General features: G+C 55.1%; 44 protein-coding genes and 1 pseudogene (1 of these 45 running past the window's edge). 24 read left to right on the top strand and 21 right to left on the bottom strand.

Annotated features, from left to right (window positions below):
• Together CEE69_RS27405 and CEE69_RS27400 are read right to left on the bottom strand one after the other, a co-directional pair.
• On the bottom strand, positions 1-209 hold the 5' portion of the coding sequence (locus CEE69_RS27405) for a serine/threonine-protein kinase (RefSeq protein ID WP_099263755.1). The gene continues 2,092 nt to the left of window position 1, outside the view; 209 of the gene's 2,301 nt are visible here — the first part of the coding sequence; it begins with the start codon at positions 207-209; its stop codon lies beyond the left edge, outside the window.
• Entirely contained in the window at positions 194-850 is a 657-nt protein-coding gene (locus CEE69_RS27400; protein WP_099263754.1) for a sigma-70 family RNA polymerase sigma factor, read from the bottom strand. The genes CEE69_RS27405 and CEE69_RS27400 overlap by 16 nt, the downstream gene beginning before the upstream one ends.
• A 356-nt stretch (positions 851-1,206) precedes the next feature.
• On the opposite strand from CEE69_RS27400, the gene CEE69_RS27390 reads away from it, so the two are divergent.
• A complete protein-coding gene (locus CEE69_RS27390; protein ID WP_099263752.1) occupies positions 1,207-2,553 on the top strand; it encodes a PQQ-binding-like beta-propeller repeat protein in 1,347 nt (448 codons plus the stop codon).
• A gap of 74 nt (positions 2,554-2,627) precedes the next feature.
• Here CEE69_RS27390 and CEE69_RS27385 read toward each other — a convergent pair whose 3' ends face one another.
• From CEE69_RS27385 to CEE69_RS27365, 5 genes are all read right to left on the bottom strand, one after another.
• Positions 2,628-3,911, bottom strand: a complete 1,284-nt coding sequence (locus CEE69_RS27385; RefSeq protein ID WP_099263751.1) for a PQQ-dependent sugar dehydrogenase — start codon at positions 3,909-3,911, stop codon at positions 2,628-2,630.
• 109 nt (positions 3,912-4,020) lie between these two features.
• Positions 4,021-4,686: an FKBP-type peptidyl-prolyl cis-trans isomerase gene (locus tag CEE69_RS27380; protein WP_099263750.1), complete on the bottom strand. Its 666-nt coding sequence runs from the start codon at positions 4,684-4,686 to the stop codon at positions 4,021-4,023.
• A gap of 309 nt (positions 4,687-4,995) precedes the next feature.
• A complete protein-coding gene (locus CEE69_RS27375; protein ID WP_390180007.1) occupies positions 4,996-6,045 on the bottom strand; it encodes a serine/threonine protein kinase in 1,050 nt (349 codons plus the stop codon).
• A 71-nt stretch (positions 6,046-6,116) separates the two neighbouring features.
• Positions 6,117-6,431 (bottom strand): 50S ribosomal protein L21, encoded by a 315-nt coding sequence (gene rplU / locus CEE69_RS27370; RefSeq protein ID WP_099263748.1) that lies wholly within the window; start codon positions 6,429-6,431, stop codon positions 6,117-6,119.
• A 319-nt stretch (positions 6,432-6,750) separates the two neighbouring features.
• Positions 6,751-7,569: a 3-keto-disaccharide hydrolase gene (locus tag CEE69_RS27365; RefSeq protein WP_099263747.1), complete on the bottom strand. Its 819-nt coding sequence runs from the start codon at positions 7,567-7,569 to the stop codon at positions 6,751-6,753.
• A gap of 427 nt (positions 7,570-7,996) precedes the next feature.
• On the opposite strand from CEE69_RS27365, the gene CEE69_RS27360 reads away from it, so the two are divergent.
• The 3 genes from CEE69_RS27360 to CEE69_RS27350 all read left to right on the top strand — a co-directional run bounded on the left by CEE69_RS27360 (position 7,997) and on the right by CEE69_RS27350 (position 12,442).
• A complete protein-coding gene (locus CEE69_RS27360; protein ID WP_099263746.1) occupies positions 7,997-9,817 on the top strand; it encodes a SulP family inorganic anion transporter in 1,821 nt (606 codons plus the stop codon).
• A 209-nt stretch (positions 9,818-10,026) separates the two neighbouring features.
• Complete coding sequence (locus tag CEE69_RS27355; protein ID WP_099263745.1) at positions 10,027-11,040, top strand: hypothetical protein; 1,014 nt, start codon at positions 10,027-10,029, stop codon at positions 11,038-11,040.
• A gap of 496 nt (positions 11,041-11,536) precedes the next feature.
• Complete coding sequence (locus tag CEE69_RS27350) at positions 11,537-12,442, top strand: alpha/beta hydrolase (protein WP_233215699.1); 906 nt, start codon at positions 11,537-11,539, stop codon at positions 12,440-12,442.
• Positions 12,443-12,480: 38 nt separating this feature from the next.
• Here the strand turns inward: CEE69_RS27350 and CEE69_RS27345 are convergent, their stop codons facing one another.
• From CEE69_RS27345 to CEE69_RS27320, 6 genes are all read right to left on the bottom strand, one after another.
• Positions 12,481-13,857: a hypothetical protein gene (locus tag CEE69_RS27345; RefSeq protein ID WP_233215698.1), complete on the bottom strand. Its 1,377-nt coding sequence runs from the start codon at positions 13,855-13,857 to the stop codon at positions 12,481-12,483.
• A gap of 370 nt (positions 13,858-14,227) precedes the next feature.
• Complete coding sequence (locus CEE69_RS27340; RefSeq protein ID WP_233215697.1) at positions 14,228-16,318, bottom strand: sugar-binding protein; 2,091 nt, start codon at positions 16,316-16,318, stop codon at positions 14,228-14,230.
• A 158-nt stretch (positions 16,319-16,476) separates the two neighbouring features.
• Positions 16,477-16,923, bottom strand: a complete 447-nt coding sequence (locus tag CEE69_RS27335) for a hypothetical protein (RefSeq protein WP_099263742.1) — start codon at positions 16,921-16,923, stop codon at positions 16,477-16,479.
• A gap of 37 nt (positions 16,924-16,960) precedes the next feature.
• Positions 16,961-18,367 carry a Gfo/Idh/MocA family protein gene (locus CEE69_RS27330; RefSeq protein WP_390180006.1) on the bottom strand — a complete coding sequence of 469 codons (1,407 nt, stop codon included), beginning with the start codon at positions 18,365-18,367 and terminating at the stop codon, positions 16,961-16,963.
• 63 nt (positions 18,368-18,430) lie between these two features.
• Entirely contained in the window at positions 18,431-20,194 is a 1,764-nt protein-coding gene (locus tag CEE69_RS27325; protein ID WP_099263741.1) for a LamG domain-containing protein, read from the bottom strand.
• Between the two features lie 16 nt (positions 20,195-20,210).
• Positions 20,211-20,753 carry a sigma-70 family RNA polymerase sigma factor gene (locus CEE69_RS27320; RefSeq protein ID WP_099263768.1) on the bottom strand — a complete coding sequence of 181 codons (543 nt, stop codon included), beginning with the start codon at positions 20,751-20,753 and terminating at the stop codon, positions 20,211-20,213.
• A 487-nt stretch (positions 20,754-21,240) separates the two neighbouring features.
• On the opposite strand from CEE69_RS27320, the gene CEE69_RS27315 reads away from it, so the two are divergent.
• The 3 genes from CEE69_RS27315 (at position 21,241) to CEE69_RS27300 (ending at position 25,505) form a co-directional block, all read left to right on the top strand.
• Positions 21,241-22,473 (top strand): DUF1559 domain-containing protein, encoded by a 1,233-nt coding sequence (locus CEE69_RS27315; RefSeq protein ID WP_099263740.1) that lies wholly within the window; start codon positions 21,241-21,243, stop codon positions 22,471-22,473.
• Between the two features lie 345 nt (positions 22,474-22,818).
• Entirely contained in the window at positions 22,819-22,986 is a 168-nt protein-coding gene (locus CEE69_RS27305) for a hypothetical protein (protein ID WP_158231084.1), read from the top strand.
• Between the two features lie 146 nt (positions 22,987-23,132).
• Positions 23,133-25,505 carry a right-handed parallel beta-helix repeat-containing protein gene (locus CEE69_RS27300; protein WP_233215696.1) on the top strand — a complete coding sequence of 791 codons (2,373 nt, stop codon included), beginning with the start codon at positions 23,133-23,135 and terminating at the stop codon, positions 25,503-25,505.
• A 56-nt stretch (positions 25,506-25,561) separates the two neighbouring features.
• Here CEE69_RS27300 and CEE69_RS27295 read toward each other — a convergent pair whose 3' ends face one another.
• Positions 25,562-26,788 (bottom strand): transglutaminase-like domain-containing protein, encoded by a 1,227-nt coding sequence (locus CEE69_RS27295; RefSeq protein WP_233215695.1) that lies wholly within the window; start codon positions 26,786-26,788, stop codon positions 25,562-25,564.
• 328 nt (positions 26,789-27,116) lie between these two features.
• Here CEE69_RS27295 and CEE69_RS27290 point away from each other — a divergent pair.
• Positions 27,117-28,233 (top strand): annotated as a pseudogene (locus CEE69_RS27290) (ISAs1 family transposase).
• An 84-nt stretch (positions 28,234-28,317) separates the two neighbouring features.
• Here the strand turns inward: CEE69_RS27290 and CEE69_RS27285 are convergent.
• Entirely contained in the window at positions 28,318-31,449 is a 3,132-nt protein-coding gene (locus CEE69_RS27285; RefSeq protein WP_233215694.1) for a DUF1583 domain-containing protein, read from the bottom strand.
• A gap of 387 nt (positions 31,450-31,836) precedes the next feature.
• Here CEE69_RS27285 and CEE69_RS27280 point away from each other — a divergent pair, with 387 nt between their 5' ends.
• Positions 31,837-32,025 (top strand): hypothetical protein, encoded by a 189-nt coding sequence (locus tag CEE69_RS27280; protein ID WP_143549349.1) that lies wholly within the window; start codon positions 31,837-31,839, stop codon positions 32,023-32,025.
• A 160-nt stretch (positions 32,026-32,185) separates the two neighbouring features.
• On the opposite strand, the gene CEE69_RS27275 is transcribed toward CEE69_RS27280, so the two are convergent.
• Positions 32,186-33,655, bottom strand: a complete 1,470-nt coding sequence (locus tag CEE69_RS27275) for an aldehyde dehydrogenase family protein (protein WP_011122652.1) — start codon at positions 33,653-33,655, stop codon at positions 32,186-32,188.
• Positions 33,656-33,989: 334 nt separating this feature from the next.
• Positions 33,990-35,063 carry an LOG family protein gene (locus CEE69_RS27270; protein ID WP_008654382.1) on the bottom strand — a complete coding sequence of 358 codons (1,074 nt, stop codon included), beginning with the start codon at positions 35,061-35,063 and terminating at the stop codon, positions 33,990-33,992.
• A 154-nt stretch (positions 35,064-35,217) separates the two neighbouring features.
• Between CEE69_RS27270 and larC the strand changes: the two genes are divergently transcribed.
• The 5 genes from larC (at position 35,218) to CEE69_RS27245 (ending at position 42,106) form a co-directional block, all read left to right on the top strand.
• Complete coding sequence (gene larC, locus CEE69_RS27265) at positions 35,218-36,441, top strand: nickel pincer cofactor biosynthesis protein LarC (protein WP_099263766.1); 1,224 nt, start codon at positions 35,218-35,220, stop codon at positions 36,439-36,441.
• Between the two features lie 216 nt (positions 36,442-36,657).
• Positions 36,658-37,887: a hypothetical protein gene (locus tag CEE69_RS27260; protein ID WP_099263735.1), complete on the top strand. Its 1,230-nt coding sequence runs from the start codon at positions 36,658-36,660 to the stop codon at positions 37,885-37,887.
• A gap of 82 nt (positions 37,888-37,969) precedes the next feature.
• Positions 37,970-39,778: an oligoendopeptidase F gene (gene pepF / locus CEE69_RS27255; RefSeq protein ID WP_099263734.1), complete on the top strand. Its 1,809-nt coding sequence runs from the start codon at positions 37,970-37,972 to the stop codon at positions 39,776-39,778.
• The gene (locus tag CEE69_RS27250; protein WP_099263733.1) at positions 39,775-41,319 is read left to right on the top strand and encodes a sugar ABC transporter ATP-binding protein; all 1,545 of its coding nucleotides are present in this window, start codon (positions 39,775-39,777) and stop codon (positions 41,317-41,319) included. Before pepF ends, CEE69_RS27250 begins: the two co-directional genes overlap by 4 nt.
• A gap of 328 nt (positions 41,320-41,647) precedes the next feature.
• Positions 41,648-42,106 (top strand): transposase, encoded by a 459-nt coding sequence (locus CEE69_RS27245; protein WP_099263732.1) that lies wholly within the window; start codon positions 41,648-41,650, stop codon positions 42,104-42,106.
• Positions 42,107-42,520: 414 nt separating this feature from the next.
• Here the strand turns inward: CEE69_RS27245 and upp are convergent, their stop codons facing one another.
• From upp to CEE69_RS27225, 4 genes are all read right to left on the bottom strand, one after another.
• Positions 42,521-43,156: a uracil phosphoribosyltransferase gene (upp, locus tag CEE69_RS27240; RefSeq protein WP_099263731.1), complete on the bottom strand. Its 636-nt coding sequence runs from the start codon at positions 43,154-43,156 to the stop codon at positions 42,521-42,523.
• Between the two features lie 123 nt (positions 43,157-43,279).
• Positions 43,280-44,662: a dihydroorotase gene (locus CEE69_RS27235; RefSeq protein WP_099263765.1), complete on the bottom strand. Its 1,383-nt coding sequence runs from the start codon at positions 44,660-44,662 to the stop codon at positions 43,280-43,282.
• A 446-nt stretch (positions 44,663-45,108) separates the two neighbouring features.
• Positions 45,109-45,918, bottom strand: a complete 810-nt coding sequence (locus CEE69_RS27230; RefSeq protein WP_099263730.1) for a ThuA domain-containing protein — start codon at positions 45,916-45,918, stop codon at positions 45,109-45,111.
• A gap of 3 nt (positions 45,919-45,921) precedes the next feature.
• A complete protein-coding gene (locus tag CEE69_RS27225; protein WP_099263764.1) occupies positions 45,922-47,226 on the bottom strand; it encodes a DUF4912 domain-containing protein in 1,305 nt (434 codons plus the stop codon).
• Positions 47,227-47,615: 389 nt separating this feature from the next.
• Here CEE69_RS27225 and CEE69_RS27215 point away from each other — a divergent pair, with 389 nt between their 5' ends.
• The 10 genes from CEE69_RS27215 to CEE69_RS27165 all read left to right on the top strand — a co-directional run bounded on the left by CEE69_RS27215 (position 47,616) and on the right by CEE69_RS27165 (position 56,013).
• Positions 47,616-47,855, top strand: coding sequence for an AtpZ/AtpI family protein (locus CEE69_RS27215; protein ID WP_099263728.1), 240 nt, complete (start codon positions 47,616-47,618; stop codon positions 47,853-47,855).
• 215 nt (positions 47,856-48,070) lie between these two features.
• Complete coding sequence (locus CEE69_RS32610; RefSeq protein WP_158231083.1) at positions 48,071-48,475, top strand: hypothetical protein; 405 nt, start codon at positions 48,071-48,073, stop codon at positions 48,473-48,475.
• A 27-nt stretch (positions 48,476-48,502) separates the two neighbouring features.
• Positions 48,503-49,552: a F0F1 ATP synthase subunit A gene (atpB, locus tag CEE69_RS27200; protein ID WP_099263726.1), complete on the top strand. Its 1,050-nt coding sequence runs from the start codon at positions 48,503-48,505 to the stop codon at positions 49,550-49,552.
• A 281-nt stretch (positions 49,553-49,833) separates the two neighbouring features.
• On the top strand, positions 49,834-50,091 hold the full coding sequence (atpE, locus tag CEE69_RS27195; protein ID WP_008658869.1) for an ATP synthase F0 subunit C: 258 nt from the start codon (positions 49,834-49,836) through the stop codon (positions 50,089-50,091).
• 10 nt (positions 50,092-50,101) lie between these two features.
• Positions 50,102-50,830 (top strand): F0F1 ATP synthase subunit B, encoded by a 729-nt coding sequence (gene atpF, locus CEE69_RS27190; protein ID WP_099263725.1) that lies wholly within the window; start codon positions 50,102-50,104, stop codon positions 50,828-50,830.
• Positions 50,831-50,840: 10 nt separating this feature from the next.
• Positions 50,841-51,524, top strand: coding sequence for an ATP synthase F1 subunit delta (atpH, locus tag CEE69_RS27185; protein ID WP_099263724.1), 684 nt, complete (start codon positions 50,841-50,843; stop codon positions 51,522-51,524).
• A gap of 74 nt (positions 51,525-51,598) precedes the next feature.
• Positions 51,599-53,122, top strand: coding sequence for a F0F1 ATP synthase subunit alpha (atpA, locus tag CEE69_RS27180; protein WP_007334261.1), 1,524 nt, complete (start codon positions 51,599-51,601; stop codon positions 53,120-53,122).
• A 21-nt stretch (positions 53,123-53,143) separates the two neighbouring features.
• On the top strand, positions 53,144-54,034 hold the full coding sequence (atpG, locus tag CEE69_RS27175; protein WP_099263723.1) for an ATP synthase F1 subunit gamma: 891 nt from the start codon (positions 53,144-53,146) through the stop codon (positions 54,032-54,034).
• 149 nt (positions 54,035-54,183) lie between these two features.
• Positions 54,184-55,623: a F0F1 ATP synthase subunit beta gene (atpD, locus tag CEE69_RS27170; protein WP_007327184.1), complete on the top strand. Its 1,440-nt coding sequence runs from the start codon at positions 54,184-54,186 to the stop codon at positions 55,621-55,623.
• Between the two features lie 3 nt (positions 55,624-55,626).
• Entirely contained in the window at positions 55,627-56,013 is a 387-nt protein-coding gene (locus CEE69_RS27165; protein WP_007327186.1) for a F0F1 ATP synthase subunit epsilon, read from the top strand.
• The last annotated feature ends 1,658 nt before the right edge of the window (positions 56,014-57,671 follow it).

Below are 57,671 nucleotides of genomic sequence, written 5' to 3'. Positions count from 1 at the left end.
GACTCATCCGAAGCCGATCCGGCCATTGAAAACGTGCCGATCAAATCGGCGGCGTCCATCAATTCCCGAAGTTGGTCAGCATGTTCGGGATGCTGATTTAGAAAGTCATCTCGTGAAGTCAGTTCTCCTGTGTCGCAAGCGGACAGGTACAAAGCGAAGATCTCATCCAAGTCGTCTTCGTTGGATTGGGCCATCAGGTCTTCCACCAAGGACTGCTGCCGGTGTCCAGAATCGTCCGAAGCTTTTTCAAGCCACGTTTGAGCAAGCCGGCGACCGCGGTCTCACTCTTCCCCATCCGGTCGACGATCTCTTTCAGCGACAAGCCTTCCATGTAACGCAGTCGAATGGCCTCGGCCTGAGTTTCGGGCAACTCATGCAGCGCCTGCATCATGGCGCTCACAACCTCTTGTCGAACTGCAACGCCGCTCGGGCTGGTCTTCGCACCGGGCATTTGTGCGATCCAATTGTCCGGCTGACTGCCATCGCCGCCGGCTCCTCCGGCGTGCACTTCTTTTTTGGTTGAACGCTTCTGCGTCATCACATGGTGAGCGACGGCGGAGGCAACATTGTTTTTCAGCATGCCCCGCAGCCAGCCTGCAAACTCACCTGCCGATTCGCCTCGAAAGGCATGCAGGTCGCGTTTGGCTTCCAAAAACGTGACTTGTACCAAGTCAGCTGGATCGATGCGTCGACGAAGTTGATCGCTGAGGTAACGATGCGCCAACATCAGCAAGTACCCTCGATAGCGCAGCATCAATCGACCCAACGCTTCGTTGTCGCCTCCTTTGGAAGCGATCACCAAAGCGGTCGTGGTGTCCGAAGACGTCGATTGGGATGGCGATGGGTTCAACAGAAATCTCTCAGCAAAAACGGTGTCTGTCAGTTTAGTCCAGTTTCACCGCCTGGTTGATCGCCCGCCTGCTTGGGATAGGTGAAAGATCGTAGTCCTACGGTCAATCATGTCGTTTTCGGATCGTGACTGGGTTCGATTTTCAGCTTTGTCTCGAAATTCAGCAAACTTCTTAACTTCTTCTCAAACCTTGGTTTGCGACCGAAAGCTTCACGGGTGATCGATTGGTGAGAAAGCCCCCACGCCCTCGAACGGCTTGCTTGGATCGCCTGAGGTGGTTTGCTAAAGTGCCCAGACGGAACTCGACCAAAAGTTCCGAACTTCCCCGCCTTCACACCACTACGGAACGAGCCACCATGCTTCGTCGACTTCGTATCCTGCCCTCATTCGAATCTGCTCGGCCGATCTTGGCAAAGGTAAAACGAATTGCAGCCACTTCTTTGATGCTCGGCACAACTTTGCTGGGGACGAACTTGATGGCGGGCGACGCCGATTGGGCTCAGTGGCGTGGCCCCGCTCGAGACGGCAAGGCAGCCGAACAGAGTTTGCTTCAAAGCTGGCCCGAAGGCGGCCCCAAGCTGAAATGGACCTTCTCCACCGCCGGACGTGGGTACAGCAGCACGGCAATCGTCGATGGCAAACTGTTCTCGATGGGATCGGACGAGCAAACCTGCTATGCGATTTGCGTTGACGCCAAATCAGGACAATCGATTTGGCAAGTTCCAATTTCACGAGCCGGCACCGACGACGACTACAACACCGGTTGGGGCGGCGGACCACGCGGCACTCCAACCATCGATGGAAATCAAGTCTTCGTGCTTTCCGACGTAGGAGTGCTTTCGGCTCTGCGGCTTCAAGACGGCAAAAAGCTTTGGTCAGTGGACTTGGTCGCGGAGTATGGTGGCCGCATTCCAAAATGGGGATACAGCGAGTCGGTGTTGATCGACGGCGACCGAGTCGTTGTGCAACCTGGCGGCAGCAACTACATGATCGCTTTGAATCGACGCACCGGTAAGTTGCTTTGGCAATCCAAGGGAGTCGATGCACCGGCCCACTACGTTTCAGTCATGAAAGGGTCACTCGGCGGAACGAACTACTACGTCACCGCGAGCAACATTGGTGTGGTTGCGTTCGATTGCGAGTCAGGTGACAAGTTGTTTGAGAACTCGCTTTCGGGGAACGATGTAGCGACCATCCCAACGCCGTTGATTCTCGGTGATCTGATCTATCACACCAGCGACTATGGTTCCGGCAACGTGTTGCTGAAGTTGACTTCTGCGAGCTCCGGAATCAACGCCGAGCAGGTCTACCACTTGGATGGAAAGACGATGAGAAACCATCATGGCGGCGTCGTGGCCGTGGACGGAACCATCTACGGCATGTCAAAGGTCGACGGTGGCGTTTGGATGGCTCAGGACATCGAATCCGGCGACACGTTGTGGCGTGAGAAAGTGGGCCGGAACAAAAGCGGTTCAATCTGTTTTGCTGACGGCCGGTTGTATTGCTACAACGACGGTGATGGCACCGTGGTTCTGGTAGAACCCAATGCGGAACGTTGGTCACCGCTGGGGATGCTCACCATCCCACGCGAAACGGATCTGCCTCGCGATCGTGGTGCCATTTGGGCTCACCCTGTGGTGGCCGATCAGACGTTGTTCATCCGCGATCAAAACTTGATCTTTGCGTTTGATATCGCTCGCTGATTCCGAGCCAATGTTCCTCCTCCGAACTAATCGTTTGTTCGGAGGAGGTTGCATTGTTTGCAAACTTCAGTGGTTCACTTGGCGACGAATTTGTAGATTCGTCCACCGGCCATCATGGTGCTCACCAGGACTTCGCCCGAATCTGTTTGACCAAACGTGAAGACTGGCAATCCAGTTGCTGACACAGGTCGGTTCTCGGTGACAGTCGATGTGTCGGCATCGTATTTCAACGCCCAAACCTTTCCGCTGACATAGTCGCCATAAAGGTAGTAACCATCGAGCATCGGTGTTTGAGTTCCGCGATAGACGGCTCCGCCGGTGACCGATTTTCCCCAGTCATCCGTGTGGGGATATTCGACCAAAGGATCGATCAAATCGGGACGAGCGTCCGAACCGTTTCCGTTTAGCGTGAACTTGTGGTTGGCTTCCCGCAGGCTCCAACCGTAGTTCCCACCACGACGGATCAGATTGATTTCTTCCCATTCGTTTTGGCCAACGTCAGCCGCCCACAGGAAATCAGTCTTGGGATCAAACGCCATACGCCAGATATTGCGAATGCCGGTCGCGTAGATCTCTGGTTGAGCATCCGACTTGCCGACGTAGGGATTGTCTTCGGGAATGCCGTAAGCTTTGTCACCATCGCGTTTGTCGACATCGATCCGCATGATCGAACCAAGCAACTGACTCGGGTCTTGTGCTGATTGCAGCGGATCGTTGGCTTTGCCGCCGTCGCCCAATGCGATGTACAGGTAACCATCGGGTCCAAATGCGACGGTACCACCGTTGTGATTCCAAAATGGTTGTTCGATCCGCATCAGTTCACGAGCGGTCGATGGATCGCCCTTTTGATTGTTGCTGCCTTCGACGGTACCGAACTCGACCAAGACTGAAACGTGTGGCTTGTCCGAGGTGGTGTAGTAGGCATAGAAGAGGCCGTTGTCTTTGAACTTGGGATGGAACGCCAATCCCAAAAAGCCTTCTTCGTTTTCGTTGTCCTTGTAGGTGACCAGTTCGCTGAAGTCGCCGAACAGATCCGGCTCGGAGATCTCGCTGTCGTTTTCGTCAAAGGCGTACACTTCGCCGGTTTGGCTGGCGACGAACACGCGTCCGCTTCCATCGCCCGCACCGGTGATGATCACGGGACGACTGATGCGAAGGTTGGGGTAGGCTTCGACAACTTCGATCGGCATCGGCGAGACGTCGAGCGACGAAGGAGGCGCGGCCAAGTTGATCGTGGACGAAGGTAGCTTCGGTGAGGTGGCAACAGCGTCAGGTGATTCCGCGATCGCGGGCGGCGTGGCCAAGCAAGCCGTCGCGGCTCCACTGAGCAACAGCTGATGAATCCAAGTCTTCTTCATAGCAAGAACCTTCGGGGGACAAATATGGTTAGGTGGGGATAGCAAAAAAAACGCTCGTCAAATGACGAGCGTCCTTGATCAATTGATTGTGTCAGACCGCCGTGGCGACCTACAGAATCTCAAGCAACTCGACTTCGAAGACCAACACTTCGTTGGGTCCGATCTTGGGTGGCGAACCGTTTTCGCCGTAGGCCAATTCTGGTGGAATGTAGAGCATCCACTTTGATCCAACCTTCATCTTCTGAAGAGCCATTTGCCATCCTTGAATCACTCGACCGACTGGGAACTTGGCCGGTTGGCCACGCTCGACCGAGCTGTCGAAAACGTCGCCGTTGGTCAACTTACCGGTGTAGTGAACCGCGACGGTGTCTTCAGCGGATGGGGATGCCCCTTCGCCTTCTGTGACCACTTTATATTGCAGTCCACCTTCGAGCTCTTTGATGCCTTTTGCCTTGGCGTTTTGTTTGAGCCACAAGGCGCTTTTCTCTTTGTTCATCACGCCTTGCTTTTTCAGCTCGGCCATCCGTTCTGCCTGACGCTTTTGCATCATGGCCTGAATCTTGCCTTGAATTTCTTGCAGTTGTTCGTCGGACAATGCGGGGTCCTTTTCCGACAACGCGTCTTGCAAGCCTTGGTTCATGCCTTCGACGGTGAAGTCAGAAGGTTGAAAACCTTGTTGCACAAAAGAATTTCCAACGGTGAATCCGAGGAAGTAGCCGAGTTGATCGTCGACCTGGGCCGCTGAATCATCTTGAGCGTTGCCGGGGGAGGTCATGACGAACGTGGCCAAACAGAGGGTGGGAATGAGGCGGGAGAGAGGGGGCATCGGTAATGTCCTAAGAGGGAGGCAAGCAGACGCGTTGTTGGCAGACAATCGCCGACAACCTTCGAGACTTCGTGCTGCCTGCATTCAAGATACCAGTCGTGGCAGAATACTTCACGCCCCGGCGAATTGGGTGTGATCGTTCGTGCAGAATTGCCGTTTTTCAAGCAATTTCGACCGGAATAAAACGCGAATCGTTCTTCCGACACTGCCGCTGGCGACGCAGTCCATTCGGAGCCTGAAAGTCGCTCGAATTAATTTCTACGAACCACCCGACAGCGAAACAGCCAATGCGATCAGAACGATGATCGCAATCACGATGACGCTGACTTTTCCCAAGCCCACGGTTTCGCGAGAAGTGCCGCCCAAACGGTAGTGAATCTGTTCTTCCAACAACCGACGCCCTTTTTCAGTCACGCTGTCAGCGCTGACGTCGGCGTGACGATTCTCAGCCTGGGAATGATCTGAGTCGCCATGGGTCGCCGGCGTGGAGGATGCTGAGAGGTCGTATTTCTCGCCGATTTCGATCATCACACCTTGAACCGATCGAGCGTTGAATGGGCGATCGTCGGGCGACTTTTCCAAGCATTCCGCGATCACTTGGTTCAGTTCCGGGGGCACATCTGAAACGATCGAAGCGATATCAGGTGCCTTTGTTCGCAAATGCTGCTCGAACAATTGTGCGAAGTTCTCGCCCGCGAATACTTTCCGATTGGCCAGCATTTCAAACAGAACGCAGCCCAGGGCATACAAATCTGCTTTCCCGCTGATGGTTTCATCACCGGTGATTTGCTCCGGTGCCATGTAGGCGTGAGTTCCGACGGTCAAACCTTGTGATGTCAGATCCGATGAGTGTTGATCGCGAGCGATGCCAAAATCGCCCAACTTCACGTGCGCATCGCGTGTGAGAAACAGGTTCCCAGGTTTCAGATCGCGATGGATGACGCCGTGGTTGTGAGCACATTGCAGAGCGGAGCAAACTTGCCGAGCAACGTCGACAACGACCGGCCAAGCCAACGCTCCGTTGGTTTCCAGCAGATCCTTGATCGTCCCGCCGTCGACACGTTCCATCACGTAGAACAATTGACCGTCTTCGGAACCGCCGCCGAAATAGCCAATGATGTTGGGATGCTGCAATCGCTCCAAAATCACCATTTCGCGGCGAAAGCGGGCCTGAATCAGGTCGTCTTGTGAGACGGCCGGGTGCAGCTTTTTGACGGCCAAGTCCTGACCGCGGATGGCTTCCGCGGCGGGGTGGACTTCGATGTCGTCACGAATTTTCCCGTCGTAAACCGTGCCGACCGTGCCCACACCAAGAACCGCGCCCAGTTCAAAATCATTCAGGCGAAGGTGGGGCATCGATTCAGCCGATCAGGAAAGCGTCATACGCCCGCGATTTCTTCGATTCGGATGCGGGTGTTTTTTTGGCGGTGTCCCGTGCGTTTCTTGCTGTGCTTACGACGACGGAACTTTTGAATGTAGATCTTCTTGTCTTGGGACATGCCCAACACCGATGCACTGATCGAAACACCGTCCAGAGTCGGAGCACCCAATTTTAGCCCGTCATCGGCACCAACGGCCAACACGGTTTCAAATTTCAGGTTTTCTCCTGCTGCGATGTCGCGGTAATCGACGTCGAGTTCCATTCCTGGCTCGACTCGGTATTGGCGTCCACCGTCGACAAAAATGGCATACATGGCGGGAAAAAATGTTCGGGGTGAAGTGGGAATTGACCTGGAGGTCGGATTTTCGAATCGCGAAGGATAGCGACCAACCATCGTTTTGACCAGGGCTGATTTTTCAAAGCGAGCGAATCCTGTTGATCGACGCTTGGAAATAGCTCGGTTGAGCGAAATATCGCCCGGTCTCACAATTGTTGGTGTTGAGGAACCGTTCGGAATTAAGTTCGGTTATAGCGGAGCGGCGCGAGCCGCCCGGTGTGTCACCAGAGGGCTCGCGCCCTTCCGCTACCTTTTAGATCCCGAAGTTGTTTCCGAATGGTTCCTAAACCGGAGCTCAGGGAAGCTCACGCAGCCAAATTTCACGGAATCGAATGGGGCTGCCTTCCGATTCCAAGCACAGGAAGCCTTCGTCGGGCGAGCAACTGCGACCGCCGGAAACCTCCACCCCGTTGACCCACAAACGGATCTCGCCGTTGATCCCGCGGACGTAGTACTGGTTCCACTCGCCGTGCGGATGAGTGGTTTCGGCCGATGGGAAACTGCGGTGCCCATCGGGCGAGAGCGGCGGAAACGGCTGCATCGACGATTTGCCGACCGCAAAGATGTCACCGTGGCTGGTGAACCACGTCGGTGGTTTTCCCGTCGATTCGGTGTACTTCCGGCCATAGTCGAGGTCCAACATTTGGACTTCGATTCCTGTGTTGGGCAACCTGTTCGGCGGAAGGTCTTTCAAAGCTGACATCGGCACCCACGCGAACACACCGGAGTTGCCAGCCGCTTTGAGATGCTTCCACTGAATGACCAATTCAAAGTTCTTGACTTCGAATTTAGTCCGAGTGACGCCGATGGGTTGGCCGCTGCCGAGAGCCTCGGTGCCTTCCCAGGTCAATGTTTGATCGTCGCCGTTGACTCGTACAAAGTCACTGCCATCCAATTGCCGCCATCCCGGCGCGCTGGTGTCAAAGATCTGAACCGAGACATTGTCCGATTTGACATTGGCTGCTTTTTCCACTGATTCATCCGCTCGAACGACCGAAGTGGATGGATCGCTTAGCAGGCAACAACCGGCAAAGGTCAGTGTCACCACAGCGGTTGGTGTGGGGATTCGCTGAAGAAACAGGAAAGCAGCGAAAAAATCTGAAATGAGCCGCATGATCGAACTCTGTGGATTTAGGTGGGTCAGATGGGGCGGGTACCGGGGCGATCAGTCACCTCGGATGAACATAAAGTAAGTGTGGAGCGCGTTAGTTTGCGTTCGAACTTCTGGCGGGTCGATGTCGGGGAATTACGGCACCGATGGAAGGCAGGCTGGGCCAAGTGAATTCGCGTTGACCCAAGGTAGGACAGGATTATAGTCCGGCTTTCACGCAGGAATGAATGGACTGACCTGCGTCGCTTCTTGGGTTTTATCACCCGCCCGCGACACCTTAACCGGTAAGTCGATCGGGTTTTGCTGATGCCCCGAATATTCATTCGGACGTGCTTTTGTCTCACGGTGGCCTAGGTTTGAGGAAGCTCCATCCCTAATGACCTAGCAGAGCCAGCGACTGAATCGATGAGTCGCGGCTTCGGAAACCAAAATGCTGAACTTCTTTCGTCAACAAACCAGTTCGTTTAAGAACGACCTTCTCTCTGGACTCACCGTTGCGTTGGCCCTCGTACCAGAAGCGATCGCCTTCGCCTTCGTCGCTGGCGTGTCACCTCTGATCGGTTTGTATTCGGCTTTCTTCCTGGGATTGATCACGGCCGTTGTCGGCGGCCGACCTGGGATGATCTCCGGTGCGACGGGAGCCATGGCAGTTGTGGTCGTGGCGTTGGTCGCCGATCACGGTGTCGAGTACTTGTTCCCGACCGTGATCCTGTGCGGCGTGTTGCAAATCGTCATCGGCTTGCTGCGACTGGGAAAGCTCATCCGCATGGTGCCTCACCCGGTGATGCTGGGATTTGTCAACGGATTGGCGATCGTCATTGGGATGGCTCAGTTAGGCAGTTTCAAAACACTTTCTGAATCAGGAACCTTGGTTTACCTGAATGGATTGCCTCTTTTCGCAATGCTGGCTTTGGTCGGTTTGACGATGGCGATCATCTGGTTGTTGCCAAAGGTCACGACGGCGATTCCTGCTTCGCTCGCTGCGATTCTGAGTATCACGTTGATCGCCGTTGCGGTGAATGAATCGCAACGGACTGACACCGGCGAAAACTTGTTGGCCACGGTCGGCGACATGCTGCGAACCAACACCATCGCCGCTGAAACCAAAGCCGCCAATGAAGCGATGGCAGCCGAAGAAGCTGAAGCTGCCTTGCACGCGGCACAATTCAACCCGGTCAACTCGGCCGATGGATCAACGACGTTGATCAGTGCCGTGGTTGCTCAAGACGGACCAACGATCAAAGATTCCTTCGCATCGGCAACCGACACGCCAGACATCGAAATGCCACCGGCTGATCCCGGTGCAGAAGAAACGGCCGAATCCGAATCAGGCATCAGCGGCGGATTGCCAATGCCTTTCTGGATGGAATTCGAAATGGTTCCGTTCAATTGGGCGACACTGAAAATCATCTTCCCTTTCGCGATTGTGCTTTGCGGCGTTGGACTGATTGAGTCCCTGATGACGTTGTCGCTGATCGACGAAATCACTGAAACTCGCGGACAAGGCAATCGCGAATGCATCGGGCAAGGCACCGCCAACTTGGTGTGTGGTTTGTTCGGGGGCATGGGCGGCTGTGCAATGATTGGTCAGTCGCTGATCAACGTGAACTCGGGCGGTCGTGGTCGACTCTCGGGAATCACAGCCGCAATCTGCTTGTTGTTGTTCGTGTTGTTCTTGGCACCTTGGATTGAACAAATTCCGATGGCGGCTTTGGTCGGCGTCATGTTCATGGTGGTGATCGGGACGTTCGAATGGGCGTCAATCAAGATGCTTCGCCGCATGCCACGCAGTGACATGTTTGTGATGATCTTGGTGGCGGGATACACCGTGTTGATGCACGACTTGGCATCGGCTGTGATCTTGGGTGTGATCGTGTCGGCCTTGGTCTTCGCTTGGCAACACGCCACGCACATTGGTGCCGACGTCAAAATCAACGAGTTCGGCAGCAAGATCTATCAGCTGCATGGCCCATTGTTCTTCGCTTCGGTTTCTTCGTTCAAAGACATGTTCAATGTCTCGGAAGATCCCGATGACGTGGTGATCGACTTCTACTACACCCGCGTCTATGACCAATCGGGTTTGGAAGCCATCAACGGACTGGCGGAAAAGTACCAAGCCGCGGGCAAACGTTTGCACCTGACTCACCTCAGCGAAGAGTGTCGCTCATTGTTGAATCAGGCTGGTGACTTGGTTGAAGTGAACGTTTCCGAAGACCCGCACTACCACGTGGCATCTGACCGCCTGGCGTGAAACGGCTGATGTGAAACTACTGCCGGCAAAGGCAGTAAATTTCGCATGACCGGTCCAGTTCGATTTGTCCTGGACCCGGTCCCCTTCCGATAGAAATCCTGCGGAGCCGAGCCACCTGCTGGTTCGCTTCTGTTCATGGATAGGCTCGCTCGCGAAAATCAATTCGCGAGTCTCAGTCGACATCAGAATTCGGTGAAGGGATTGGCGGAATGAAGGTGCACGCAGCGATTCGTTGCCAACTCTTGGCTCTCGTGGTGACCACGTTGGGACTGCTCAGTTCCACCGGTTGCCACGTGCTGACCCCTGCACACATTCCTGCTCGCCCGCAGTACATCGCGCCCGAGTTGCTCAACGACTCATCCAGTCAGGTCGAATTCGGCGAACCCCACAAGGTGCTCGACACCGCGGGATGGATTTGGGGCATCCCCGACAAAATTTTGTTGTGGGATCACCGGGTCGACAATCACCATGTCACCAGCCCGACCGTCGAGACAGTCGCTGAATACTTGGACGAAAACAATCTGCCTCACGTGAAGGTGCGAGTGAACCAGTATGCACCGCTGAAGGACTTTCACCGATTGCGGCAGAACAAAACTGTTGCTTGGCCATATCGCTATACCCTGGGACTTTTGTCCGTCGGTGGCGAAACGATTTTGCCAGGTCGCTTCTTCGGCGGAGACCACTTCAACCCATTCACGCAGACCGTCCATCTGTACAGCGATGTTCCCTCGATTGCCTTGCATGAACTGGCACATGCAAAAGACTTCACACGTCGCCGATACCAAGGGACCTACGCGTTGGCGTACACGTTCTTTCCTACTTGGCACGAAACAATCGCTTCGCGAGACGTGATGGCTCACCTCTATGATCGCCATGATCGTGCGGGAATCATCGAGGCCAATCGTATTCTGTACCCAGCCTACGGAACGTACGTTGCGGGAACTGCGAGCTGGTTCATTCCCGATGGTGGAGCGGCGTTGTATTACGGTTGTGTGATCGCCGGCCACGCCAATGGTCGCATGCTTTCACGAAACCTCGATCAGCACCTGGCTGATTACCACCAGACTTTCCGAAGCCAACCGGTTCAGCATCAATCCGTTCCGACCATCTCTCAGCCAGACATGTCGGTCCCCGTTCCCGAACCACAACCGATGTGGGACGAATCGCAATTGAACCCGCCCCGGGTCAGCCAAGCGGGCAGCAACGAATTGCCCACACACTGACGTAGCATCCTTGCAACTGATTTGGTCGTGCAGTCTTACTTCACCCTCCCTTTGGGAGGGTCGGCCCGCTTCGGGCCGGGGAGGGTTACGCGCTGGATTCAATGCTGAGCCCTCCCCTCGCTTCGCTCGACCCTCCCAAGGGGAGGATGATGATAAACGCGTGGCAATACAACAACTTCAAAACTGCACGACCTCCTTCGTCGAGCGAGTTTCGCAAGACGACACAAACACAGCTCTAAAAACTGCACAACCTATGATGGCTGGAGTAGAACACTTCAGGGCCAATCATTCGTAGATTTAGGAAATCCAGCCGCAGTGCGTTCGCATCGGTTTCTACGACGCGACCAGGCTCAAGGACCATCGGCTAACTGGCGGTGGTTTGAAAAAGCGATTTGCCACGGGGCACGACGACCCACTCACACTTTTCGCGGCGTGACGAGTTATGATTTCGTTTCTCTCAACGAATCATCCCACCCTGTTCGCGAATGCCCTGCCCATGAACATCTCCTGGAAGTTTGCTCTGACGCTTGCCGTTTTCACTGCCACCTGGATGCCACTTTCCACATCCGCTCATTCTGCGGAACCCGAAATGCTACCACTTTGGACCGACGAGGAACTCGGATCCACCGAAGCGGATGACACCGAAGTTTTGCACGATCGAGGCGATCGAAATGCCTGGGTCACGGACATCTTGCGTCCGACATTGACGATCTATCACGCTGACCCGGCCAAGCATTCAGGAACGTCGATCGTGATCTGCCCCGGCGGCGGTTATGGCGGGCTGGCAATCGACAAAGAAGGCCACGTGGTGGCGGAATGGTTCGCAGAACAAGGCGTGACGGCTGGCGTTTTGAAGTACCGATGTGGCGGTGGTGCTCACAAGCATCCGATCCCAATGGGCGATGCTCGCCAAGCGGTGAAGTTGATGCGAGATCATGCTGACGAGTGGAAATTGAAAACGGACCAAGTCGGCATCATGGGTTTCTCAGCAGGTGGTCACTTGGCATCGACCATCGCAACGGACCCGCAAACCGGCGTCAACTTTGCCGCGTTGATCTACCCGGTGATCTCGTTGGATAAAGCGGTCACACACGGAGGTTCGAAGAAGAACCTGTTGGGCGAATCGCCCAGTGACGAATTGGTGCACCAAATGTCGCGAGACGAACAAGTCTCGTCATCAACATGCCCGACTTTCTTGGTGCACGCAGGCGATGACAAGGCTGTTCCTGTCGAAAACAGCTTGCGTTACTACTCGGCTTGCATCGAGCACGGCGTCCCAGCCGAAATGCATCTCTTCCCCACTGGCGGCCACGGCTTCGGCATGTTCCGCGGCGACCGCCCCGTCGACCAATGGCCCAACCAACTCAAAGGTTGGCTGCAATTGAACGAGCTGTTGGACTGATCGCAACGCATCGCTGATGAAGTATCGCCTGATCCGGGCTATGACCCGATCGCGGGAACCAATTCGGCAACCACGATCGGCGACACCGGCGGTTGCTGTTTTCGGGTCGGGACATCAGGAATGAACGGAAGCACCACATTCACTGCGGCAATCACCAGGTACCTGGGCTTGTCGCCTGCCATCACACTTGTTGGATGCCTGCCTCGGAAGTTCAAATCGAAGACCCCGTCGTCACGGGTCTCTGTCGGGTAGTGGCGTATCGCGAGCAGACTGTGGCGTTCATCGTTTTTAGCGTCTCCAAACAAAAATGAAGTCTCACTGTCTCGGTCATGTTGCAATCTCACCGAGTTCTCAGCGGCGAGTAGAATGGCGGGTGCGTTTGATCGTTCAATCAACTTCACGCCTGATGGCTGGGCCACATAGAGCTCGTAGGCAACAGAAACGCCGCCAGCGATGCGTTGCGTCAGGTTGACCAAAAAACTGCCCTCTTCATTCATGAGATAAACGTGGTCACGCAGGTAGTGGCTCTGCGGCATTTGGGACAGCAATTCAGCCTGTGCTGCTGGACTTGCCTGACCTTCTGGGTTGGACAGTGCACACTTGAAAGAAGCCACCTTCAAAAGCGTGGTCTTTGGATCAAGGTCAGAGAGGACGATGATCGATTTCTTGTCAACCGCCGCGCGAATCTGCAGGATCTCTCCAGGAACCTGAATGGACTCCCACTTTCTCTTCAGATTGATATGTCGTCGGCGATCCAGAGGCGACATGTCGATCAGAGTCGCCGCGTCGATGATTCGGATGGCCGAACCAGACTTGGATTGGTTTGAAAGAAAAACCACCTTGTGGTCACCGATCCAAGTCAACCCAAACGATTGTTGAAAGCCACTAGTACTGGTCACTGTGCTTTTGGTGTTTGATTCCCAAAGGATCTCATTGGTTTCGCAGTGAGCGACGAAGAACACGGATCTATTATCTTTGAATCGGCGAACAGAAACGCCGATGAACTTTCCGTCAGGCGAGAACTCGGCGTAGCATCCTCGCAACCTCAAGCCGGTGGCGAGCGGAATGACATTCAACGCGCTCGAGCCATCAAACTGACCAAAGACCAAATGGACTTCTTCGTCTTGACCACTGACAACCGCACACCACTGCTGTTCATCGTTTGACAGGGCGATGTGACGGATCGGTGCAACGCCTCGGCAGACTTCGGTCCTCATTCCGGTTTCCAGGTTCAACCGTTCGATGCTCCCGTCGTAATAGCCGAGCAAGCAAGTCGCGGAATGTTCGCAACCCGTAATGGCAGTGAGCGGGCTCGCCTTCGCATCAAAGGACTGAATCTTTGCAATGAGTTTCTCCGACTCTTCAGCAACGGCCGGACAACAAAACAACACGGCCTGCACCATCAAGAATCCCATCGACGTCGCTCGAATCATTGTGCACCCACCTGGTTTGGAGAACTGGATACGAAGACTCCGTCCAATCCGAAAAGCAGAACCACAAGGATAAGGCATCCCACGGGTGCGAAGCAAATTTTCAGTCGCAACACGCAGGTCTTTCAGCAGCTACGCACAACCGAGGCGAAAGCATGAGGACCGAGCGGAAAACATGTGGCATAGGCTTCTAGCCTGTGATTGCGCGGAACACAGGCTGGAAGCCTATGCCACAATTTCAATCCGACACTTGTTCTTCGCTCGTGGCTAAATGGTTCAGTCAATCAATAGCCTGCTAGGCATTGCCTATGACATTCGAGCGTTAATTGTCCTGCAGAAACTTCGCGAGTGTTGATCACTCTTCTGCGAAGGTGATGATGGGGAAAGTTTCTGGAATGTGGGAGTCCCAGACTCCGTGTTTGCCGAGGGCCCAGCCTCCGGAGTCGGTGGCGGGTTCGGGGGCCTTGGTCTTGTTGAATCGGAAAAGGTCGATTCGCCACTCATCGCCGACCTTGGGTGGCAGTGATCGGTTGTCGCCCTTGGCAAGCCAATTCATCTCCTTCCAAGGAAACGCCAACTCGACCGTCCAACCTTGATCGACGTCGGAATCGTCATTCAAGGTCCCGTTGATGTGAACGGCGGATTTGAAATTGGGAAAGTCGTAGCCAAGAAACGCGATGCGTTTGCCGCGTGGATGATTTGTGAACCCAACGCCATCGAACTCCTGTTGATTCGGAGCGTCTTTGGCAAGTTGTGGGTCGGATGCATAACCGCCTTTCTCGTACGCTTCCTGCCATACAAAGAAGCCTTCGTAGACGGTTCCATAGGAGTTGATCTCGAACTCGTAGTAGGCGTCCTTTCCAGCGATGAAGACTTCGACGTCGTTGTCGTAGTAAATCGGATCGTCACGCTCTTTGTACTCCGCGTCGACGTTGGGTTCTTCCAACCAGAATCCGATGTAAAGAAACTCGTTATCCCACAGGATGGATGAGCGGGTGTCGTGGCGAGTGGGTTGCCCGCTGACCAAGTCGACAAAGGACGTGGTCTTGCGGGCTTGCTGCCAAGCTTCCTCGTCCAAGCGACCATCGATCGACAGCTCAGTGTCGATCTTCGCCGCCGTGTATCGTGGTAAATCCTTGGCAGGGACCAACGATTGAGGGAACGGCTTGGGCATCTCCACCTCGACAGAACTCGGGAACGCGAGCTCGGAATCGGATCGCGCGTCGAAGATTGTCGCGAGTGTTTTTAGAGTTCGCGTGACCTGCCCTTCGAACAGCGTTTGACCTCCGCTGGTGATTTGGATCGGTTGGTCCAAGTCGATGAATCGGTCATCCAAGAAGACGTTGATCTTGTTCACGTCCGAGGAGGTCAGGTCAATCGTTTGACCGTCGACGGCTGCGATGATGGTCGCACCCGCTTTGACCGACGACTCTTCCACGCCCAACCAATAGAAATGCGAGTGAGTCACATCGTCTTGGACCCACACAATCTTGGACGGGGTCACGTTTCGAGTGTGCTTGGCCATCCAAGGAAGCGCGACCGCATCTTCGCGATCCATCCAGTGCCCTTTGTTCGGGTAGATCTTCACGAAGTGTTTGTATCCCTCCGGGTCAGCTTCATGCAGTTCGGCCAACTTCGTTTTCCAATCCGCCGCGATTTGGTTGCGTTTGTAGGCCGCGTCTTTGCCTCCCATTTGCAATGCGAAGGGAACGTTGCGGAGACCCAGTGCCGACGTTTCGTTGGGGTGCCCTGCCATCATCGCGGCGGCCGCCCAGCGGTCGGACAGACGAGGTGCCAGTTGATACACCCCGTCACCGCCAGCGGAATAACCCATCACGTAAACGCGATTTGGATTGACGTTTTCAAACGCGACCATGTTTTCAATCAAACGCACGAACATCGGATCGATGTGCTTTTGATGCCACAGGTTCCATGTGTCAGTCGGAGCACGCGGAGCCACGTAGACACCTTCTTCGGGTTGATACAAACGTTTCTGGTTTTCCCACTGACGATCGTTGACCGCTTTCGGGGCACCACCACCGCCGTGCATGGAGATGTAAAGACTGCGTCCGCCTTCGGGTGCTTCACCAAAAATGCGATAGTCAAACGGCATCTTCAAGTCTCCGAGCGTCAACACTTTTTTCTGCATCTCGTCGGCTCGGGTCTTGCGCAGAACTCGCTTGTGAGCTGCCGCCAAAAGTTCTCTCGCTCGAACGACGTCCTGAGCAGTCAATGCGGTCGAGCTCCACGGTAGCTCTGCAATCGTTTGGAAGTCTTCGGTCGAATGATCGTTCAAGAATTCCTCGAGTGCTTGGACCGCACCCGCGGAGTCCGCATTCCCGACTGACGTTTCCGTTCCAGTTGCATACGAGTTACCAAGCAAACCAATGCAGGCCGCGACTAAAAACGGCATCCATGCGAGTCGGATGTTCGAAGACCAATTCATGGTGATGTCTCAGCAGTTGTTGATGATCAAGCAGCAAGTCGAGAACGACAAGAGGATCGCCCGACCGGATCACCATGATGACTCACTCAGCAAGTCTCGACCACCAACAACCACACGCCGTGTCAGGAAAAACCTGCGTGCGAGCCGCGAAATCGCGTTCAACCGAGAGACAAAAATTCGCGGATCGCTTTCAACGCCACCACTTGTTTGCGAGGACCCAACGCCGCCACGGAGGTCACTGACACAGCGTCATCCACGGTTCTCAGTTCCACCACTCCGGCATGGGAGTGGCCACCCCGTCCTGTGCTGCGATGGACGGAGCGAATTTGATCCATTGGAATTCGCGTTTCTTTGCGGTGAAGCAAACGAATCGACTGGATCAACACGTTCGGATCGCCTCGTCGAAAGATGGCGACTTTGTATTCCAAGACCGATGCCGCGACGATCACAACAAAGGTGGGAATGGCAGCATCGATCCAAGCCAGTTGACCTCGAACAAATTGGACTATCACCGCCACCAGCACAATCAAACAGAACCCGGCGATCCAAGTGGGATAGCTACGGATCACCAACGATCCGTTTTCCTCATCGATTTGATTGATCATTGGGTGGGAAGAGGCTGTGGCACGTGAACGATTCAACTCAGGAGAGTTTAGTCTCGAAACCGGAACGAGCAGGGCGCGCCAGCAGAGAATTCATTTCGTCATCGCCGAGAATTTGTTCCGTTTCCGCATCCCAACGAAGTGACCGCCCAAACCGAGCCGACAAGTTGGCGAGGTGACAAATGTCAATCGCTCGAAGGTGACTGGTCACGTCTGAAATCGGTTCGACTCGTTCCCGTGTGCAATGGAAAAAGTTGGCCCAGTGGTTGCGATGCTGGTTGTACGGCGTTGGCATGTTGCGATAGACCTTCGCGACGGCATCTTCTGGCAACGGGTTGTCTTTCAACTGCTCCACCGGGGCACCGGTCAAGTCGCCTCGACTGACAAAGATGCGGCCGCGAGTGCCTTCCAACAGAACGCCGTTCCTGCCTTCGCTTTTGATATGAAGCTCCGTGCCATCTTTCATCTTGGCAAGTATCGAAAACGAATGAGCGGTGTTGTATTGATCCGCTTGAGTTGGGAAACCGTTTTCGTACGGCACCGGCATCTTGGCATTCCCCTCGATCGAAACCAGCGCGTCGGATTGGCCGGCTTCGCGAAAAGCCCAGCAAGCGATGTCGACGTGGTGGGCACCCCAGTCGGTCATTTTGCCGCCGGAGTAGTCATACCACCAACGGAAGTTTTGATGAGCGTTTGTTTTGCCGATGTGCCACTCGTCCGCTTTGGGATCCGCGATCAGTCGAAAGGGTGATTCGGGGGCGGGCCCCAACCATTGGTTCCAATCCAGCCACTTGGGAACCTTCGCGACGGGAATGGGTCCGGAACCCGAGCTCCCTCCGATCGATGCCGTTGCTCGAAGGATGCGTCCGAGTCTACCGGAGCCTGCGATGGCCACCGCTTTGACAAACAAATCCAGATAGCTTCGCTGCATTGTTCCAACTTGGACGATGCGTCCGGTTTGCTGTTGTACCTTTCGAATTTGCTTGCCTTCATCGACGGTCAGTGTCAAAGGCTTTTCGCAGTAGACGTCTTTGCCCGCCAACATGGCTTCGATCAGAATCTTGGCGTGCCAGTGATCGGGTGTGGCGATGTAAACGACATCCACCTCTTTGTTGTCCAACACTTCGCGATAATCGTTGACTCCCAAGGCTTTGCCGCCGCTCAGATTCTGAACCGCTTTTTGGCGATGGTTTTGATCGACATCGCAAACTGCGACGACATCGCACATGCCTTTGGCAAATCGCAGGTGGTTGTGCCCCATCCGGCCAGCGCCGACAAGAGCCAATCCAGGACGGTCGTTGGCTGAATCAGGTTCCGCAGAAAGGACCGAACGCAAGTGGGTCGGTGCCAGTGTTGCGACAGACAATGCTGCGGAACGTGACAGGAATCGTCGACGAGTGGTGGATGATTGAATCGACACGTTTGGTTTCGTGGATTGAGCTGGCATGGATATAGGAAGGAAGAAATTGAGTTTGAGAAGAAACAGAGTTGGGTTGATCGCGATTGGGAATCACGAATTTGGTTTTCCCAGTTCGTAGGACCGTTGGATTTCTTGGTCGCCGAGAGCGCGTCGAAAGACGGAGAATTCATCAATGCGACCATTTAGGTTCCGCACCAGCCATTCGTCGTAATCTTCCGCCGGACTCCAATTACCAAGTTCTGCTTTCCCGACTCGGATGGGCCACGTCTCATTGCCGAACACGTCGGTTCGCATTTTTTCACTGCCCGTGTGAAGAGGGAACTGGCCGACAACTTGGCCATTGAGGAAATGAGTCACCGTTTGATCGGTTTGGTTGACCACCAAGGCGAGATGCATCCAGCGACCGAGGTCTTCGTAACCCAAGGTTTCTTCCGTGTCGTAGAGCACTCGAAGCGAGGACGGAGGTTTGATGCCCGAACCGATTTGACCGGTGGATTTGAGATGCCAGTGGATGTGATGATTGTCAAACCGGTCTGTTGACATGAGAGAACTGAAGAAGCGATCAAACCCGTCAATTCGCAGCCACGTCATCATGGTGAGATCGTCAAAGGTTCCCGGCAGGTTGAACTGCACACGATTGTTTGGACGTTTGAACTCCAAGGCATACTTTCCATCCCAGCGACCGCGAGACCATTCGCAACCCAGGATCGTTCCGTGAGTGGAGTCCGACTTTTGGTTGGTCAGTCGGCTTGGTTCGGAAGCGTCGGGTTCGAAATCGTAGAGCACCACCAGATCAGGATCCTCCAACACGGTCTCGATGTGTTGTTTCCAACGTTCGTATCGTCGCTGATCGGATCGTTGTTTCAGTCCCCACAGTTTTTCAACGCTAGTGAATCGTGTTGGTTGCGTCGCAACGGTGGACCAATCGTGGTCAGGAGCGTCTCGTGAAATCGCGTACCCAGAAACAATCCGTTGGGCTGTTCCTCGATCTTGAATCGACTGCATTTCGACTTCCCCGTCAAAAACATGCAGTTCCTGCTCGCCATCGATTCCCACATCCAATCCAAACTGAGTGCCCAAATCAACAAATCGATTTGTCGAGGTTTCGATGGTGAAACCATGAGCAGATTCTGGAACGAAACATCGGATCTTACCGTGATGCAACACACCGAGTTGACGGTTGATCAGATCCAACCTGGCCGGGCCTTCCAGGATCGCGGTAGCGCCGTTGAGAAAGGCCAGATGAACGATCCCGTTCTGCAGATCCAGCGTTTGAGCAGTCAGTTCATCGCCGACACGAGGCGCTTTTTCACCGTCGTTCCAGACTGGATCAACCACTTGTTGAAGGATCGCCAACGAGTCTGTTTTGTGCGACGTGATTTGGGTGGGAAGCCTCAAGGACCTGGCCGCGTTGACCACCGACACGACCTTGCGTTCCTGACCGGACGGCAGGACAGTTTGCTGGTTCGCATGCTCGTGCAACGAACGTGATTGTTGCCAAACAACGACTGCCAGGAATGCTGCTGCGATGGATGAAACGGACGCAACCAACATCCAGGCTTGCGTGGGAAAAATTCTGTTGAACCCGGTTGATCCCTCAGTCGACACGCTAGCTTGAGGCTTCTCTCCCGCAATTGTATCGGTGAAGGTGCGGGTGAGTGGAGAAGTCTCCTGTTCGTCGTGCAGCTCTGTGTCAACGAGTTCATGCAGATCCGAATGGATTTGCAGAATCTCATAGTAGTGTTGGCGATTGGCTTCACTTTCGCGAAGCAGACTTTGAAGCTCGACGAAGTCAGACTCTTCGATGCATCCTGCGCAATACTGGTCGATTAGGTCTTCCAACCGGTCGTTCATGTTCTTTGTTCCAGTGTTATGAGGTGGCCAGCTTTCCTTTGACGCAGCCTTTCAATCGCCGACGAAGACGACCCAGCGTCTTGTAAAGGGCGTTGGACGTCAAATTGAGTTGTTCAGCCATTTCAATGATGGTTGCTTTGGAACCGTAGGCGGTCATCAACAACCGACGATCGGCTTCTCGCAATTGCGTCAGGCAATCCTTCAAGTACGTCTGCCTTTGATCGATCTGGTCACCCGCCGCACGTTCCGTTGCTTCGTTCGCGATCTGTTCGATCAGGCCTTCGTCAAAGACCAACCGGTCTCTCGCTCGCTTGCGTCGATACATCAACACTTCGTATCGGCAGACCACGTAAGCCCAAGGCAGGAAGCCCTCGTCGTCGTCAAGCTGCGAGAACTTCTTCCACAACGACGTGCACGCATCCTGCATGATTTCATCCACGGCGTCGCGATCGACGACCAATTGGAAGAGGAAGGCGCGTAGTCGTCTCTCGTTCGCGGTGAGCAAACGTACAAACCGTTCCACCTCAGCGTGGGCATGAAGAGAATTGTTGGTTGTCATTGTCGATTCACTTCCCTGGAGAGTCGATTCATCAGTTCGTTCGCTCTCGGCAATAGTGGTGATCCACCTGCTCGGAGAGCCGCGAAACTGATCCGCTTGGAATCGGTGCAAAGGGTTACTGCCGGTCAACAGGAAATTGGCCGGCAATCGAATCCAATTCCATAGATTTTGTCAGCAGGCAAATTCTGTTCTGTGATGAACAAAGATAGCAGTCATGGTGCGAGAACTTGAAGGTGAGAGTTCGAGTCCATCTTCTAATAAGTCTATTGAATAGATTTGGTGGATGATTCCATGAATCGCAATTGAAATAAATGGTGGATTTTTGAAGGTTTCTTTGGCTATTTGTCTTGAGGACGGCAGTAAACCCTCAAGGCGGTAAACGGACCGCCCTTGTTTGGTTCAATGCCACTCACCGCGATCGCAGTCACGGGGTGAACATCGGCATGGGATCCCGTTCGATCTATCAGACTGCGACAGGAATCATTTGATGAACAAACGACAAAAACATAGTCGTGATGGCTTCACACTTGTCGAGTTGCTGGTCGTGATCGCGATCATCGGTGTGTTGGTGGGATTGCTTCTGCCAGCGGTCCAGGCCGCTCGCGAAGCCGCACGTCGCATGAGTTGCAGCAACAACTTCAAACAGCTTGGTTTGGGGCTGCACAACTATCACTCGGCGTTCAACCAATTGCCCATTCAGGGGACTGGTCCCTATGGCGATGAGTCTCGCGGACCCAATAACAATGGGAACGAAGGATCGGAAAACCGTCGTTCAACGAAAAGCCAAGGCAGCGCACTCATCGGATTGATGCCGTTCATGGAACAGCAGGGTCTGTGGGAGCAGATGTCCGTGAAGACGGTCAGTGACGACACTGCCATCTTGTACTGGCCATTTGGCTCCAACCACACCTACGGCGGTTCGGATGTTGCTCGATATAACCCAGCTCGGACGGAGATTCCAACCATTCGATGCCCCAGCGACCCTGGGTTTGGTTTGCCTGCCCTGGGTCGAACCAACTACGCGTTCTGTTTGGGCGATGGGATTTGGAACAACCACCGTGGAATCAAACATCGCAACAACAATCAAACCATTGCCGGTGCATCCTCAGAACCGCGATGTCGCGGGTTCTTTGTCGCGCATGCAAGCATGAAATTCCGTGACATCTTGGACGGGCTCAGCAACACGATCGCGATGGGTGAGATTGCGACCGATTTGGGTGACAACTTCGTCACCACGACCATTGGAACGAACTCGTCAAACAACCTGATTCTGTCCAATCCAAATGCGTGTGCAACTTTGGTTGACCCAGAACGTCCCACATTCTGGGACTTGAGCAACGGCAACTATGTTCCGTTGGTCAACGGAAACGTCAAACGCGGTTTTCGCTGGACAGCCGCGGGTGCTGCGTTCTCGGGGATGAACACCATGTTGGCTCCCAATAAACCATGCTGCACCCGAAACGCTGGCAATGCGAATGCCTACGAGCACGTTGGATCGTTCACCGCTAGCAGTCGACACCAGGGTGGCGTCCATGTCTTGATGGGCGACGGTGCGGTGAAGTTTGTCACCGATTCGATCGACGCGGGCAATGCGGATGCTCCACCTGTCGATCCAGGTCGTGCCGGGTGCGATCAAACGGCGGGACGGACCAGCCCCTACGGTTTGTGGGGTGCACTCGGGACTCGCGCTAACAAGGAAGTCATCGACGAAGAGTTCTAAGTTTCGGCATTTGAACTGCTTTGCCACACGCCACTATTCCCGCGTACAACCGGGGCTAGCGGGCTGTTGATTTAGTCGAATACCGAATGACAACAATTAGCCGATGGGCGTTAGCCCCGGTTGGCGTCTGACCAACCACCGCGAACGCGGTACGGCTCATTCAATCAACAGCCCGCTAACGCCCAAACGGCTCACATGGAGTTGCCCGATCATTCCTGCCCAGCTGCTTAGCGATGGGGGATCGATCAATTCGACACCTCTTTCTTGATACTCGCGAGAACGATCTGTTTCGTTTTCGCAGTTCACTCCTCCTCATTTGAAAAATTGGTAAACATGCGAAACTTGATGGCCCTTTTGTTTTGTCTCGGCGGTTTGTCGTTCTTGCCTGGGTGCTCTTCCGACGAGCCCGTGCTGCTCGATTACAGCGAAGAGGATTTCAGATCGATGGACGAAGCCGCCGGCATTGGTGCGGATGGTGAAGCGACCGAAGAAGTCTCGTTCGAGAAGTTCTGATTGCCCGTCGTCAACTGAATGTGCCGGCCGAGTGAGACGTCGGTCATGTTCCCGGCCGACCATTTGAAATGGTCGGCCATTTGAAGTCCCGCCTACCTTCCCACCTGCTCACCCCTGAGCGTTCCTCCCTCCATCTCTCCCGCCTGATGAATTCAACAACATCGTTTTTGGCGATGGGTTTGGTCTTTGCCAACCTATCGATCCAGTCGTTTGCGCAAGATGAGTTGCAACCGCCACCCTATTCCGAACTTGGTTACCACGACCGGTTTCTGGAGTCCCAGTGGAAGCCGAGCAGCGATCCAGATCGAGCCATCTTTGTGTCCTCGTCGGCGGCGCACGATGGTGTTGGCACGAGGGATTCTCCTTTCAGCAATTTGACCCAGGCTCGTGATTCGATTCGAAGGCTTCAGGCCGAGTCGGGTCTACCGGCGGGCGGAATCGAGGTGGTCCTGCTGCCCGGTGTTTACCATCTGCCGGAAACATTTCATCTATCGCAACAGGATTCTGGGACAGAAGACGCACCGATCATCTATCGTGCCGAAGTCCCTGGATCCGTTCGTCTCTCGGCGGGCACGCCGATTGAATTGCAGGACACTCAGCGAGTCGAGCACCCGGCGTTGCTGGGACGTTTGCACCCGAATGCTCAAGACAAAGTTGTGATGGTTCGTGTTCCAGACGAATGGTTGTCTGGCGTCGATCATTCAACTCGGCTCGCCTTTGATGGTCAGTTGCTTCGACGGGCTCAGTGGCCCAACCTCGGATACTGTCACATCGATCAGATCATCGACAAAGGTCCCACGACGCGTTGGTTGAAACCTGGTGAGAAGCCACCGACGGCAAGTCCGGGCAACCCGATCGGCGCGAAGTTCACCACGGTTGAACCGCTTTCACCTTTACTGCAGAGCGAGTTCCGACGCACCCAAAGGATGCAGGTGGAGGGTTACTTGCACAACGATTGGTATTTCCAAAGAGAACCAGTTGGTGCCATTCAGGACGGTGTCATCCAGCTTCAACAAGCGACGCGATACGGAGTCGCCGACAAGATCAAATCAATTCCTCGGCGGATTCGTTTGGTCAACGTTCTTGCAGAACTGGATGAGCCTGGGGAATGGTATTTCGACACCACAGATCAGATCCTGTACCTGTGGCCCCCGACCCAGATCGATCCACAGAAGACACGGTTGTCGATGCTGTCACCATCTCATCAAGGAACGATCGCGATGGAGAACGTTTCTTTCTGCGTGTTTCGCGATTTGATCTTCGAAGATTCGGGACGCTGCGCCGTTTCGATTGAGGATGGGGCCAACGTTTTGATCGCCGGTTGTGTCTTCCGCAACGGAACTCATCGTGGCGTGGATATCAATGGCGGATCGCGGCATGGGATCACGGGATGTGAATTTCACGATTTGGAAAGTGCATTCTCGATGCGGGGTGGTGACTTTCGAACGCTCGAACGCTGCTACCACTTCGCTACGAACAACGAAGTTCATTCCTGTCGACGTCGCGGATACGGTGTGATGGGAATGAACGGCGTGGGGATGTACTTCGCTCACAATCTCATTCACGACATGAATGGAGCGCTGAGTTTCAACGCGGTCGACACGCTGATGGAATTCAACGAGTTCTACAACATTGGCTACGAGATGGGCGATTTCAACGTCGCCTATTGCGGAGCAAAGTGGCACACCATGAACAATGTGTTGCGTTTCAATTTCGTACACCATCTATTTGAGCCTGGCGGGCATCCGGTGATTGGATTCCGAAATGATGACGGAGGCATGGGACTTCAGATCTATGGCAATGTGTTCTATCGATCGGGGCGTGGTGCGGCCCAGTTCCATGGCCCGTTGAATTCGTTTCGCAACAATATCACGATGAAAACCCATCACATGTGGTGGACCAACAAGGGGGCGATCACCGAAGAAGAAGTGCAAGCCGAATGGAAAGGCTTGGAGCGTTTTGGACGCGATCTGCCACACGGGGACAAAGGCGACAATCTCTATTTGATGGAACAAATGCTTGGCGAAAATGGATGGTCCATCGGGGTTTGGAAAAAGGAGTTTCCAATGTTGTCCACTGCCATCCAAACCAATCCGTTTGCGCAGACATTCAGCGTGGTTGCAAACAACTATGTGCATCGCGTTCGAGTCCCATTTCACATTCATGGTGGGTCGGGAACGGTTGAAGGCATGGAGAGCAAGGAAACTGGGAAGATCGTGGATCTGCCCTCCGAGGGGCACTTTGAGTTGCCCGAAGAAATCTCGATGGAAGCGTTTGAAGACCTCGCACAACTGGATTTCCGATTCCGCGAAGGCTTTCAAACGACCAACGGGTTTCAGCCCATTCCCTTCGAAAGAATTGGACTGGTTCGCGACAAATTTCGCGCTACGCCAGTTGATCGCTCCTACCGCGCCGATGTCTACAAGCGATATGTGAATGAAAGAGGCGGTCACTACGATCCGGAAGTGATCAACGCTCGTTATCGCGTGTTGTCGAACGAGTCAGACCGACAGGAATGATTGGCGACAAGGATGTGAGCCGTGACGGCTTTGCTTCCCAGGTAGGCCCTCGCCATTCATTTTGATTCTTCTTGCTGCGATGGAGTCGAAGCTTTAATCTCGGGGGTGGTTTTGTCTGTTGGTGATTCGGAGACCGCTTCTTCGGAGGTGAGACGGTGCTTGTGAAGTTGTTCTTTCGTGCTGGTGATGAAGGTGTCACGAATGACTTGATCGCCTTCGCCAATCAAGACGGAGTACTTGTGTTGTTGTTTCAGTTTCACGCGAAGATGATCGTTGGCATCGAATCCCTCGTCGTTGGTTTGACCTTCAAAGACAACTTCGTCGCCATCCAGGACTCGCAATCGGCAACTGGCTCGGTTCCCATCCGCACCATGGACCACAAACAGCGACTCGGTCATGCCGGGCGGCAATGACTTTTGAAGAGCAACGTAGCGGTCGGTCACGTTCACAGCGGGAATGCTTCGAAGCTTTCGATTCCAAACGCAAGGGAACGAGAGCGGGGTCTGTTTGAAACTGGTCGCATAGATCGCGTGGGCCTTTGACGAACGGTCTGCTTTGGTTGCATTGCCGACAAACCAACCACGATCCAGTTCGTTCCCGGTTGGCTCCGCGGCACCCGTGAAATGCCAGCCATCGTCCCAGACTTCCACCCACGAGTGATTTCCTGATTGATTGAACCACAGGGGCGTGCCCACGAACCGAGCGGGGATCCCAACGGATCGACAAGCATCGATCAGCAGCACCGACAAACCCGTGCACGACGCCAACCCGGTTTCCATTGATTCCAGTGGGCTTTGATCAGCCTTCACTCGCCGAGTGGAATACTTCACGCCGACGTTTTTGAATAGTTTTTGATTGATCAAAGCGGCCGCTTCGCTCGGTGAACTCGCTCCTTCCATCATCGGCAGGCAGCGCTTTCGAAAATCGGCTCGCCACTCGTCGCGTCGCTCATAGATGCTCGCGTACGGCAGAACATGATTGAGAAAGATGTCCTTGGGAATCTCCTTTGCCCACGGTGCATCGGTCCAAGCTTGATAGGCCAGTCGAGTGTTTTCCAACAGGTAGTCCGCCGAAAGCGTTTGCAGATCACTCTCTGGCATATTCGCGATCAGAAACTCGATCCCTTCCCGTTGATCCGCTGGTGCATCTGCCAGCGCTTGTTCCAGTTCCCCACGGTTGTCTCCCGCCAGAGCCAGTCGATCGGTGTCGAACTCCGCCGATGCGAGCCCGGAAAGACAGAGGAGAAACGTAGGAAGGATCAAGGCAACAAACGGCTGTCTCATGAGATGGACTCAGCGTTCAAGTGTCAGGCAGTGGCATGGAACAGGCATCCGATCGCAGCAGTGGTCACTGCTCCCGATTCAAACGCCCAGTCAAGTCATCAGTATGACTGGCCCAAGCGTGCGCAACCACTGATGAAAGGTCCTCGCCGAATGGAATGACTCCGCCAGTAAAAATTCTCTACGGAGTCGTCTTTTGTTGTCGACTTCATCGCCCGAGACCCCAGGGCGATTGCGCCACACTGGGTGATCTGCGACAGTGAGTAAATATCCCTGTCTGGGCTGCTGACTCACCGCAGCCAGCCGGGTGCCCTCACTTTGGTATGTCTCGATGGAACGCTTCACTTCACTGATTGATCAGCTTGGCAACGTAGCCGACCCTCGTCCAGGAGAACCCGTTTATCCGCTGGTCAACATACTGTTCATGATGATTTGTGGAGTTGTCGCAGGAGCGGATGACTTTGTTGCAATCGCACGATTCGCCAACACGAAGAAGGACTGGTTTGCCAAGTTTCTGGATATGACTCATGGCGTTCCATCTCACGATCGTTTCAACGCGATCCTCAACGCAATCAAGCCAGAAGAATTTGAACCGATTCTGTTGGCGTGGCTTACCGAACTGCACAAGATCACCAACGGACAAGTCATCGCCATCGATGGCAAGACGCTTCGTCGAAGCTATGACCACGCAAGCGGGAAAGCCGCCATTCATATGGTGAGTGCTTGGGCAACCGCCAACCACCTCAGTCTTGGGCAGACCATCGTCGACCAGAAGAGCAACGAAATCACGGCGATCCCAAAATTGCTTGAGATCATCGAGGTTTCCGGTGGTTTGGTCACGATCGATGCGATGCCAAACCGAAATCGCTGCCAAGATCATCGACGAAGGAGCGGACTACTGTTTGGCCGTCAAGGGAAATCAGCCGACGCTTCACGAGGGGATCAAGGCGTTCTTCCTTTCCCACCTGGAAGATGACTTTGCAAGAGTGCATGTTGCAGAGCATCACACGAAAGAGGCTGCTCATGGTCGAATCGACGAACGAAGCTACTACTTGTGTGAGCTTCCTGAGGACCTGCCAGACGGCTCAAGATGGAAGGGGCTCCAGGCCATCGGAATGTCGATCAACAACACTCAGCGTCGCAAAGGCGATGAGATCGCAGTTCGATACTACATCGTGAGTAAGATGTTGCCTGGTGAAGACTTCGCCGGTGCGGTTCGTGGTAATTGGGGAATTGAAAACAGTTGCCACTGGCAACTTGATGTGACCTTCGGCGAAGACCAATGTCGAATCCGCAAGGGGCATGGGGATGAGAACTTCAGCACGCTGAGGCGAACCGCACTCAGTTTGCTAAAACAAGAGAAGACAGCCAAGTGTGGCGTGAAAAACAAACGCCTCACTGCGGAATGGGACGACAGCTACATGGAAAAAGTCGTTTTCAGCCCTTGATTTCCCGTGCAATCGCCCTGCGCCATGGTGAGCAACATTGGGAGAGATTTTTCGAAGAGAATCAAAGAGTTGGGAGGTTAGGGATCACGGCTCATTCGGTATTTCGGGCTGAGATACTGGTGTCGAAGACTGGATGATTCCATATGGTCGGACACTTGCTATGTTTGCCGCTTTCACTCGGATTGATTGAACGATCATCTGCGACGTTCGGCCCACGCCACCGGTATGCAGCATCACGCGAACGTTGTTCGGATCGATCGGCAGTTGCGAAGTCACCATGGTACCGATGATCGACTCGGATTGACCGGGACCGTGTCCCGCGACACAGAAAACTTGCGATCCACGACGCACGACACGAAGAACGTTCACGTCGTCGATGGCTTGATTGCCGATGACTTGGTACAGAAAACGTCCGTCGTACTTCATTCTCGCAAGCGCCTGTGCGGCGACAGTGTTTTCGTCAGTTTTTGTCAAGGTTGCGCTGATCTGTGTCCGGTCTTTGTCACTCAATTCGACTTCTAAAAGAACTTGTGTATTTTGGTCTTTGGCAGGTTTTGGAAATTTGACCGTTGCGAATTCAAGTGAGATATCAAAATCACCCGCGATGGCATTTGGAAAAGCAAGCCCAGCGCTAGTCCAATCATCCGTTCCCGGCGAAGTGACTTTTAGTCCTTCGTCCGACTTGATAGAGTTTCCCCAGTGGGAAAACGCTGTTCTTGTTTGGGGTGATTCGGTGAAGTCGTGTGAGAACGAATCTGGCAGTTGAGCGACGTTTTGGTTCAAAGATTGGATGGTTGCAATTTCGTCGATCCCGGTGTTTCCGCCAAGATGTTCGGCACGAACGTACATTTCAGTGAATCGACCGCTAACTTTTCCTGCCGGGCCTTCAATGTCCACGCCGAGCTGAATCCCCAATCGAACCAGATCGTCGACAACGAATGACTCTTTCCCCAGATAGTAGAAATAGTCGGATTCGCCATCGGCCGCCGAGTAGTGGATCGTATCGCCACGTCTCGATAACTTCATCCTTCCGGAATCTCCATCGCATGGAACCTGACCAAAATAGCGACGCCGTTGGTTGCCCTCGGTGGTGAACATCTTCATGCACTGAATCAAGTGCGCATTTCTACGATCTTCGACTCTTTGGATCATCGCCTCATCGCTGCCGATGGAGTCGGCTATGACCCGGACGCGAACGCTGCCGACCCGTTCGAGCAACGAATCACATTGAAATTGATCGTATGACACGATAACGTCGAAGTCGCCGCCCACTTCGATCGTCGGAGCCACGTAGGCACCGCGAAAACCGGCGTCGCTCGACTGCCTGACCACCAAACCCCGATCGGTCGCGTTGACTGTTCTCGTCGGGTCGCCGTGCGGTTGCGCGAACGATCCTGTCATCATTGAAGATCCATCAAACCGGTGCCGCATTTCTTCCCCAGGATTGGTCGACGTCCATTTGAGAAAGCTCTCGGTCTTTGCAGCCAACTGTTGTGCATCCCTGGAAGGAAGCTCCTTTGGCCAATCTCCTTCCCATCGCGGATTGCGGACGCGCAGCGAAGTTTGGTCGGCGAAGTGAAATAAGCCGAAAGACGGTGGCACGGTTGACGGTTCTATTTTGGACTCACAAATCAAAACGCCGTTCAGATGCAGCCGGATCTGATCACCGCGACGCGAGAGGCTCAGTTGGTTCCACGCGTTTGACTGCAGCGGAGGGGGCGACCCGGACTGCGCGTCAATGCTCCGTTCGTTTCCGGGACGTAATTCACTTCGATCGAACCTGCCGTCGGTCAGCCGATGCAAGCCAACTCCGTCTTCACGGATCAAAAAACAGTTTCGGCCGAGCGCCGGGTGCGCCATTGTTTTGCCGGGCTCGTACCAAAACTCATATTCGATAGTACCGTTCTCAACCATCGGCCGCATATAACGTAGAAGATGCTCGTCATGACTCCCATTGGGAAGCCGAGTGACCTGTGGATCTGAGATTTCACGGATGACCGACGAACCAATCTCCGTGCCAATTTCAGCGGACCAATTGGCGAGCGGATGATCGGTTTTCCCAGGTGCTTGAAAGTAGTCATACCAACCCAGCAGTTCTTCGGAATCAATCATCTCGAGACTATCTGGAATAACGGGATTGCCCGAGATCCTCAAGTTATCCACGCCACCTTGGATACGGTAGTTCGTACGAATCGCAACCCACGGATCGGCCGAATCTGCGATCGGCTGCTGGTGAATTGTTCGGCCACTGATTGACGTGGTTGCAGTGCCGTCGCGGACGTCCACTCTTGTACGCAGATACCCATAGCTACCAGTGTCCGTGAGAGGCCGCCCGATGTTATGGCGGCTAAGTTCCTCGCGAATATTGCCAGTGAGGCATTGTTCATGGTCGAAAACGAGGCCAGCCCAGTATCCACCAACCATCAGTTCAGCCTCCTGGTAGCCGAACCCTGTCGCGAGCGCGTCAATCGTAAACGAACCACGCAGCGGCGATTGATAAAAGAGATACTCGTCACCGTAGTTCCACAAGTTGCGATAGTGACCGGTACCAATGATTGGGGATGGAAGCGGGAACGCATTGCCGTGTTCAAAGGCTCGTTCACGACTCGCGATGTACCACTGAGGACTCACTTCGTGCCCCAACGAGCCTTCCGCTGTTGATCCGTCCATTTTCGCTCGCGCCGCAACCAAATGTCGAATCCAAGCGGGACGAACGTAATCCTTCTGACGAGCAAGAATGACGAACAAAACGAGTTCGCGAACCGCAAGGCTGGAAGGGTTTGATCGAGCCGCTTCGTCTGCGAGCAGTAAAGTTTCGTATCCGATTTCGTCCGAAATTGACTCATCCGTTCGAACCGCCTCTACCAGATGTTCTAAATGCTGTTCCGCACGCGCCGCATCGCCTTGTTGCATAGCAATCAAAGCGAGTAGCGTGAGTTGATTGCGTTTCATCCGTGGCGATGTGGCTGGGCAATTGGTAATTCGCCGACGTAACGCGTCCGACGATTCAAGCTGTCTCGCCAATCGGATCAAATCGACAGCCGGAGAAACAATCGTTGGGTGTTCGGAATACTCAGCTCCGTCTCTGTCGCTCGCGCGCACCCAATTCGGCGCGCCAGCCGCTGAGAAATCCGCGGTCACCCGAAATCCGGGATGACTGATCGTTGGGGTCACCCATGAAAGCAAGTACTCATAACGATCCGAAGGGGACAGCATTGATGCGTTCCGACAAATGACGATGCCGGATTCGATGAAGGTTTGCTCACCAAATATCTCACCAAATGCCGTCAGATCAGATCGCCTGACAGCGTTAAAATTTTGGTTTTTATCTTGAGCCGTCGCGACTCCTACCCACGACGCCGCGAGGAAAACCGCCATCAAAAACGTTCGTGATGTCTGCGACGGACATTGCCAGGGGAAGACGGCGTGCATTTGAGTTAACCGATAGGGTCAGGAACGGTCGAAGGCATGGAGAGCAAAGAAAAGGGACGGTTCGCGGATCTGCCAGCCGAAGGACACTTTGAGCTGCCCTAAGAGATTCAACCAGAAGTGTTCGAGAACATTTCGACGCTGAATTTCAGGTTTCGTGATGGGTTTGAATCGATGGACGGGTTTCAATTGATTCCATTTGAACGCATCGGATTGATCCAAGATGAGTATCGAGACTCGCCGGTCGATCGCTCCTACCGTGCCGAAATTTACAAACGTTACTTGAGCGAAAGCGGCGGTCACTACGATCCAGAAGTGATCAACGCACGCTATCACGTTCGGTCGAACGAATCAGATCGGTAGCAGCGATTGAGGGCAAGCACGGGAGCCTGTGGGGCGCTGCCCGGTTGTGCATGTGAACCGCGACTAACACTCAAACGGCTCGTATATCCGATCCTGCTTGAGTCAAAGTCAATGAAACGGTCTCGAGGATTGCTCCTCGAGACCACTCCGTTCCCATGGCTCAAAGGGCGACCGTGACGGTTTTGCTTTCCAAGTAAGCCTTCAGGCCTTCGGTTCCTAGCTCGCGGCCTTGGCCACTCATCTTGAATCCGCCGAATGGGGCGGCGGCGTCGAAGACGTCGTAGCAGTTGACCCACACGGTTCCCGCGCGAACGTTGGCGGCGAAGTGATGGGCTTTCTTGATGTCTTGTGTCCACACGGCAGCGGCCAAGCCAAACATTGTGTCGTTGGCTCGTTTCAGAATGTCGTCGCTGTCTTTGAATGACAGCACACTCATCACTGGACCGAAGATCTCATCGCGAGCGATCGCCATGTCGTCTTGAACGTCAGTGAACACGGTCGGTTCAATGAAGTAACCACGATCACCGGAACGCTTGCCACCACTGACGCAGGAAGCGCCTTGCTGGTTGCCTTTGTCGATGTAGCTCATGATCTTGTCGAATTGAGCTTGGTCGATTTGGGGACCTTGTTCGGTGGTGTGCTCAAACGGGTTGCCGACGACGCGTTTGTTTGTCAGGTCGGTTAGTTTTTCGACGAAGGCTTCGTGAATCGATTCTTCGACGAACACGCGACTGCCGGCACAGCAACATTGGCCTTGGTTCAGATACAGACCCACGAAGCTGCCTTGCACGGCGGCGTCCAAGTCTGCGTCGCTGAAGATCACATTGGGACTTTTGCCGCCCAGTTCAAACGTCAGTCGTTTCAACGATTGGGCGGAGTTCTTCATGATCAACTGAGCCGTTCGGTGTTCTCCCGTGAACGCGATTTTGTCGACGCCGGGATGGTCGACCAAGGCTCCACCGGCGGTCGGGCCAAAGCCCGGCACGACATTGATGACGCCATCGGGGAAACCGACCTCTTTGGCGAGCTGTGCCATTCGCAGGCAGGTCAGCGGTGTCTGTTCAGCGGGCTTCATCACGATCGTGCAACCGGTGGCGAGAGCCGGGCCCCACTTCCAGGCGACCATCAGCATGGGGAAGTTCCAGGGGATGATCTGGCCAACCACACCGACCGGCTCTTTCCGCGTGTAGCAGAGGTAGTTGCCGCGGATGGGAACCGTTTCGCCTTGGATCTTGTCCGCGTAGCCGGCGTAGTAACGCAGGGCATCGATCACCAGGGGCAAATCCGCGTGCCGTGATTCGCGAAGGGGTTTGCCGTTGTCGAGTGTTTCAAGTTGAGCCAGCTCATCGATCTCGTTCTCGATTGCATCGGCCAACTTCATCATCAGCCGTCCGCGATCGCGAGCGTCCATCGTCCGCCAGGGACCCGACTCAAACGCTTTGCGAGCTGCTTTCACCGCAGCGTCGATGTCTTCCTTGTCACCTTCGGCGACTTGAACGATCTCTTCTTCGGTCGCGGGGTTGATCGTGGCGAAGGTTTTTCCGCTGGCTGAATCCCGCCACTGGCCGTCGATGAACAACTGGGTGTGACGGACTTTTGGGGGTGCGATTTCTGGAAGGGTTGTCGACATCAGAGATCCTCGTCGGCTGCGATGGGGATGGGAATCAAGCTTTTAGCTTAAGGCTTCGCAGGCGAGGATGCCAACAAATGCGATCGCGAAGATGCTTCTTCGAAACGCATGGGGGCGAGGGGCGATGTGGTCCCTCGCTGACCGGTTTGTCGGTTTTGCTGTAGGTTGGCCACTCTTGGCCGACATCCACCACTCCGACGGGAAAGAGTGCCCATCCTACATGCGTTCAAACGTCGTTGACGGCTCAATCGACAAGCCGCGACGCTTCGGGTTGTGATCGACGGGTTGGGAGCCCATCGTACGAGAAGGCCAACACAAACGATCACGTATCTGCTCAGCACTCGGGATCGGGTGTGGTGGTCAGAGGATGTCCGTTGATTTGGTTGATCAACATCCGCAATCGACCGAGGCCTCGACGGTTGAAGTGGAACACCAACCTTGGGAAGTCGGCCAGCTCGGGCTCGCCGGCTTCTTCTGGCAATGGACCGGTTTGTTCGAACGTGCCATCTTTCAGAATGTCAGCGAAGTTGGTCCGGATGGATTCCAACGCTTCCTCAGAAAGCTTTTGCTTCATCCGCAACACCAACTGATGACCGACGTAGCGTTGGGAGTGATACACGTCGTAGAACGTCAGCAGTTCTTCGACGGCTTCATCGACTGAGTTGGTGATCTTGTAGAGGGCCACGTCCTCGGGACTGATCATGCCGTTGCACATCAGTTGCTTGTCAATGAATTTGCCGAGGTCCTTCCAGTAACTGCCGCCGGGATGATCGAGGAAGATCAACGGCATCATGGTTTGCTTGCCAGTTTGCAACAGCGTCAGCACTTCGAGGCCTTCGTCGAGCGTTCCGAAACCTCCGGGCAAGCAGACGATGCCGCTGCACTCTTTCAAGAACATCAACTTGCGAGTGAAGAAGTACTTCAGCGTGACCAGCTTGGGATCGTTCTCGATGTATTCGTTCGCGCCTTGTTCGAACGGCAACATGATATTCAAGCCCATCGATGCATCGCGTCCGGCACCTTTGTGACCGGCTTCCATGATGCCGCCGCCGGCACCGGTGATCACCATCCAACCGTGAGCGGCCATTCGGCGACCCAGGTCCACAGCGGCTTGATAATCGGGGCGATCGGGTGCCGTCCTGGCCGATCCAAAGATGGTGACTTTGCGTCGCCGACGATAGGGACGAAAGACTTTGAACGCGTACCGCAGTTCCCGGATCGTTCGGGAAAGGATCTTCACGTCACCGCGAGCCGTGTTGTCCTTTTCCAATCGCTCGATCGTGTGCCGCATGACTTGGTACAAGTCCTGCGACTGATTGTCGGAGATCGGATCGTCGATCGGTTGCGGCCGTTGCAATTCATCTTCGCCAATGGCTTCGGCTGGCAAATTTTCGTTTTCGTCGGTCATGAAAAGTTCCGGAGGAGATGACAAGCAAGTTGCGGTAGGCAGACAAGTTACCACGAATCAGGTGTTCACCGGAACGCGATTTGTGGACGCCCCAGGTGAGGTTTTGATGAATGGTCGGCTTGGTAAATTCGATTCGTTTTGCTCCATTATCCGCATGACAAAAACACTGCACTTTGACTGTTTATCGGGAATCAGCGGCGACATGACCTTGGGCGCCCTGATCGATTTGGGCGTGTCCGTGGACCAGATCCAGCAGGGGCTGCAATCGCTGAATCTGCCGGATTTGAAGCTGCGGACCGAGGAAGTGAAAAAGTGCGGTTTCCGTGCCGTGCAGATTCACATCGATCATCCGCCGGAAAAGGCTCACCGGCATCTGCATCACATCGATGCGATGATCGACGAGGCCACCGAGATCAACGAATCCGCCAAGGCTCTCGCGAAAAAAATCTTTCTGTGCGTGGGCGAAGCGGAAGCCAAGGTCCATGGTTGTTCGCTTCGGAAAGTTCACTTCCACGAGGTTGGCGCGATCGATTCCATCGCGGACATCGTCGGCGTGGCGATCGCGATCGATGCGTTGGACATTCAACACGCGACGTCATCCACGATCCCGACCGGGACCGGTGCGATCACGATTGATCACGGCCGTGTTGCTGTGCCGGCGCCTGCCACCGCGGAAATTTTGACGGGTGTGCCGTTGATGGCATGCGACATCGAATCCGAACTGACCACGCCCACCGGGGCCGCAATCATCAAGACGCTGGCTCGATCGTTTGGTCCGCCTCCGGCGATGACTCCGTTGCGAGTGGGCTACGGATCGGGAACGCGTGATTTGGAAGGTCAGGCCAACGTGTTGCGGGTGACGCTGGGTGAGCTGACCGAAGCGAGTTCTTCCCAAGGTCAGATCGAAACCGATCGCGTCACACTGCTGGAAAGCAACATTGACGACGCGACGGCGGAGCAGTTGGCCAATGTCAGCGAGTTGTTGATGAACGCGGGAGCCCTCGATGTTTGGCAGACTCCCATCGTGATGAAAAAGGGACGTTTGGCGACGACGGTTTCGGTGCTTTGCGACGCCAGCCGAATCGGTGCGTTGCAAACGTTGCTCTTCACTCAAACCAGCACGATTGGAATTCGTCGAACGGAGATGAATCGTTCCAAGCTGGCTCGCGAAAGTCAGATCGTGCAAACGCCCGACGGATCCGCGACGGGCAAGACGGTGCGATTGCCTGACGGAACGCTGCGTTTCTCGTTGGAAAACGACGAGGTCAAACGTCTGTCTTCCGCGACCGGAAAACCGGCTGATCAAATCCGTGTCGAGGCCCAGGCTGCGTTCGCAGAATTGTTAGCGGTAGGGCGCGAGCCCTCCGGTGTCACTTGAGATTTAGCCTCGTAGGTCGTAGGCCACGGTTCCACCTGGCGAGCGCGAGCACGACTCACATTACTAACGGGTTGGAAGTGCCAGCACGCCTCGCTTCTTTCGAAGCATCGGCTGGGTTGCCAGGTGAAAACCTGGCCTACTTGCTACAAAGAGGCCACAAAGCGGGAAGCCAAATTTTTTGCGCCCCTCCTAGCGGGTGATCTGGCCTGGGGGAGCATGAACGCAAAAACAATTTCACTCGGCTGTCTGGGTTTACTGTGCGTCGGTCTGTTGTCGGTGACGTTCCCGATCGGGCTTCGGCAGTATCGGGTTCGGGCTCAGTTGCAGGCCATTGCATCGAACGGTGACCCGATTTCGCTTTCGGAATTCGGTGATCCAACTCCCGTTTCCGTTTGGCCATTGGCGGACAAGGTCGATGCGCGAAGTGAAATTCTGGAGGTGATCGAACCGGCAGAACGCCTCTACAAGAAACTGCAGCCCTATCTGATTTCCGATGCTGCCGCTGATCATCACCAACCATTGTCGGCCCAAAACGTGGCGTTGTTAGAGGATGCTTTTCAACAACACCCGCAGGTCTTGCCCGCTTTGCGCGACGCGTCGCATTGCCAGCGTTATGCGTGGCCATCGCCGCTGACGCCGTCCGGTGTGATGCCGCCCGATCAATACATGCAAGTCTTGCTGAAAGAAGTCAGCCGATTGCGAATGGTTGGCCGGTTGATGCTTTGTGGTTCACGGTTCTTGGCAGCCAAAGGCAAGGTCGATGAGTCCGCGATGCTGTGCGTCGATTTAATGCGTTTGACAGGATTGCAAGAGACGGGACCGACAGTCGTTGTTTATCAAACCAACGTTGCGATCCGGCAGTCCGCTATTGATCAACTCAACGCGATCTTGCAGGCGGAACCGCTGGATCCCGGCACGCACGCGGCAATCGAACAAGCATTGGTGGAGCATGAATCGAGCGACGCGTTCTTGCATGCTCTTAAAACCGAACGGGCGTACGGGATCGCATCATTCGAATCCATGGGCATGATCCGATCCATCTCAGGAGGACTTCAGGACTATCTGTCGGCGATGAAGACACAGATCGACTTGGGCAAGACGCCAACATGTGACTTGCCGGCAACCCGTGGACCACCTCTGGGTGCTCTGAGCCAAATTGCGATGACGGCGGTGGATGCTTGTCGTGCATCGTTTGAACGAGACCGTATTCGATGTCGTTGCTTGAGAATTCTCAACGCGATTCGAATGCACGAATTGACCGGAGAGGAGTTGACGTATGAGCAATTGGATTTGCCGGTCATCGCGACGCAAGATCCGTATTCCGGAGATCCGTTGAAGATCGAGAAGACTTCCGGCGAGGGATGGCGGATTCATTCCGTGGGGCCAAATCCGTTCAAAAATGCGGCGAATCAGCGGAATTCGGAGGATCTGGGGCTCTCCCCGTGAGGCGGTGATGGCGGTTTGAGTCCGGTGCTAAACTATCGCACTCAATCTCGTCTCCACTCCTCTCACCAACGATGCTCCACGGATGAACGCACCCGCCGCCACGAAATTGCCAACCCGCGACGAAGTCGCCGCCAGCGATTGCTGGGACCTGTCCAGCCTGTACGAATCCCAGGAGGGTTGGCAGGCCGATTTCGACACGCTGACGTCGAAAATCGACACCTTCGAAACCTTCCGAGGACGCTTGGGCGAATCGGCCCAAGTCATCCGTGAATTCTTGGATTTCGATGGCGAGTTCGACCGGATGGCAGAACGTTGTGGCACGTACGCGTTTCTGCGAACAACCGAGAATCAATCCGACAGCGATCACCAAGCCCGCAAGTCGCGGTTTCAAAACTTGGCTGTGAAGGCGTCGCAGGCCAGCAGCTTTGTTCGTCCCGAATTGCTGAGCATCGAACCGGAAAAGATGGAATCGTTTTTGAACGATCCGGTTCTGGAACCCTACAAGTTGTTGCTTGAGCGAATCGTTCGGTATCGACCGCACACATTGACCGATCGCGAAGAACGTTTGCTGGCGATGCAAGGCGAGATGGCTGGTGCGGCGGGCAACGCGTTTCGACAACTCAACGACGCTGACCTGCGGTTCGGTGAGCTGGAAAACGAAGACGGACAACGGATGGAGTTGTCGCACGCGACGTTCATTCAGTTCCTGCACAGCACCGATCGCGACGTTCGCAAGAAGGCGTTTGATCAGTACTACCAAGTCTTCTCGGAACACGAGAACACACTCGCCGCGACGTTGGCCGGCAGCATCCACCGGGATGTGTACTACGCTCGAGCCCGCAACTACGAGAGCAGCTTGGAATCGTCGTTGTTCCCCGACAACATGCCTGTGTCGGTCTATGACAACTTGATCCAAGCGGTGCGAGATTCGTTGCCAGCGGTTCATGAATACTTGGACGTGCGTCGTCGCAAGATGAACTTGCCCGACATGCATCACTACGACACCTACGTGCCGATTCTGTCGGGAATCAAGAAGCATCACACGTGGGATCAAGCCGTCAACGTGGTGCTGGAATCGTTGCAACCGCTTGGCCAAGAATACGTGTCGACGTTGGAAGAAGGGCTGCGTGGACGTTGGTCTGATCGCTATCCCAACCGAGGCAAACAGAGCGGCGCGTTCAGTTGCGGGTCGTTCGATGGCGACCCGTTCATCTTGATGAACTTCAAAGAGGAAGTGCTCAACGATGTGTTCACGCTGACGCACGAAGCCGGGCACTCAATGCACAGTTGGTACTCATCGAAGAACCAGCCTTATCAGTACTACGACTACACGATCTTCGTGGCGGAAGTGGCCAGCACGTTCAACGAACAATTGCTGACGCATCACTTGCTTGAGAATGCTCAAGACGATGCCGAGCGAGCCTATTTGATCAACAATGAACTCGACAGCATCCGCGCCACCGTGGTCCGGCAAACGATGTTCGCGGAGTTTGAAAAGAAGACGCACGAGATGGCGGAAGCCGGCGAGCCGTTGACGGTTGCGTCATTCCGCGCGGTGTATCGCGAATTGCTCGACGCTTACTTCGGTCCCGATTTCATCGTCGATGATGCGTTGGAACTGGAATGTTTCCGCATCCCTCACTTCTACCGTGCGTTCTACGTTTACAAGTACGCCACCGGACTCAGTGCCGCCGTGGCTCTCAGTCGTCGCGTCCTCGGCGGTGGCGAATCCGAACTGAATGACTACCTGAACTTCTTGCGTGGTGGTTGCAGCCAAGACCCCTTGGATCTGCTTCGTGGCGCCGGTGTCGACATGACCCAGCCCGAAGCGGTGAAGACGACCTTGGATCACTTCGCCAGTCTTTCCAAGCAACTCGACGAACTGCTGTGACCGACGCCACCCATCGTCTGGAACTGACCGGAATTCGCAAACACTTTGGATCGACCAAGGCGCTCGACGGCGTGGACTTGGTCGTTGGTCCGGGGGAAGTGCACGCGATTATTGGCGAAAACGGGGCTGGCAAGAGCACGTTGATGAAGGTCCTGTCCGGCGCTCATTGCCCGGACGCCGGTCGGATTCGTATCGATGGGGAAGAAGTCGATCTGAGCAACCCGCGAGCCTCCCAGGCCGCGGGCATCGCGATGATTTATCAGGAGCTGAACTTGGCTCCTGATTTGTCGGTCGCGGACAACATCACCTTGGGTGACGAACCGTCTCGATGGGGCGGACGCGGCGGTGGTTGGCTGGATCGTGGCCGGCAACACGCGATCGCCAAGGAAGCTTTGAAGCGGTTGCACTGCGAAGACATTGATCCGGCGCAACCCGTTCGCGAATTGTCGATCGCTCAGCAGCAAATGGTCGAGATCGCTCGCGCGGTTGTGGCCGGCCGCAAGCTGAAACTGTTGATCTTGGACGAACCTACCAGCAGCCTGACCCAGGTCGACACCGAGAACCTGTTCACGGTAATCGAGCGACTGAAATCCGAAGGCGTCAGCGTGCTGTATATCAGTCACTTCCTAGAAGAGTGTCAGTTGATCGGTGATCGCTTCACCGTCCTACGTGATGGCGTGACAGCAGGCTCAGGCAGCTTGACTGAAAACGATCCGGATTGGATGCCGATGGATTCCATCGTGCAGATGATGGTTGGTCGTGAGATCTCGCAACTCTATCCCGACCTCGACCATGTTCGTGGCGAACCCGTGTTGCAACTCGAAGATGTTCGCGGGTCACGTTTGCCTACCGATGTTTCATTGACGCTGCACCGAGGCGAGATCTTAGGGCTCGCCGGATTGATCGGCGCGGGACGGACGGAAACCATTCGAGCCCTGTTTGGGCTGGATCGATTGGCGTCTGGCAAAGTCGTCGTGATGGGTCGCGAAGATGCGCGGCGGGATCCGCAGAAGAGTTGGATCCGAGACGCGATGGGTTTGGTGTCCGAGGATCGCAAGAACGAAGGCTTGTTCTTGGAACGCAGTCTGACCGAGAACCTGACGCTGACTCGTACGGAACCTTACCGACGAGGCCCGTTCCTTCGCCGATCGGAAATGAAGAAAGCGACCGAGCACTGGATGAAAGAATTGGCGGTTCGGGCGAGCGATCCCGATCAGGCGATTGGTGAGCTATCCGGCGGCAACCAGCAGAAAATCGCCTTGGCTCGTTTGCTGCATCACGATTGCGAGATCCTGTTGCTCGATGAGCCCACTCGGGGCATCGACATCGGCAGCAAACGCACGATCTATCAAACGATTGGTGAGTTGGCGGCGCAAGGCAAAGCGATCTTGTTGATCAGCAGTTACTTGCCCGAGTTGCTCGGCGTCTGCGATTCAATCGGCGTGATTCACCAAGGAAGCCTGACCGGCATCCGCCCAGCAAGCGAATGGACCGAACACAGTCTGCTGACCGAAGCGCTCGGCGCTGCGGCAACATCCTGACCAAGTCATGGGGCCCCTCCGCCCCAAAGGGGCAACACTATCTCAGCCCAGGGCAAAGCCCTGGGAGTCCATTTTCGCCCCAACGGGGCAGTGCTATTTCAGCCTAGGGCGAAGCCCTGGGAATCCGTCGGAATGAACACGCCGGTAGCCCCAAAGGGGCGGCTCTAACTGATTATCGCCGCCCCTTTGGGGCTACCAACATTCGCGCCGTTTTGAAAACCCAGGGCGTTGCCCTGGGCTAGAATGGGGTCGGCCCGTTGGGCCTGTGGCGTCTCCGTGACGGGTGCGTCGTGTTCTTTGAATTTTGTGCCGTTCGCAGAATTGAACCATGCCGCAATCTTTGGCCCGCGTTTATCTGCACATCGTCTTTTCCACCAAGGGACGAATTCCTTGGCTGAAGGATGCGACCTTGCGATCGGAACTCTACGCGTACATGGCGACGGTTTTACGCGACAATGTTCAATCACCAGCAATCAAGATCGGTGGAGTCGAAGATCATGTTCACGCACTGCTCACGCTCAACCGGAGTTTCGCTATCAAGGATGTGGTTCAGCACATGAAAACGGAAACCAGCAAATGGATCAAACGCCAACCAAAAGGAACGACGGAGTTCGCTTGGCAAGCTGGATACGGTGCCTTCTCCGTCAGCCAAACCAACGTCCCGAAAGTGATCCAGTACGTTGGCAACCAAGAAAAGCATCATCGCCAACTTTCATTCCAGGACGAATTTCGAGACTTCTGCAAACGGCATGAACTTGAGATCGACGAACGTTATGTTTGGGACTGATGTCAGACCAGGGCCGCCCCGTTGGGGCTACGGGGGATTGTTCGGTTTCACGAAACCAGGGCGTTGCCCTGGGCTAGATTAGGCTCGGCCCGTTGGGCCTTGGGAATATGCAGCGAAGCTGCATTGTGTCTTCGTCCGCCCCAACGGGGCATTGCTATTTCAGCCCAGGGCGAGGCCCTGGGAAACCGGCGGCAAAAGCAACCCGTAGCCCCAACGGGGCGGCCCTATCCATCGCTGGCTGACTAGCACCGCCCCGTCGGGGCTACCGGGAATGTTCGGCCCACAAACCCAGGGCGTTGCCCTGGGCTAACATAGGATCGGCCCGTTGGGCCTGTGGCGAATCGGGCCTGGGACGAATCCGCTGCGTTACATTGAATCGCGAATTCGCTGCTCGAAAACTCACGTAACACACTGTCAGTCGTGCTGAGGCGTGTCAAAGATCCGGTCGCCGGCGTCGCCGAGGCCGGGGACGATGAAGGCTTGTTCGTTCAAGCTGGGGTCGACGGCTGCCACGAACAGTTTGACGTCGGGAAAATCTTTGGCCACGCGGTCGAGTCCGGCTTGGGATGCGATGATGCTGAGAACACGAATGTCTTCGACGCCCCAGCGCATCAAACGGCGAACGACCATGTCGATCGATCCGCCAGTGGCCAACATTGGATCGAGTATCAAGGCGACGTTCGGTGCGCCTTTCTTCGGCAGTTTGTCGTAGTAACCAACCGGTTCGGCAGTTTGCTCGTTGCGATACAAACCCAGGTGCCACACGGAGGCATCGGGAATCAAATCCAGCAACGGATCGACCATTCCCAGTCCCGCTCGAAGCACGGGCACGATCCCGATGTCGGCTGCCAACTCGTGACACGGTGCGTCCGCCACCGGAGTTGGAATGGTGACGGGTTGGGTCGACAAGTCATCCGTCGCGCGAACCCCGATCAACATCGCCAGCCGCGAAACGGCGGATCGAAACTCGGGCGGCCGAGTCCGTTTGTCTCGCAATTGACAAAGGTGATGCGAAACCAAAGGGTGCTGCAAAACGTGAACGTGCGACATGACTTGGGTGGCTAGGGGCGAATGAATGAGATGGGTGCAAGAGCATGATCGAAGTCCGCCGATGATCGATCAAGTCAGTGAAGCAGAATGAGCAACGGAAAGCCTGTGTGGGTGTGCAACCTATCAGGCGTTCGTTGGGCCGATGCCGTCAGCCGTGTTCCAGAAGCCGCCGCGGGCGTGATCGAAGGTGGGTTTTTGGCCGCGAATCTTTTCGCGAAAACCGCCGTCGATGGACCACACGATCGAACCGTTCACGATCGTGGTGACGGGCCAGCCACGAAGGGTCTCGCCGTTCCAGGGACTCCAACGGTTCTTCGTGTGTTGGTCTTCGTCGCGAATGGTGCGCTCGGAATTCATGCGGACTAAAACCAAGTCGGCGTCGTAACCATTGGCGATGCGGCCTTTGCCCGTGATGCCCCAAACTCGCGCTGGCGCGTCGCTCATCCAATGTGCGATCTGTGGCATCGTGACTTTGCCAGCGTTGCATTGATTCAGCATCAACGCGAGTGAGTTCTCAACCGCTGGCAAACCCGATGGTGACTGCGGGTACGGTTGAGCCTTTTCTTCCAGCGTGTGAGGTGCGTGGTCGGTCGCGATGACTTGGATGACATCGTCTTGCAGGGCTTGCCAAAGTTTGGCGTTGTCTTCCGCGGTTTTGATCGATGGGTTCATTTGGATCCGTGAACCCAAGCGATCGTAATCATCGACGTTGAAGAACAGGTGATGCGGGCAAACTTCCGCGGTCAGGTATGGCGATGGATCCACGAGCGACACGAGTTCCGCGCCGGTGGACACGTGCAAGACATGAAAACGATGTTGATGTCGACGGGCCAACCCGGTGGCTCGGGCGGTCGAGATCACCGCAGCAGCTTCATCGCGAATGCGAGAGTGATCGTGAATGTCGGTGGTGCCCGCAAGTCGTTCCGCGTTGGCTCGTACGGTCGTTTCGTCTTCGCAGTGGGCGCAGATCGGCAGAGTGGTCTCAGCGAAGATGCGTTCCAAGGCGGCTTGTTCATCGACCAACAAATTGCCGGTGCTGCTGCCGATGAAGATCTTGATGCCGGGAACGTTTTGAGCGGCATTCAGCTCGGCCACGTTGTTCGGTGTCGCACCGATGTAGAAGCCATAGTTGACCAGTGACTTTTCGGCGGCGAGGGCTTCTTTGGCTTGGACACCTTCGATGGTGATCGCAGGTGGTTTCGTGTTGGGCATTTCCAAGAACGTGGTCACACCACCGGCGGCACACGCATGAGACGCGGTTGCCAAGTCTTCTTTGTGCGTCAGGCCTGGTTCGCGAAAGTGAACTTGGTCGTCGATCACGCCGGGCAGCAGAAACAGATCATCAGCTTCGATGAGGTGATCGCACGAGGCGGTGGAAGAAGCGTCGGCGTCAAGAATCTTGCCGTCTTCGATCAGCACGTGACGAAGATCGACGGTGCCGGAAGAACTGTGGATGCCATCGCCAGGCAAAACCGCCTGCGCGTTTCGGATCAGAGTGCGTGCCATCAATGAGCTCAAGCTGAAAAGACCAACCAAACGAAGTGTCGAGTTCGGTCGATCAGTTTAGCACTGATGCGTGAGGGCATCGGTACCCAATGAGTCATGAACCACGGTTCGCCGCCGTTTCAGCAACGCAAGACGAACCCGTGTCAGCGGCACATGGTGGACGAGGTGATGAGCTGTTGACTGCCCGCGAATGATCCGGGAGGGAGGTGGCGCGTGATGCCCTTCCCCGGATATCTCGCTTTCTGACCCCTCTCAACTTCGGCGGTCGTGCAGTTTGACTTCACCCTCCCTTTGGGAGGGTCGGACCGCTTCGGGCCGGGGAGGGTTACGCGCTGGATTCAATGCTGAGCCCTCCCCTCGCTCGACCCTCCCAAGGGGAGGGTGATGAAACGGCTCGCAACACAGCATTTAAGAGTCGCACGACCGCTTTGCGGCCGGGCCTCAGGCTACTCGACTCGGCCGGCGGCCCAGAGCATGCCGCGGACCAAGTTAGCCAGGAACACTTCATCCTGGAACGTTTCGTTGGAGTGGCCATAGGTCGTTCCGTAAACGCGAGCGTCGCCGTATTGGTTGGTCCAAATGACGGGATGGGACTTGCCGTCCCGTTCGCTCTTGGAAGTTGCCAGAACAGTCGTGTTGGGCCAGATCTTTTCGATGATGTACAGCTCGTCCATCGCAGAAACGTGGGCGGCGGGATACTCACGCATCACCGGATGGTCTTCCGCGACCACTTTGATTGGGTAGTGGCTTTGGTGATCGTGGCGGCGGCTGGTCACACCCAGAAACTCGCGCCAGTCATCGATTTCCGCGTCACGATAGGTGTGCATTGCACAGTGAATCACCACGGCGGGAACGCCAGCGTGGTGGGCTTTTGTGATTTGGCGGATGTAATCGGGGTTGGTCGTTGCGGCGAAGCATTCGTTGTGAATGACGACGTCGAACGGTTTGGCCCAATCTTCATCGCCGTAGAAGTCGATCTCGGCTTGGGTGCCCTTGCCACCATCGTTGACGACCGTCCATTTGGCTTCGACGCCGGCCTTTGTGGCCGCCATCTGAATGGCTTTGGCTTGGAAGTCATAATCGTGGCAGCAACCGCTGGTGATGATCAGGACATTCAACGAGCCGTTGTTCGATTTGGCATCAGAGGCGTCTTCCGCCGAGGCGAACCCGGGAACGAAAGTCCCACAAGCGAAAACAGCGGATGCCAACAAAAAAGTCGCGGCGAATCGCCGCGACAAGGTGGAGAGAGACGTCATTGCTCAGTTGTTCTCTTGAAGTTCGACGGTGTCCATGACTTTTGTGTTTCGCTCGATCGCGATCACGGTGGTGCGTTGGCGAAGACCATCGCGTGTTTCGGCGGTCACGGGAAGCACCTGACGTTTGTCGGGGAATTCCATGCGAACCGTGAAGGCACCATCGTTTTGCAGTTTGACGGGATGTCCGCCAACCATCACCGAGGCGGTTGGGTCGGCTTTTCCAAACACGATCAGTTCGGCTTCGACATCCAAACGCAGCTTGGTTTGACGCAGCAGCGAGGGATCGCCGGTGGTCGAGCCTGAATCGTTGCGATGAGGCATTTTTCGTTGCAAACGATCTTCGAAGACTTCTCGCAGATCGGCACTGCGGGACTCGTAACCGCCGCTGAGAGCGTAGATTCGCTCGTAATCTTCGGCGATGTCCTGCCAGTGTTCGTCGAGACGTTGGCAGTCGCCTGGCACAGGAGTTTCGACCACGTTGCTGCGGCACAGGCAATGAAATTCACCGTCACTGGCCAAATAACCAATCGCGACGCGGAAACGCGAAGGTGGGTCTTGAACGTCGACGTACCAATTGCTGACACCACCATGCACCGTGATGTCACGAGCGACCGTTTCGGCGCTGTTGCTGGTCACATCGCCGACGGCCAGCAGACGAAGCGTTGGGACCGCGGTGTGCCACTTTTCAGCCATCGCTGATTGAGCACGTTGGACGCTGGTTTGGGTGATTTCCCAGCTCGCCTGCAACCAAAAGGCGTCGCGAACGACCAGGACGATGCGGTCTTTGTGAGGAGCGTCAGCACGATGACGTTGGGCACCATCGGTGACCGCGGAACCAGCGACCAGAGTCCCAGTCGAGAGATCCTTGTGTTTTTGGACCAATTCGCGGCGGCGACGCATTTCAGCCCGAATGCGTTCGGTTTTCGCGGAAACTTTGGGTTCGGTCAGGTCAGTCATGGGAGCGTCCGGACGTGAACGCACCGTCGTTTTTGGTTTGCCAGCGGCCGCTTTGCGAGCAGGTGATTTGGTGGACGACTTGCCGCTCGAGGAGGAGCGAGGTTTCTTGGAACTCGCCGAAGCTCGTGGTTCGCTCGTTTTGGCGGTGCTTTTCGCCTTTGCGGAACCGGCTCCAGCCCGTCCTTTTTTCGCATCACTTGCCGCTTTTCGGCGCAAGCGTTGCTGGGCCTTTTTGATCTCACTGATCAAATCGTCCTTCCGCATGGAGTGCCAGCCTGTGACCCCGTAATTTTTGGCAATTTCAGCCAATTCGCGACGGGTTTGCGACGGTAGATCAACAGTACTAATCAAGGCGGGCTCCTCGAGATGAACGCCTCGCCGATCTTCCCAATTGAGGGAAACGAGGCGCGAATGGTTGATTTGAGGCAACAAATTGATGCCGTGGTGCACCCAGCTGTACCGCTGTGGAAGGAGGCAGAATCGGCTAGTGGACGCACCTTAACGGGGGAATCTGCTGCCCAACTATTATGGCAAGGGGATGCTCATTGTTCTAGTGTTCGATTTGCGAAAAGCCGGATTGAGATGCGAAAAGAGGGGGCCTCGGATGACAAAAACCCTCTGATCGGCCAATCTTTGCACCATTCGTGTGTTTGAGTGCCAGCAATGGGCAGAATCAATGTCGCGACATTATAGCGTGCCTGATGCGATAATCGAGCAAATGGCTAACCAGAGGGGTGTTCATGGGTGATTCTGAAAAGCAGCGAAATGGCGGTGGTTCGAACACGCAGCCGATGCTCCGATTGGCTTCTGCTGGGTTTGAACTGGCTTCCTTTCCGCTCATCTTGGGTGCGATCGGCTACTACTGGCTCGATCCGTGGATGGGGAACGAGACCCCGTATATCGCGATCGCGGGAGTTCTGGTCGGATTCTGCTTGGGGTTCTACCGGCTCATTCTGATGGTGAATCAGCTTCCATCGTGAAATCAGCCTTCGGAACGTGTTTGATACGCCCATTTCTTGGTAGGCGGGCTGTCGATTTAATAAGCCGTACCGTATTAGCGGCGGCTAATCAGACGTCAAACGGGGCTACTACCCGTCGGCCAATTGTTGTCATTCGGTATACGACTAAATCAACAGCCTGTAGGCGGTGATCTTTGACGAGAACGATTCAACACGGAGTCATCTTGATCACGGTCATGGCGATCACCGTGGTCTGGCTGCTGCTGTGTCTGTTGTTCGCGTCGGGAAGCATGATTCAGAGCCAGTTTTCGCCAAATTCGACCTGGGGCATTGTGTCGCTGGTCAGTCCCTGGCTGGTGTGGCGAAAGTTGGCGATCGCGAGTTGGTTGATCGCTCTGGCGTCGGTCTTTCCGCGGTTGATGTCGGTTCAAATCAGCAAAGATCGGTGGTTGGCGACGCAAGGCTTTCTGGCTGGGATGTTGATTCGGATCAGCGGGACCGTTGCGTTGTATTTGGCCAGTAGTTATTACTTGGACGCTCCCGAGACTTGGTCCGCCGCCTGGGTGCTGTTCTGGCACGTCAGTTTGTTGGCGGTCGAAGTCGTTGTGATCGCACGGTTCGCTCACCGTGACGTTGCCTGAAATCATCCCGACCTAATTTCATCTGTCATGTTGCCATTTTTAGCCGCAGCCGGTCACGATCCGACCGATCACGCGATTCCGCACGCGTTGCATGAATCGCCGTTGCTCAAAATCCCGTTTGGTGGCGAAGGCACGAATGTGCCCGCACTTGGAATTCGGGATGGCTACTACGAGTTCTTCCTGACCAATCACTTGATGATGACGGCCGTGGTCGGTTTGTTGTTGATCATCACCGGCGTGTTGTGCTCACGAAAAATCAGCATCTTTCACGGCGAAGGTTTGGGTCGCTATCAGACTCGCGGCCGGTTGTCGCAATTGTTCGAAACGATCTGTGCGTTCATTCGTGATGAGGTCGCTTACCCGAACCTGCACGGCCTGACCGACAAATACATTCATTACATCTGGACGGTGTTCTTCTTCATCCTGTTTGCCAACATCCTGGGCGTGATCCCGTTTGGCTACATGTTGCAGTTGATCACTGGAAACGACGCGTTTTCGCATTGGGGCGGCAGTGCCACCGGGAACCTGTCGTTGACCAGCATGCTGGCTCTGACCTCGCTGATTGCGATCATCTTCATCGGGATTCGCGAAACCAGCGCCAAAGACTTTTTCAATCACTTCAACCCCATTGGCTGGGATGGCGGCATCTTGATGTTGCCCATCGCGTTGATGCTGTACGTGCTCGAGTGGCTCAGTTTGCTGGTCAAGTGCTTCGTGCTCGCCATGCGGTTGTTCGGCACAATGATGGCCGGCCACTTGGTGCTCGCCGCCTTCGTCGGACTGATTTTCGCGGCTGGTGAAGCGAGCAAGGGAATGGGTTACGCGGTCAGCGTGCCCGTCGTCTTGGTGGCAACATCGCTGACATTGTTGGAGTTGTTTGTTTGCTGTCTGCAAGCGTTCATCTTCACCTTCCTGACCGTGCTGTTTATCGCCGCAATGGCGACACATGAACACGACGAGCATTTGGACGACGACCCGCACGCAATGACGGACGCCAACCAAATGGACCCAGACAAGATTTTTGACCCCAGTCGCATCAGTCCAGCCGTGGGTGCCAGTCATCCAGCGGGTGCCTGATTGGCTTCTGAGGCGGTTCGAAGGGTGATTTTGACGAGCGGAAAACGATGTGGCATTTTGTCGCTCGATTTCAAGGCTCAAAGCATTTGAAATTGCCCCGAGTCCGCAAACTGTTTTGATTCGCGCCGTCAGGCGTTCGGGAGTGAAAGCTTTTTCGACTCCTTTCTGACGAAACTACAGCAGGGTGGCATGACGGTTCGACTTGGTTGGACTATTCTTCCGCACTCAAAAAAACCTTTCCCCCTTTCACTCGCTCAAAATTTTTACGGAGCAATCTGAAGATGTTAGAACTGGCAATGATGTTGGCCCAAGAAATCGCTTCCTACGACTTCGGCCGCATGGGTCTGGGGATCGGAATCGGATTGATCATTATCGGTGCCGCTTTGGGCATTGGTCGCATCGGTGGCAGTGCTGTCGACGCGATGTCACGTCAGCCTGAAGCTGGTGGACGCATCCAAACGGCGATGATCATCGCGGCTGCACTGATCGAAGGTGCGACCGTCATCGCATTGGTGTTCATTCTGTTGTGCCGCAGCTAGGTCGAATTTGATGAAACGCTTGCTTGCAATTAGCTCGCTCACTTTGCTGGCCTCACTGGTGTTGTTGGTGGTTTCACCTGCACGCTCGTTGGCAGCACAAGATGAAGTGACCGTGGTGGACGCTCGTGCGGACGCGGCGGACAGCGAAGATGGCGATCACGACCATGATCACGAAGGTGATGACCATGGGCACGATGAAGCCGCCGGAGACGAACATGGTCACGGCGACGAGGACCATGCAGCGACTCCTCTGTTGTCGTTCGACGGTGGGTCGGCGATTTGGAACCTGATCATCTTCCTGTGCGTCTTGGCGATTCTGTCCAAATTCGTTTGGCCAGCCGTCCTGGGCGGTTTGCAGGCTCGCGAAGAAAAGATTCGCGAAGATTTGGAATCGGCTGAGAAGGCCAGTGCCGAAGCGAAGCAAATGCTGAGCGATTACCAGTTGAAATTGGACGAGGCAGCCGGCCAAGTTCAAACGATGCTGGCAGATGCTCGCCGTGACGCCGAAGCAAACGGTCAGAAGATTGTCGATGCCGCCAAAGTGGAAGCCGCCGCGCAACGCGAACGAGCTTTGTCGGACATCGAGAACGCAAAGAAAGTTGCGATGGCTGAAATGGCCGGACAAACGTCCAAGTTGGCCATGCAAGTCGCTCGCAGTGTTGTTGGCCGCGAATTGTCGGCTGATGACCACGCGGATTTGATTCGTCAATCGATGGAACGGCTTCCCAGCCAGAACTAACGCCTTTGACGTGGTCAAACTTCCTTCCCTGAAATTCCTACGACGCTCAACCGACGAGACCCCCAACGTGTCCGAAACCGCCTCGCATTCCACCGTCCTTGACGTCGGCGCCGAAAAACTCGGCAAGACCTACGCTCGGGCGTTGCTCGCTGCGACTCAAGCGGATGGATCCACCGATGCGGTTGTCAGTGATTTGAACGTGATTTGTGACGAAGCTTTGTTGCCGAACCCCAAGTTGCAACTCGCTTTTCAATCGCCGCAAATCGACGCTGACGAAAAATGCCGTGTGGTGGATCGTTTGTTTGGTGGGAACACTCATCCAGTCTTGATCAAGCTGATGAAGGTGATGGCCAAACGTGGTCGACTCGGTTACTTGGTCGCAGTTCGCGATGCGGCGGTCGAGTTGTTCGACGAAGCCGCAGGACGAGTCGTCGCCGAAGTTCGCACGGCGGTTCCGATGACGGAACAGCTTCGTGGTGAAGTCACCCAACAACTTTCCAGCCGCTTTGGCAAAACCGTTCGCCTTCGTGAGTCAGTCGATACCGAACTGATCGGCGGCATGGTGATCCGAGTCGGCGACACCGTTTTTGATTCGTCAGTGGCCAGCCGATTGGACAAGCTCGGCAAAACCGCTGCGGCTGGTTTCGCTCGCCAATTGATCGAACAGTCGGATCGATTCAGTTCATCGTCGTGATCCAACGCGGCGACTGAACTCCCACCTCAAAACATTTACGCACAAACCACCATCGGAAAACACGGTACGGTCCAGTGAAATTCAATAGCGACGAGATCGCCTCTGTCTTGCAGGCCGAGATCGAACAGTTCGATAACAAAATTGACGTCCGCGAAGTCGGAACGGTCTTGGAAGTTGGTGACGGGATTGCTCGCGTCTACGGCCTGTCTGGCGTTATGGCCGGTGAAATGGTCGAGTTCGCCAACGGATCGATCGGTCTGGCCTTCAACCTGGAAGAAAACAGCGTCGGGGTCATCATTCTGGGCGACTACCTGACGATCGAAGAAGGTCAAGAAGTCAAAGCACTCGGAACGCTTTTGTCCGTTCCAGCCGGCGATGCAGTTATCGGTCGCGTTCTCGATCCACTCGGGAACCCACTGGACGGCAAAGGCCCCGTCCAAACCGACATCACTCGCCCGGTGGAAATCATCGCGACGGGCGTTGCTGAACGCAAACCGGTTACCGAGCCTCTGCAAACGGGTATCAAGGCCATCGACTCGATGACCCCGATCGGACGCGGTCAACGCGAACTGATCATTGGTGACCGAAAGACCGGAAAGACCGCTATCGCGATCGACGCGATCCTGAACCAAAAGGGTCAGGGCGTGAAGTGTTTCTACATCGCCATCGGCCAAAAGGACTCCGCCGTCGCTTCGGTCGTCGACGTCCTCGAGCGTCACGGTGCGATGGAATACACCACCGTCATCGCGGCGGGTGCCAGTGCACCGGCTCCTCTGCAATACGTGGCTCCTTATGCCGGTACCGCGATGGCAGAACACTTCATGTTCAACGGCGGACACGCCTTGGTCGTCTACGATGACTTGTCCAAACAAGCCACCGCGTATCGTCAAATGTCCTTGCTGATGCGTCGCCCACCAGGTCGTGAAGCTTACCCTGGTGACGTTTTCTACTGTCACAGTCGTTTGCTCGAACGTTCGTCGAAGTTGTCCGATGAGCTCGGTGGCGGTTCGATCACCAGCCTTCCGATCATCGAAACGCTCGAAGGTGAAGTTTCGGCTTACATTCCAACCAACGTGATTTCGATCACCGACGGTCAAATCTACGTTCAACCTGACTTGTTCTTCTCGGGCGTTCGTCCCGCTATGAACCCTGGTATCAGTGTTTCTCGCGTGGGTGGTGCCGCTCAAACGAAGGCCATGAAGAAGGTCTCCGGCGGTTTGCGTCTTCAGTTGGCTGCCTTCCGTGCTTTGGAAGCATTCGCCCAGCTCGGTACCGACTTGGATCCGGCGACCCAGGCCGAACTGGATCGTGGTTACCGCATGGTCGAGTTGCTCAAACAACCTCAGTACCAACCGCTTTCGGTTGCTGAGCAAGTCATCAGCATCTATGCCGGTACGAACGGTCACCTCGATGACGTTGCTGTCAAAGAAGTGCAAAGGTTCGAGAAGGAATTGTTGCAATACGTCCATGACAAGCACAGTTCGTTGATCAGCGATCTGACCGCGACGCCAGCCTTGAGCGATGAAATCGCTGAACGCATCGTTGCGGCGGTCAAAGAGTTCAAGACTGTCTACAAACCCGCCACCCCTGCAGCCTGAACCCGAAAGGCGGAGTGATTCATGGCCAACGCACGTGCCCTCGATAAACGACGCAAGTCGATTCGCAACATCCGCAAGATCACGCGGACGATGGAGCTGATCGCAACGGCTCGGTACAAAAAAGCAATGGACCGCGCTGCCGCGGCCACGGCTTACACCGAGCAGATCACCAAAATTGTCTCGCGGCTCGCTGATGCCGGGTTGGACGTGCAGCACCCGCTGTTGGAACAACGCGAAAAGATCAACACGACCCGTGTTCTGGTTCTGGCCAGCAACCGTGGTTTGTGCGGCGGATACAACGCGTCGATTTTGCGTACCGCTCTGCCCCGCATCAAATCGCTTCGCGAATCGATTCCGAACGTCATCATCGACGCCAGCGGCAAACGCGGTGTCAACGGTTTGAAGTTTCGTGGCATCGACACCGAACAGCAGTTCCTGCAGTTCGAAGATCAACCTGCATACGACGACGTCGAGAAGATCGCTGAAGGTTATTTGGCCGAATACATCACCGGCAAAATTGACCGGTTGGATGTCGTCTACACCAAGTTCATCAGCACATCGAAGCAAGAGGCCGTGATCGAAACCTTGCTTCCACTTGGTTCACTGGCCGATGAATCGGATTCCGATTTGGCTGGTTCAGACGAAACCAATGCCGAATACGAATTCCTTCCATCGGCGGAAAGCATTTTGGAAGAGGTCGTGCCGACCAGTTTCAAAGTCAAGTTGTTCAAGTGTTTCCTGGATGCTGCGGTGAGCGAGCAGGTCGCTCGAATGATCGCGATGAAGGGAGCCACCGAGAGTGCCGGCGACATGATCAAACAGTTGTCGATGACCTACAACCGAGCCCGTCAAAGTCAAATCACCGGCGAAATCATGGAAATCATCGGCGGTGTCGAGGCCCTGGAAGGCTAATGCCCTCGGGCAGCTTGAGAGCTTCTAGCGACTTGCCACTAGCTACTTGAGACATCGATTTTCAAATGACGAATCGTCACAGCAAACACACCACCCCATTCAATTCATAAGCTAATTGCTAGTAGCTAACCGCTAGGAGCTTCTCCCTCATGTCCACTGCAACCGCCACCGGCCGCGTCACTCAAGTCATCGGTTCAACCTTTGATGCCGAGTTTCCTGAAGGTCAACTGCCAAAGATCTACAACGCTTTGACAATCCAAAGCGAGCACAAAGGGGTCACCATTGACCTGACCGGCGAAGTGCAACAACACCTCGGTGGTGGTCGTGTTCGTGCGATCGCTTTGGGTTCTACCGAAGGCATGATGCGGGGCATGGACGTGGTCGACACTGGCAAGCCAGTTTCGGTTCCCGTCGGAAAAGCCACCTTGGGCCGCGTCTTCAACGTGCTCGGTCAACCCATCGATAAACGTGGTGATGTTCAAGCCGACGACTACTGGCCCATTCACCGTCAAGCTCCTCCCGTCAACGAGCTGTCGACGAACACGGAGTTGTTCGAAACGGGCATCAAGGTGGTTGACCTTCTGACGCCGTTTGTTCGTGGTGGTAAGGCTGGTTTGTTCGGTGGTGCGGGTCTGGGCAAGACCGTGATTCTGACCGAGCTGATCGCTCGGATCGCATCGAGCCACGGTGGTTACTCGGTCTTCGCTGGTGTGGGTGAACGAACTCGCGAAGGCACCGACCTCTGGTTGGAAATGCAAGAAACTGAGATCGGTTCGACCGGTCGCAACGTGATCGAGCAAACCTGCATGGTGTTCGGTCAGATGAACGAGCCACCAGGATCACGTCTTCGTGTTGCTCTGTCCGCACTGACCATGGCGGAATACTTCCGCGACACAACCGGTGCTGACACGCTGTTGTTCGTCGACAACATCTTCCGCTTCTCGCAAGCCGGTTCGGAAGTGTCCGCACTTCTCGGACGGATGCCATCGGCTGTGGGTTACCAGCCCACACTGGCAACCGAAATGGGTGCTCTTCAAGAACGGATTACCTCGACCAAGCAAGGTGCTATTACATCGGTGCAAGCCGTTTACGTGCCTGCCGATGACCCGACTGACCCCGCACCGGCCACGGCGTTCGGTCAGCTCGACGCGTTCATTTACCTTGAGCGTTCGATTTCGGAAAAAGGGATCTATCCCGCCATCGACCCGTTGGCTTCGAACTCGCGAATTTTGGACCCTCAGTACGTCGGCGACCGTCACTACACGATCGCCCGCCGCGTTCAAACGATCTTGCAACGTTACCGCGAACTGCAAGACATCATCGCGATTCTCGGTGTGGACGAACTCAGCGAAGAAGACAAGACCATCGTTCACCGCGCACGCCGCATCGAACGATTCCTGTCGCAACCCTTCCTGGTCGCAGAAGTCTTCATCGGCAAACCTGGTGAAATCACGTCTCTCGAAGACACGATCCGCAGCTTCGAAGGAATCTGTGACGGCAAGTACGATCACCTGCCCGAGCAAGCGTTCATGTACGTCGGTGCGATCGAGCAAGCCGAAGAGCAAGCCAAGAAGATGGAGTCCAAGTAACCGATGTCCATTCGATGTGTCGTCGTCACGCCCGAACGAACCGAATTGGATCGGGAAGCTGACTTTGTAGCCTTGCCGATGTTCGATGGCGAACTGGGCGTTCAGCGCGGTCGTGCACCGATGATTGGCCGTCTCGGCTACGGTGTGTTGCGTCTGCAAACGGTCAGCGGACCCGAACGTTACTTCGTCGACGGGGGTTTCGCCCAAGTCGAGGATGACGTCGTGAACGTTTTGACCGGACGAGCGATCCCTGTGGATTTGCTCGACAATGACGAGGCCACCAAGACATTGGCGGAAGCACTGGACATGCCCAGCAGCACTCCCGAGCAAGCTCAAATCAAAGACGCCGCCGTGCGTCGAGCCCGCGGGCAACTGCGAGCCAGCCGCTAAGCTTCACCAAAGCTTCGAATCAGAAACAACATCCACACGTCAGTTCTCGCTGACGTGTTTTTGTTTGCGCCGAGTTGGACCTCTGAATCGTTGATGCCCAGCTTGATCAGCCTCCCCGGATCGTGGTTGGCACGATTTGGCTCCACCCCCGTAGCCGGATTCGCCAAGAATTCGGCCCGCTACCCCTACCACGCAACCAGTCGCGGAGTGACGGCATCCGAAAGCCTTGGGCTTTTAACCCAAGTTCATCCGTCGACACCCAGCCCCCCAAGTCGCGGAGCGACGACAGTTGTTCACCGCCCCGTCGCCAGGCGATCTTTCGTTTCAGACCCCCGTGCGATGGTTTTCAAAACCGATCGACCACTCCTGTTTCCTAGTAAGACACCACTCCCATCGGTCCTTCGTGAGCCGATCGATGGTGCTTGGCACCGGCTCCGCCGATCCGGTACCGAGAATGCTACCGTAGTACTCCGGTGCATAGAGATGGTTAAACTACCTCCGTCCCCTTTGTTCGGGCGCAAATCAAAGACGCCGCCGTGCGTCGAGCTCGCGGGCAACTGCGAGCCAGCCGCTAAGCTTCACCAAAGCTTCGAATCAGAAACAACATCCACACGTCAGTTCTCGCTGACGTGTTTTTGTTTGCGCCGAGTTGGTCTACGGAATCGTTGCGGCCCAATTGACCAGCCTCCCAGGATCTAGGTTGGCACGATTTGGCTCCACCACCGTAGCCGGATTCGCCAAGAATTCGGTCCGCTACTTCTGAATCGTTGCGGTGACGGCTCTGTCCGGGACGAACTCATGAACGACTCCAGAGGAATCCGGGGTATCAGCTCGTGGAGGAAGTCCTGAGTTCGTTGATGCCCAATATGACCAGTCTCCCCGGATCAAGTTTGGCACGATTCGGTTCCACCGGCACGAAACGTTGCCGCGGCAACCCCCAGCAGTTAGGATTCTGAGCACGGGAGTGAGTTGAGTGATATTGGTCAAACACCCCAACTCACTTACCCCGTATCATGCAATTTCCCGCGTACGACCCTACTGAGTAGGGTTGAATCTATTGTTCTGCCAAAGATCCGCTCAGGCGTGAAGACATGACCGTAGATCCGATTTCGATATTGAACTCGTTGCTGACTGCGAGGAAGCCGGTAGACAACAATCGACTTACGGTCGACGGGCTCGATGTCTATGCGATCGATGACGAACTCTCCACGCCCTTGGCCGTATCCGAGAGTTTCTTCGAGGGTGACCGCAGGGCAGCACATGGGCGAGTCGAGGCTGACTACCACGATCGATTCATGAAAGCCGTGAACGCGATTCACACCGTTTGGGGACCGCCTTGCTTCCAGTCTATCACTGTTCCGTCATTTCCCTACACTGACGATGAACCTAAGTCGTTCGAAGAAGACATGTATTGGCGTGGAGCCGTTGCATTGGCATACTGGCGCAAAGCTGGGCGTCTAGCGTACGTCTGTGTAGAGCATCAGGATGTGGAACTCCCGTACTGTCTTCTGCTTGGAACGAAGCCCGATGGCTCATACCAGGCAGAACCAATAAGCTGCTATGTGGTTTTTATAGTTTGGCAGTATAGCCGTTTCGGCGCGTACGTTCAGCGGTCACACTTTTAGTGCGTTTTCGAAGATCGAGTCTCCGCCCTGACG

The sequence above is a fragment of the Rhodopirellula bahusiensis genome (assembly GCF_002727185.1).
In the GTDB taxonomy this organism is placed as follows: domain Bacteria; phylum Planctomycetota; class Planctomycetia; order Pirellulales; family Pirellulaceae; genus Rhodopirellula; species Rhodopirellula bahusiensis.
This window is presented reverse-complemented; position numbering and strand designations above follow the sequence as displayed.

Bases quoted from the DNA above. Each gene is read 5' to 3' on its own strand.
- CEE69_RS27360 (WP_099263746.1), top strand. From the start codon at position 7,997: ATGCTGAACTTCTTTCGTCAACAAACCAGTTCGTTTAAGAACGACCTT.
- CEE69_RS27355 (WP_099263745.1), top strand. From the start codon at position 10,027: ATGAAGGTGCACGCAGCGATTCGTTGCCAACTCTTGGCTCTCGTGGTG.
- upp (WP_099263731.1), bottom strand. From the start codon at position 43,156: ATGTCGCACGTTCACGTTTTGCAGCACCCTTTGGTTTCGCATCACCTT.
- CEE69_RS27385 (WP_099263751.1), bottom strand. From the start codon at position 3,911: ATGAAGAAGACTTGGATTCATCAGCTGTTGCTCAGTGGAGCCGCGACG.
- CEE69_RS27230 (WP_099263730.1), bottom strand. From the start codon at position 45,918: ATGACGTCTCTCTCCACCTTGTCGCGGCGATTCGCCGCGACTTTTTTG.
- atpF (WP_099263725.1), top strand. From the start codon at position 50,102: ATGAAACGCTTGCTTGCAATTAGCTCGCTCACTTTGCTGGCCTCACTG.
- CEE69_RS27320 (WP_099263768.1), bottom strand. From the start codon at position 20,753: ATGACAACCAACAATTCTCTTCATGCCCACGCTGAGGTGGAACGGTTT.
- rplU (WP_099263748.1), bottom strand. From the start codon at position 6,431: ATGTATGCCATTTTTGTCGACGGTGGACGCCAATACCGAGTCGAGCCA.
- atpB (WP_099263726.1), top strand. From the start codon at position 48,503: ATGTTGCCATTTTTAGCCGCAGCCGGTCACGATCCGACCGATCACGCG.
- CEE69_RS27260 (WP_099263735.1), top strand. From the start codon at position 36,658: ATGAACGCAAAAACAATTTCACTCGGCTGTCTGGGTTTACTGTGCGTC.
- pepF (WP_099263734.1), top strand. From the start codon at position 37,970: ATGAACGCACCCGCCGCCACGAAATTGCCAACCCGCGACGAAGTCGCC.
- CEE69_RS27275 (WP_011122652.1), bottom strand. From the start codon at position 33,655: ATGTCGACAACCCTTCCAGAAATCGCACCCCCAAAAGTCCGTCACACC.
- CEE69_RS27280 (WP_143549349.1), top strand. From the start codon at position 31,837: ATGGACGGGTTTCAATTGATTCCATTTGAACGCATCGGATTGATCCAA.
- atpG (WP_099263723.1), top strand. From the start codon at position 53,144: ATGGCCAACGCACGTGCCCTCGATAAACGACGCAAGTCGATTCGCAAC.
- CEE69_RS27330 (WP_390180006.1), bottom strand. From the start codon at position 18,367: ATGCCAGCTCAATCCACGAAACCAAACGTGTCGATTCAATCATCCACC.
- CEE69_RS27315 (WP_099263740.1), top strand. From the start codon at position 21,241: ATGAACAAACGACAAAAACATAGTCGTGATGGCTTCACACTTGTCGAG.
- CEE69_RS27350 (WP_233215699.1), top strand. From the start codon at position 11,537: ATGAACATCTCCTGGAAGTTTGCTCTGACGCTTGCCGTTTTCACTGCC.
- CEE69_RS27335 (WP_099263742.1), bottom strand. From the start codon at position 16,923: ATGATCAATCAAATCGATGAGGAAAACGGATCGTTGGTGATCCGTAGC.
- CEE69_RS27285 (WP_233215694.1), bottom strand. From the start codon at position 31,449: ATGCTGTCCCCTTCGGATCGTTATGAGTACTTGCTTTCATGGGTGACC.
- CEE69_RS27340 (WP_233215697.1), bottom strand. From the start codon at position 16,318: ATGAATTGGTCTTCGAACATCCGACTCGCATGGATGCCGTTTTTAGTC.
- larC (WP_099263766.1), top strand. From the start codon at position 35,218: ATGACAAAAACACTGCACTTTGACTGTTTATCGGGAATCAGCGGCGAC.
- atpD (WP_007327184.1), top strand. From the start codon at position 54,184: ATGTCCACTGCAACCGCCACCGGCCGCGTCACTCAAGTCATCGGTTCA.
- CEE69_RS27295 (WP_233215695.1), bottom strand. From the start codon at position 26,788: ATGAGACAGCCGTTTGTTGCCTTGATCCTTCCTACGTTTCTCCTCTGT.
- atpE (WP_008658869.1), top strand. From the start codon at position 49,834: ATGTTAGAACTGGCAATGATGTTGGCCCAAGAAATCGCTTCCTACGAC.
- CEE69_RS27235 (WP_099263765.1), bottom strand. From the start codon at position 44,662: ATGGCACGCACTCTGATCCGAAACGCGCAGGCGGTTTTGCCTGGCGAT.
- CEE69_RS27390 (WP_099263752.1), top strand. From the start codon at position 1,207: ATGCTTCGTCGACTTCGTATCCTGCCCTCATTCGAATCTGCTCGGCCG.
- CEE69_RS27345 (WP_233215698.1), bottom strand. From the start codon at position 13,857: ATGGGATTCTTGATGGTGCAGGCCGTGTTGTTTTGTTGTCCGGCCGTT.
- CEE69_RS32610 (WP_158231083.1), top strand. From the start codon at position 48,071: ATGGCGATCACCGTGGTCTGGCTGCTGCTGTGTCTGTTGTTCGCGTCG.
- CEE69_RS27245 (WP_099263732.1), top strand. From the start codon at position 41,648: ATGCCGCAATCTTTGGCCCGCGTTTATCTGCACATCGTCTTTTCCACC.
- CEE69_RS27215 (WP_099263728.1), top strand. From the start codon at position 47,616: ATGGGTGATTCTGAAAAGCAGCGAAATGGCGGTGGTTCGAACACGCAG.
- CEE69_RS27325 (WP_099263741.1), bottom strand. From the start codon at position 20,194: ATGAACGACCGGTTGGAAGACCTAATCGACCAGTATTGCGCAGGATGC.
- CEE69_RS27305 (WP_158231084.1), top strand. From the start codon at position 22,819: ATGGCCCTTTTGTTTTGTCTCGGCGGTTTGTCGTTCTTGCCTGGGTGC.
- CEE69_RS27270 (WP_008654382.1), bottom strand. From the start codon at position 35,063: ATGACCGACGAAAACGAAAATTTGCCAGCCGAAGCCATTGGCGAAGAT.
- CEE69_RS27365 (WP_099263747.1), bottom strand. From the start codon at position 7,569: ATGCGGCTCATTTCAGATTTTTTCGCTGCTTTCCTGTTTCTTCAGCGA.
- CEE69_RS27380 (WP_099263750.1), bottom strand. From the start codon at position 4,686: ATGACCTCCCCCGGCAACGCTCAAGATGATTCAGCGGCCCAGGTCGAC.
- CEE69_RS27165 (WP_007327186.1), top strand. From the start codon at position 55,627: ATGTCCATTCGATGTGTCGTCGTCACGCCCGAACGAACCGAATTGGAT.
- CEE69_RS27300 (WP_233215696.1), top strand. From the start codon at position 23,133: ATGAATTCAACAACATCGTTTTTGGCGATGGGTTTGGTCTTTGCCAAC.